A 55,559-nucleotide genomic window follows, 5' to 3' on the forward strand; every position below is an offset into this window, starting at 1 on the left:
CGGCTCCAGCCAGCAGATGTACGCCAATGCCCGCGAGCGCTGGCAGACCTCGGTCGCGGGCTTCCAGGACGCGCTGATGACCCAGGCGACCGTGATGGGCAACCTGACCGGAACGCGCGCCGAGGCCGAGACGCTGATGAGCCAGAGCCAAGGCGCGACCGGTGCGCTTCAGGCGGCGCAGGCGGGCAATCAGCTTCTCGCTCTCCAGTCGCAACAGATCGCAGACCTCACGGCCGTCGTCGCCGCCCAGGGCCGGGCAGAAGCCTTGGAGGCCGCACGCGTCGCCAGCGGCGAGGAGCAGGCCCGCGAGCAGAGGGAGCGCTTTTTGGCACCCGGCGTCGGCTATCAGCCCGGCTCCGCCCGCATGTTCCATGGTCCCTGAGAGCGTATCGTGGCGCCACATCCCTGCCGCCCCCTGGACGTGCCATGAACGGCACCGGCGTCATCGACAGCTTCCTCGACGTCTTCACCCGCTACATCGACAGCGGCTTCGGGCTGCTCGGCGGCGAGGTGGCCTTCCTTGCCGCGACGCTCATCGTCATCGACGTCACACTCGCCGCCCTGTTCTGGGCCTGGGGAGCCGACGACGACATCATCGCCCGCCTGATCAAGAAGACCCTCTTCGTGGGCGTCTTCGCCTGGATCATCGGCAACTGGAATTTTCTGGCTCAGGTCATCTTTGACAGCTTTGCCGGCCTCGGCCTGATCGCCTCTGGCTCGAGCATCACCGCCCAGCAGCTGCTCCAGCCCGGCCGCGTCGCGCAGGTCGGTCTCGATGCCGGGCGGCCGCTGCTCCAGGCGATCTCCGGATTGATGGGCTATATCTCCTTCTTCCAAAACTTCCTGCAGATCTTCGTCCTGCTCTTCGCCTGGGCGATCGTCCTGCTGTCCTTCTTCATCCTGGCGATCCAGCTCTTCGTGACGCTGATCGAGTTCAAGCTGACGACGCTGGCGGGCTTCGTGCTGGTGCCCTTCGGGCTGTTTGGCAAGACGGCCTTCCTCGCCGAACGCGTGCTCGGCAACGTCGTCTCCTCCGGCGTCAAGGTTCTGGTGCTGGCCGTGATTATCGGCATCGGCTCAACGCTCTTCACGCAGTTCACCGCGGGCTTCGGCGCCAACCAGCCGACCATCGACGAGGCGATGTCCATCGTCCTCGCCGCGCTGGCGCTGCTGGCACTCGGGATTTTTGGGCCGGGTATCGCCAATGGGCTGATCTCCGGCGGGCCGCAGCTCGGCGCTGGCGCGGCGGTCGGCACGGGCCTCGCGGCGGGGGGCGCCATGGTCGCCGGCGCGGCTGCCGTGCGCACGGGCGCGGCCGTGGTGGGTGCAGCAGGATCGGCCATCGGAGCCGGCGCGCGCGGCTCGGCCTACGCACTCGGCGCCGCGAGCACCGCCTACCGCAGCGGGGGCGCCTCGGGCGTTGCGATCGCCGCGGGCTCAGCCGCCATCAGCCCGCTGCGCAGCGTGGCGGGGAGCCTTCGCGCCAGCCACGCCGCCGGCAGCACGACTGTCTCCGACGCCGGCTCGCCGCCCGCCGACCCGCCACCATCCTCCGGTGCCCCGGCCTGGGCCCGCCGCATGCGGCGCGGCCAGGCGCTCAGCCACGGTGTCACGACCCTCGGCCACGCCATCCGCTCGGGTGACGGCGGCGGCGCCGGCACTTCCATCCGCCTCTCGGAGGATCGCTGATGTTCCGTCGCCCGTCCGTCCGCTACGGCCGCACCCCCGAGCCCGAGACGCCCTACCAGCGCGCCGCCCAGGCCTGGGATGAGCGCATCGGCTCCGCTCGCGTCCAGGCGCGCAACTGGCGCCTCATGGCGCTGGGTGAACTTGCCCTGATCGCCGGCTTGGCGGCCGCCCTGGTCTGGCAGTCCGCCCGGGGCACCATCGTGCCCTGGGTCGTGCAGGTGGACCGGCTCGGCGAGGCGCAGGCGGTCGCCCCCGCCGTCGCGAGTTTCCGGCCGACCGACCCGCAGATCGCCTGGCACCTTGCGCGCTTCATCGAACAGGTGCGCGGCATCGCCGCCGACCCGATCATCGTCCGCCAAAACTGGTTGCGCGCCTATGACTTCGCGACCGACCGCGGCGCGCTGGCGCTGAACGACTTCGCCCGCGTCAGCGACCCCTTTGGCCGTGTCGGGCGTGAGCAGGTCGCAATCGAGGTCTCCAGCGTCATCCGCGCCTCCGACGACAGCTTTCGCGTCGCCTGGATCGAACGGACCTACGAGAACGGGCAGCTCTCTCGTACCGAGCGCTGGACCGCGATCCTGACCATTGTCGTGCAGCCCGCACGCGATGCCGAGCGTCTGCGCAGGAACCCTCTCGGCATCTTCGTCCACGCCATCAACTGGTCACGGGAGCTCGGGCAATGAGGCAGGCACATATCATCCTGGCGCTGCTTCTCCTTGGCGCCTGCGCCTTCCGCCCGCCCGAGATCAGCTACGATGACGAGCCAATCCAGGCGACGCAGATACCGGAGCCGCCGCGATCGGTTGAGATCGTCGAGGTGCCAACGCCGCTACCGCTGCCAGGGCAGCTTCAGCGGCTCCCGCCCTCAAGGCGCACAGCCGAGCCGCCCGATCCCACCGTCCGAGTCAACCAGGCCAACGCCGCGGCCCGGGTACAGCCGCTCCGGGCTGGCTTTATCAACGCGGTGCAGGTCTACCCCTTCACGCCCGGCGCGCTCTACCAAGTCTACACAGCGCCCGGCCAGGTCACGGCCATCATGTTGCAGGAGGGCGAGACGCTGGTCGGCAATGGCCCCGTCGCCGCCGGCGACACGGTGCGCTGGATCATTGGCGACACCGAAAGCGGCACGGGTCCTGCGCGCCGCGTGCACATCATCGTCAAGCCAACGCGGCCCGACCTCACCACCAACCTCATCATCAATACCGACCGGCGCACCTACCTGCTGGAGCTGCGCTCCACCGAGCGCACCTTTATGGCCTCGGTCTCCTGGCAGTATCCGCAGGACGCGCTGATCGCTCTGCGCCGGCAGAATGCTGCGGCGCCCGTCGAGCAAGGACTCGATCTCTCGCGGCTGCGCTTCCGCTACGAGGTCGAGGGCGACAGCCCGGCCTGGCGGCCGCTGCGCGCCTTCGACGACGAGCGGCAGGTCTTCATCGAGTTCCCGCGCGGCATCGGCCAGGGCGAGATGCCGCCGCTCTTCGTCATCGGGCCGAAGGGCGAGGGGCAGCTGGTGAACTACCGCGTCCGGCAGAACTTCATGATCGTCGACCGGCTCTTCGCCGCGGCGGAGCTGCGCCTCGGCGACCGCCAGCAGCGCGTACGCATCGTGCGCACCGACGGCCGGGCGCGATGAGCGGGGCGGCACCGGAACGGGGCGGGAGCGAGCGCGACATCGCGGCGGCACTGCGCCTGCGCCCCGATCCGCCCAGGGTTATGCGGCTCTCCCGGCGGGTGTTGATTGGCCTTGGCGTCGCGGCCGGGCTCGGGATCGGCGGGGCGCTGATCGTGGCACTACAGAGCCGCAGCGGCGGCGAGGGCCCGCGCGAGCTCTACAGCACCGACAGGAATCCGGAGGCCGATGGCCTTGCCAACCTGCCGCGCGACTATGCGGGCATTCCGCAGCTGGGGCCGCCGCTGCCAGGCGATCTGGGCCGCCCGATCCTGCGCGCCCAGGAACGCGGTCAGCCGGTCGTGCCGCCGGCGATGCCGACAACCGCCGATCCTGCCGAGCAGCGCCGGCTACAGGAAATCGAAGCAGCGCGCACCAGCCGGCTCTTTGTGCAGGTCGAGGCGCGAGGTGCGCCGCGCGGCGCCGAGCCGGTCGGGCCGCAAGCTGTGGAACCCGGCGCATTGCCCATAGGCCAGGATGCGACCGATCGTCGCACCGCCTTCCTCGGAGGCCAGGCGGATCGGCGCACAACCTCAGCGGACCGCCTTCAGGCACCGGTTAGTCCGTTCGTCATCCAGGCCGGCAGCGTCATCCCCGCGGCGCTGCTCACCGGCCTCCGCTCCGACCTGCCCGGGCAGATCACCGCCCAGGTCACTGCAAACGTCTTCGACAGCCCAACGGGGCGGCATCTGCTCATCCCGCAGGGCGCGCGCCTGATCGGCGCCTACGACAGCCGGATCAGCTTCGGGCAGCGGCGCATCCTGCTGGCCTGGAACCGGCTGATTCTACCCAGCGGCCGCTCCATCGTGCTGGAGCGCATGCCGGGTACCGATGAGGCGGGCTATGCGGGGCTTGAGGACGGCGTCGACCACCATTGGGGACAGCTCTTTTTAGCCGCGGGCCTCGCGACACTGCTCAACCTCGGCCTGGAACTGGGCCAGGACGACGAGAGCGACATCGCCCGCGCCATCCGCGAAAGCGGCCAGGATACCGTCGGCCGCGCCGGCGAGGAGATCGTCCGCCGGCAGCTCTCGGTCCCGCCGACGCTGACCGTACGCCCGGGCTTCCCGGTCCGCGTCATCGTCCACCGCGATCTCGTGCTCGAACCGTATGGAGGCTGACCCATGCCGAAGCTAAAGCTCGGTCCGATCCTCGACGACCGTCCGGTCAAGCTCACCGTGGAGCTGCCGGCCGGACTGCATCGCGACCTGGTCGCCTACGCCGACGCGCTCTCACGCGAAACCAGCCAGCCGGTGGAGCCGACGAAGCTCGTAGCGCCGATGATGGCCAGCTTCTTGGCGAGTGACAGGGGGTTTCGCTCGGCCCGAAAGCCCGCGCCTAAGTCACGCATGCCGCAGCCTCAGACGCCGCCACGGGACCTCTGAGTGGCCCGAAGTAGCGCCAGGAACCGACGCAGGGCAGGGTTGTCTCGCTTGGGATCCCAATAGGCCGCAGCCTCCACCATCGTCGGCCCTGCCTCGTCACCGACTGGCCGGAACACGACGCCAGGATAGGATGCGCCCGAAGCGGACTCCGCGAGCACGGCAACGCCGAGCCCCGTGCCGACCAGGTTGAACATGCCCTCCCGACTGACATCGTGCGTCGCGAAGCGGGCTGGGTGCTCGTGAGGCAGCATCCTCTGGACCGTGGCGCGGGCCTCCCGTCCGGATCCACGGGATGTGGTGATGAATGTCTCGCCCGCGAGGCCCCGCCACGGGACCAGGTCCGAGGCGGAAAGGGGATGGCCCTCATTCAGGGCGACCATGCCTGTCTCCTGCCATAGTGCAAGTCGGTCCAGGCCCGTTTCGTCGTGGGGCCCGAGGAGGATCGCGACGTCTGTTCGGCCGCGGCGCAGTTCGCCAAGTAGGTGTTCGCGATCGCCCTCGACCACCGAAATTTCGACATGACGATTCCGTGCCACAAAGCGTAGGAGGGCATCGCGGAAGCGACCGCTCGAGGCCGAGAAGTAAGTGCCGATGACAAGCTGGCCGACCAGGCCAGAGCCCGCTGCTCGGGCTGCACCGGCCGCACCATCGAGCTCGGCTAGCATCCGGCGCGCGGCCTCCAAAAACCGAGCGCCCGCCGCGGTTGGCCGAAGACCTGACGTTCGCCGCTCGAACAGAGACACGCCCAGCTCATCTTCCAGAAGGGCGATCCGTCGGCTGACGACTGAAGCGGTAATGTTGGCGGCTTTAGCCGCGAGTCGAATGCTACCGTGACGCTCGACATGGATGGCGAGCTGAAGCGTCCGGAGATTGATCGATCCGTTTAGATGCCCTGGTACGGGGCCTAAACCGCGCTTTCCTTCCACCGCCACCGGCCACAATTTCGGCCGACCCCGACCCGCGCACGCCTTGGAGCGCAATCAACCTCAGCAGGACCGGCCTTGATTTAAAGGTTATCCTGCCGAACCTGCCTGAGCCTGCGATTTGGCTGCAATCACATTTCGGCGGGAAGGGCTGAGTTTGCGCGCTCGGGGGGGATCGGTAAGCCCCCCTTGCCTGACCGCGTGAGCGGTCGCCGGCTCAGAGTGTGGGCTCGAAACTGGCAGGCCAAGCCGCCGCGCATGCACCGACTAACTCAGGGCCGGTTTCAACCGCATGCTTCCGTGGTGCTTCCGTGCGCCTGCGCGACACGCTCCGGCCCGGAAGTGCTTCCACTAGCGCGTTGATTAGTGTAGATAAGTTGGCGGACCCGAAAGGATTCGAACCTTCGACCTCTGCCTTCGGAGGGCAGCGCTCTATCCAGCTGAGCTACGGGTCCACGCCGCGACTTCCATAGCCCGGTCGGGCAGGCTGGGGAAGTCCCGATCCGCGCCCGATCGGTGATGCCGGGCAGGCCCCCGCATGCCGCCCCGCCGCCCCGCCGCCAGCTAGGCGCCCAGCGCGCCGCGTGCGACACAGCCGCCATGCCCGATGCCCCCTTCGACCTGATCCTGTCGGATGTGCGCCTGGACGGGCGGCGCTGCGATCTCGGCCTGCGCGATGGCCGGCTGGCCCGCATCGCGCCGGCCGGCACGCTCACGGGCGGGCCGGTGGAGCCGGGCCGGGGCCTGCTAGCGCTGCCTGGCCTGGTCGATGGCCATATCCACCTGGACAAGACCTTCCTCGGCCTGCCCTGGCTGCCGCACCGGCCGGATGGCAGCGTCGCCGGCCGCATCGCCGCGGAAAAGACCCAGCTCGCCGCGATCGCGGAGCCGATGGCCCGCCGCGCCCGCCACCTGGTCGAGAGCATCGCCGCCCGCGGCACCACCGCCATCCGCACCCATGTCGATGTGGATGCCGGGGCGGGCCTCGCCGGCCTCAAGGCACTGCTGGCCCTGCGGGCGGAGGTCGCGCACCTGCTGTCCCTGCAGATCGTCGCCTTCCCGCAATCCGGCGTGCTGCGCCATGCGCGGGTGCTGGAGGATGCGGTGGCGGCCGGTGCCGATGTGGTCGGCGGCCTCGACCCCGCCTGCATCGATGAGGATATCGAGGCGCAGCTCGCCATCGTCTTCGGCATCGCCGAACGCCGCGGCGTGCCGATCGACATCCATCTGCACGATCCCGGCGAACTCGGCGCCTTCGAGCTGCGCCGCATTGCCGCCCGCACCCGCGCCGCCGGGCTGCAGGGCCGCGTCGCCGTCAGCCACGCCTATGCGCTGGGCCAGGTGGAGGAAGCCACGCTCGCCCGCACCGCCGCGGCGCTGGCGCTGGCCGGCGTCGCCATCATGACCAACGGCCCGGGGCCGGAGGCGATGCCGCCGGTGAAGCGGCTGGTGGCGGAGGGTGTCACGGTCTTCGTGGGCTCGGACAACATCCGCGACGCCTGGTCCCCCTATGGCAATGGCGACATGCTGGAACGCGCCCGGCTGGTCGGCTACCGCGCGGCGCTGCTGAGCGATGCGGAGCTGCGGCTCGGCCTCGATCTCGTCACCAGCGCGCCGGCGAAGGTGCTGGGCCTGCCCGATCCCACGCTGGCGGAGGGCGCGGCGGCGGACCTCGTGCTGGTGGATGCCGCGCATGTGCCGGAGGCGGTGGCGGCGGCGCCGCCGAGGGCGCTGGTGGTGAAGGCCGGGCGCATCACGGCGCGCGACGGGGTGCTGGCACGCTGAGACGCCTCCGCAACAACCCGGCCGCGGCGCTGGACCTGCGGTGGATATGGCCCGAGGATTGCTGGACCCGCGCCAGGCGACACGCTGGAGATTTCGCATGAGCCCTGCCGCCGCCGAGACGACCGATGCGCTGCCCGATGCGTTGAACCAGGCACGCCGGCTGAGCGCGGAGTTCGGGGAAACCCTGGCCAACCACGCCGCCATGGTGCTCTGGGCGCAACGCCAGCTTGGCGGGACCGAGGGCGATGCGCGGCGCTTCCTGGATGCTTATATCCGCGTCAACAACCTGGCGCCCATGCTGCCGCTGGATGCGCCGATCCTGCGCACCGATTGGACGGCACGGCTGGGCGACCGGCGGGCAGAAGCCGCCTACCGCGCCTTCTTCCGCGCCGAACTGGCCCGGCTGGGCAGCGCCGGCACGCTGCAGCGCCATTACCTGCCGCGGCTGTTGCCCGGCATTGCCGCCAGCGCGCTGCATGCGCTGATGCGCCTGGCCTATGCCCAGGATTCCGGCACCGAGGCGGAGGTGGCGGAAGCGCTGGGCTATTGGGCCGCGACCTACCTGCCCCTGGGCGAGGGGATCGGCGCCGCGCCGATCACGGACCAGCCCGCCGCGGTGCTGCTGCGCCTGGCGGAGGAACCAACCCTGCGTGCCATGGAATTCGATGACGGCCTGCTGTGGCACGCGATGCGCCGGACCGCCGCCATGCCCGCCTTCGCGCCAGTGCATGACTGGCTGGCGGTCTGCCCGGAGACGCATCGGAAAATGGCGCAGGATTCGCTGCTGATCTACGCCGCCACCGGCGAGTTCTGCGCGCTGCATGCCGTCTCCGGCACCCATTGGCTGCGGCTGATCCTGCCGGTGCTGGAACCGGCGGATCAGCACCGGGCGATCCGCTTCTTCTGGCAGGCGATCGCCGCCGCCTATCCGAAAATGCACTTTCCCCTGCCGCTCACCCCGGCGGAGGCCGAGCGCCAGCGCGCCTTGCCGGCGCCGGATTGGGCGGTGATTGCAGCCGCGGCCTGTGCCTCGGATGAGGAACATGACGTCTCCCTGGTCTATTCCGCCCGCTGCGAGGAAGCCCAGTGGGGCGACCCGCTGTACCGCGTGGTCGCCGCGCGCCGCATGGGGCTGCTGCCTGGCTGGGAAAGCTGAGCCGGCCCCGATAGATGCATGAATGGAAACGCTGGCGTCATTCTTCCCATTTGTCGCATGGGCCGGAACGGCGCATGGTCTGCTTCTGAAGCGGGCGGCGCCATGATCGTCCGGCGGGGGAAAGCGGCCCATGGCCATCGGATGCCGCCCGGCATTGGTGCTGCCTGCCCGGGACAGGATTGCAGTCGCAGGCGCAGATGCGTCCGCCACGCAGGCGCCCTTCCTGATTGACGCGCAGACCAACAACGGAGACCACACCGATGCCCGACAGCCCCGACCGCTTCCGCATCCCGTCCCTGCGCGGCCAGGTGACGCCGGAGGAATGGCAGGCCCGCGTGGATCTGGCCGCCTGCTACCGGCTGATCGACCTCTACGGCATGTCCGACATGGCGGCGAACCACATCTCGGTCCGCGTGCCGGGTGAGGACAACGCCTTCCTGATCAATGCCTATGGCATGCTGTATGAGGAGATCACCGCCTCCTCCCTGGTCAAGATCGACGTCAAGGGCAACATCCTGGCCAAGCCGGAATTCCCCGGCGAGCTGGGCTATGGCGTGAACCGCGCCGGCTTCGTCATCCACGGCGCGATCCATGAGGCGAGCCACGAGATCGCCTGCGTCATCCATACCCATACCTGGCCGGGCATGGCCGTCTCCTCCCTGGAATGCGGCCTGCTGCCGATGAACCAGACGGCGATGCGCTTCGCCCGCATCAGCTACCACGACTATGACGGCGTGGTGCTCGACATGGCGATGCAGGAACGCCTGGTGCGCGACCTGGGCGACAGCAACGCGCTGATCCTGCGCAACCATGGGCTGCTGACCGTGGGCAAGACGGTGGGCGAGGCCTTCAACGCCATGCACCGGCTGGAATTGTCCTGCCGCGCGCAGCTCGCCGCGCAGGCCACCGGCCAGAAGCTGGTGGAAGTGCCGCAGGCTGTCGTGGACGCCACCTGGAACAACTACCAGCCCGGCACGCGCCGCCCCTATGGCGTGATGGAATGGCCGGGCCTGCTGCGCAAGCTGGACCGGATGGACCCCTCCTATCGTGACTGAGGCGACCGTCCTGAAGGCCGCGCTCGGCAATTATGCAGGGACGCGGAAGCTGCTGGAGGGCGAAGTTCCCTCCGGCCTGCTGCGGCTGGATTTCGAGAAGATCGCGCCGATCAGCAAGGCCTTCGCGCCGATGGTGCGGGAGGGTCGCTTCCAGGTCAGCGAGATGGCGATCGCCACCTTCCTGATGGCGCGCGCCTACGACAAGCCGCTGGTGCTGCTGCCGGTGGTGCTGGTGGAACGCGCGCAGGAAGCGGCGATGCTCTGCCGCAGGGATGGGCCGGTCCAGGGTCCGGCGGACCTCGCCGGCGCGCGCATCGCCGTGCGCGCCTACAGCCAGACCACCGGCATGTGGCTGCGCGGCAGCCTGGCCGAGACCTATGGCGTGAAGGCAGACCAGCAGCGCTGGACCACCTTCGAGGATGCCCATGTCAGCGAATTCCGCGACCCGCCCTGGGTGACGCGTGCGCAGAAAGGCCAGGATCTGCTGGCGATGCTGCGGGGCGGAGAGGTGGAGGCGGCGATCTTCGGCAATGACATGCCGGATGCGCCGGACCTCCGCCCGGTCTTCCCGGACCCGCAGGAGGCCGGCGCCGCTTTCCGCGCCCGGCACGGCTTCCTGCCGCTAAACCATCTGGTGGTGGTGCGCGCCGACATCGCCGCGGAACGGCCCGATCTGGTTGTCGAACTGCTGCGGATGCTGCGCGAAGCCGGTGCCGCGGTCCGCAGCCGAGACGAACTGCGCCCAGCCATTGCCCTGGCGATCGACTACTGCGCCGAACAGGGGCTGTTGCCAAAACGGTTCACGCCGGAAGAAGCCTGGTCGGGTCTGCCCGACGCGGTACCCTAGGCCGCCCGGGCCGAGGCCAGCCGACCTCGGCCCGGGTGAGGCCTCAGTTCGCCTTCAGATAGGCGATCACGTCATTCAGCTGTGTCGGGTTGCGCAGGCCGGCGAAGGACATGCTGCCACGCGGGATCAGCGCCTTCGGATCGGTGAGATAGGCGCGCAGGTTTTCCTCCGTCCAGGTCTTGCCTTCGCGCCACTCCTGCATGGCGGCGGAATAGCGGAATCCCTCCACCGAACCGGCGGCACGGCCAACCACGCCGTGCAGGTTCGGACCGACGCCGTTGCGACCGCCCTCATTGATCGTGTGGCAGGCGCGGCACTGGTTGAAGACGCGCTGGCCGGCCGCGGGGTCGCCATCCTGAGCCTTCGCCGCGAAGGGCGCGAGGGCGAAGGCCGCGGCGAGGGCCGTCGCGGGGATCAGTGTCAGACGTCGCATCCGAAGCATCCTCCTTGGTCGTTTCTCGCGGCACAAACGCGCCGGCCGCGCCCGGGGTTCTTGGCGAAAAGTCGCGCCCCGGCAAGACTGCCGGCAACCCACACTGGCTGAGGTGGCGGCAGCCTCAGCCCGCGCAAGGGTTCTGCGGCATGAAACCTCGGTCACGCAAGGCTTCGCGGACGCAATGATGATGAACGATTTTTTCGCCTCCGGCCATGTCGCTGACCTGGTACTGGCGGTTCTGCTGGCGGAGGCGCTGCTGCTGTTCGCCTGGCATCGCCGCACCGGGCGCGGACTGGCGCCGCTGGCGCTGGCCGGGCTGGTGCTGCCCGGCGTCGCCTTCGCCCTGGGCCTGCGTGCGGCCCTGACCGGCGCCGGCTGGGGCTGGGTGGCCGCCGCGCTGGTGGCCGCGCTGGCCACCCATCTGCTGGACCTGGCGGTGCGGCTGCGGCGCTAGATCAGGAAAACGGCCGCGGCACCCGGAAGGGCAGCATGGCGTACATGGCGGGCGAGGCGAAACGGTCCAGCGACAGGCTCTCATGGATCGCCGTCGCCTGCTGCCCCAGCAGCCGCGTCTGGATCTCGGAACGGGAATAGAAGGGCGCATCCACCAGGGTCTGCGTCACCCGCGCGGCGCCGCCTTCCGCCCGGGTCGGCCGGGCGATGCGCCACAGCGTCTTCGGCAGGCTGACCTGCGGTGGCGGCTCGAAATCCGTCACGCTGCCATCGCGCGCCACCCGCAGCGCCAGCGACTGGTCCGTGCCGTCCCGGCGCTGCGTATTGTACAGGATGGCGGTGGCGTCGGGCATCGGCGCCCGGCACCAGTCCCAGCCGACGAAATCCTGCTCCAGCGGGGCGATGCCCCAATTCGTGTCGAAATAGGCCGGGCCGGACCAGCGCAGATCCGGGCTTTCCAGCGCCACCTCGACCGAGGACCGCGCCGCGATCGGGTGCCAATGGTGGCGACCATTAGAATCCAGCTGGAGGGTGCGGGTGGAGACCGCATCCGGCCGCAGCACCACGGTGCCGCGCAGCTTGCTCGGCAAGGGCGCCGTCACCTCCTCGATCCGCACCGTCAGGGCGTTGCCGTCCCAATGCAGGGCGCTCGGGCCGATCTGCAGGAAATCCGTGCCGCGTCGCAGGGCGGATTTGCGTCGATCGGTCATCGCCCAGCGCTTCGGCGCGCCATACAGCGCGACATGCAGGCAGCAGTGATTCTCGGGGTCCGCTGGCGCCCCGCCGCGCTTGGCCAGGCTGTACCAGGGGGAGAAGACGGTGCCGATGAAGGCGATGATGCTCAGCCCGTGCCGGCCATCCGCGCTCAGCGCATCCAGGTACCACCAGCCATAGCCGCGTGGTGGCGCGGGCCGGTCGAATTCCCAGCCAGTCTTGGTCATGTTCTCTCCCCGATGATCGCGGCCGCGGCCAATTGGCCGGAAAGCGCCGCCATGGCCAGCCCTGCGCCCGGATGGGTGGTGCCGCCGGCCAGGATCAGCCCGGGCAGCGCGGTGCGGGCTGCCGGGCGGCTGAAGATGGATTGCCAGCCATGCACCGCCTGGCCGTAGATCGCCCCGCCGCTGCCGGGCGCGTCGCGTTCATGGTCCTTCGGCGTCACCGTCAGCACCGCATCCCGCCGCAGCCGCACCCCGGCCCGGTCCATGGCCGCCAGGCTCGCGGCCTCCGCCGGGCCGGGGGGGATGTCGCGTGCATCGGCGCGCGGCGGGGCGGGCACCAGCATCATCAGTGGCTCCGTCCCCTCCGGCGCCGGGGCCGGGGCCAGGCGCCGCTGCGCCCACAGCGTCACGGTCGGCGCCTCCGGCATGCGGCCACGGGCCAGGGCTGCGTATTCGGCGGTGGGGTCGGCCGGGTGGAACACCGCCTGGCGCGGCAGGTCCAGCCCCTCCGCCCGCCCTGCCATCGCCCAGCCGAAGGCGGAGAAGGACCGTCTGGAGGCCGGCAGCGGCGGCACCGCGCGCGCCGCCGCGGCGCCGAAATGCCCGGTGGCGAGGCTGGCCGCATCCGCCGCCAGCACCACCTGCCGGGTCGCGATCCGTTCGCCCTGCACCAGCCGCAGCCCGGCAACCCGGCCGCCCTGCACCAGGATTTCCGCCACCTCCGCGCCGTGGCGGATCTCCACCCCACGCGCCTGCGCCAGACCGGCCAGCGCCTGCGCCAGCCGGTCCATCCCACCCTCGATGGCGAACAGGCCGGACATCTCGATATGCGCCACCAGCATCAGCGTGGCCGGCGCCAGCAGGGGGGAGGAGCCGACATAGGCCGCCATCCGCCCGAACACCTGGCGCAGCCGCGGGTCGCTGAAATGCTCGCCCAGCGCATCCCACAGCGTGCCGAAGGGGGAGGTGCCGCGCAGGCCGAGGCCGACCTGAGTGCCAAGCGCCAGCATCCCCGGCCGCTGCACGGTCAGGAACGGCTTTTCCAGCGCGTCCCAGCAGCGCGCGGCGCGGGCCTGGAAATCCAGGAAGCCGCGGGCCGCCGCCGCGCCGGCGAAATCGCCGACCGCCGCTGCCGCCGCCTGCCGGTCCGCCAGCAGGTCCAGGACCTGCCCATCGGGCCAGACATGCCGCCCGAGCACCGGCAGCGGCAGCAAGGCCAGATGATCCTCCAGCCGGGCGCCGGCGGTGGCGAAAAGGTGCTGGAATATCGGCAGCAGGGTCAGCACCGCGGGCCCGGCATCCACCGCGACGGCGCCGCCGGGGTGCAGGCTGCGGACCCGGCCGCCGGGTGTCGCGGCCTTCTCCAGCAGCAGCACCGGCCGGCCGGCCGCGGCCAGATGCAGCGCCGCGGCCAGCCCGCCAATGCCGGCGCCGATCACCGCCACGATGGAATGTCCCGCTTCCCGCATGGGGGGGAATAGGGCTAAGGTCCCATCGTGGTGTCAAGCACCCTGGACAATCAGGGGGAATAACGGAGCGAAGCGTCTCAATCGCGTGAAAACGTCATCATGCGTTGACGTTCCACTCGCTAAACACCACACATGCACTACCGTGGCGGCACTTCCTCCCTGGTGCCGCTTCGGGCCAGACGTTCCGAATAGACGGGGCGGCCCTGGCAGCTCATTCGGATACCTGCATGACCCGCGTTGCCGTGATCCAACCCGACATCACCCTGAGCCTCGATTGGGAAGGCGTGATTCGTGACGCCGCCCTTTCGGACGCCATTCCCGCCGAACCGGTGAAGGAATGGCTTGGCCGACCATGGATGGAGACGGTCGGGGAAATTGCCGGGCTGCAGGTTCGCCGCATGGTGGAGGATGCGCGCGCCAGCGGCGTCTCCGCCTATCTGCAGATCACCCAGCGCTTCCCCTCCGGCCTCGAACTGCCGATCGAATACACCACCGTCCGCCTCGGCGGGCAGGCCGGGCTGATCGCGGTCGGCAAGAACCTTCAGGCGGTGGCGGAGTTGCAGTCGCGCCTGGTCGCCGCCCAGCAGGCGCGCGAGCAGGATTACTGGAAGCTGCGCGAGATCGAGACCCGGTCCCGCCTGCTGTTCGATGCCTCCAGCGAGGCCGTGCTGGTCATCGCCGCCTCCACGCTTCGCATCGTCGAGGCCAATCCGGCCGCGATCCGCGAGCTTGGCATGGCGCCGGGCTGGAATTTCTCCGATGAGGTCGCCCAGCGCGACCGTGCCGCGCTGCGCGATGTGCTGATGCGCGCCCGCGAACAGGGCCGCGCGCCGGGCATCATGGTGCATCTCGGCGCCGATGGGACGCCCTGGCTGCTGCGCGCCTCCCTGATGGCGCGCACGCCGGGCCCGGTGTTCCTGATCCAGCTCAGCCCCGCCGCCCCCGTGACGCAGCCGCGTGCCACCACGCTGCGCGGCGATGCGCTGATGGAGGATATGCCGGACGGCTTCGTGGCGATCGATGCCGAGGGCGCCATCCGCCGCGCCAACCGCGCCTTCCTCGACCTGGCCCAGGCCGGGACGGAGGCCAGCATCATCGGCGAGAAGCTGGATCGCTGGCTGGCCCAGCCCGGCATGGATATCGGCGTGCTGATGGCGACCATCGCCCAGCATGGCGAGGTCCGGCTGTTCCCGACGCAGCTGACCGGCAATCTCGGCTCCGAGATCGAGGTCGAGATCTCGGGCAGCGCCGTGAACCGGGATGGCCAGCGCATGGTGGGCCTGATCATCCGCGATATCGGCCGCCGAATCCTGGCATCCGGTGAGGCGGCGGCGCTGCGTACTGCGCTCGGCATGCTGGCCAATGATGTTGGCCGCGTGCCGCTGCCCACCATGGTCCGCAACACCGCGGCGCTGGTGGAACGCGCCTGCATCGAACAGGCGCTGCGCCTGGCCAATGGCAACCGCACCGCGGCGGCGGATGCGCTCGGCCTGAGCCGGCAGAGCCTCTATGCCAAGCTCGAACGCTATGAAATCGGCGAAGACCGCGAGGCGAACGAGGATCGCGCGCGGTGACCATCGACCTGCCCGGCAGCGCCGCCGGATCGCCCGCCTTCGGCACCGCCGATCTTTCGAATTGCGAGCGGGAGCAGATTCACCTCGCCGCCTCGATCCAGCCGCATGGCGCCCTGCTGGCGCTGCGGGAGCCGGAGCTGACGGTGCTGCAGGTCAGCGCCAATGCCGCCGCCTTCCTCGGCCTGGAGGGGCCGGCGCTGGGCCGCCGGCTGGCCGATTTCGCGCCCGATATCGCGCGGGCCATCGCGCCGCTGCTGGCTGACCCGCTGGATGTGGTGCCGGCCGCGGTGCGCGTGCCCAGCGCGGCATCCGTGCCGCTGGATGTGCAGCTGCACCGCCCGATCGGCGGCGGCGTGATCCTGGAGCTGGAACGCGCGGCGCCGGAGGATGACGGCGCGAAGCGGATCGAGCCCGCGCTGCAGGCCATCCTCGGCAGCTACGCGCTGAAGCCACTGTGTGAGGAGGTGGCGCGCATCTTCCGTGGGCTGACCGGCTATGACCGCGTCATGGTCTATCGCTTCGACGATGACGGCCATGGCGAGGTATTCGCCGAGGAACATGCGGCGGGGATGGAGCCCTATCTCGGCAACCGCTACCCGGCTTCCGACATCCCGGAGATCGCGCGGCGGCTTTACATCCGCAACCGGGTGCGGGTGGTGACGGATGTGCACTATGCGCCGGTGCCGCTGGAGCCGCGGCTTTCGCCACGGACCGGCCAGGACCTGGACATGTCGCTGTGCGTGCTGCGCAGCACCTCGCCCCTGCATGTGCAGTATCTGAAGAACATGGGCGTCGGCGCCACGCTGGTCGCCTCCATCCTTGTGGGTGGGCGGCTGTGGGGGATGGTGTCCTGCCACCACCAGACACCGCGCCGCACGCCCTTCGCGCTGCGCGCCATCACCGAATTGCTGGCCGAGGCGGTGGGCACGCGCATCGCGGCGCTGGAATCCTTCGTGCAGTCGCAGGCCGAACTCGCCGTGCGCCGCCTGGAACAGCGGATGATCGAGGCGATCACCCGCGACGGGGACTGGCGCACCGCGCTGTTCGACAATGCCCAGACCCTGCTGCTGCCGCTCGGCGCCAGCGGCGCGGCGCTGCTGTTCGAGGGCCAGATGCAGACCGCCGGCGACGTGCCCGGCACCGCCGGGCTGCGCGATATCGGCACCTGGCTGGACAGCCGGCCGCGGATCTCGGCCGGGGGCGCGACCGTCATCGCAACCTCCGCCTTGGCGGCGGAGGCGCCGCATCTGGCGGGGCTAACGCGGGTCGCCAGCGGCGTGCTGGCGGCACCGATCTCCACCGCGCCCGGCGAATACCTGGTGTGGTTCCGGCCGGAACAGGTCTCCACCGTCACATGGGGCGGCGACCCGACCAAGCCGGTGCTGGTGGGCGACGACCCGCGCGACCTGTCGCCGCGCCGGTCCTTCGCCAAATGGAACCAGGTGGTGGAGGGCCGTTCGGAGGCCTGGTCGCCCAAGGACCTCGCCACCGCGCGGCTGATTGGCGACACCGTCACGGATGTGGTGCTGCAATTCCGCTCCGTCCGCATGCTGATCGCGGAGGACCAGCTGGCGCAGGTGCGCCGCCAGGTGGGGCTGTCCGCCCAGCCGGTGGTGATCTGCGACCAGGCCGGCAACATCGATCTGCGGAACGAGGCCTTCGACCGGCTGCTGCCCGGCCTGCGCGGCGCCGCGCCGCGCCGCATCGACCACCTGCTTCCCTATTTCGCCGACCCGGCCGAGGTCGGCCGCCGGCTGCGCGACGTGCTGGAGAACAAGCGGTCCTGGCGCGGCGAGGTGCGGCTGGCCGATGGCCAGGGCGCCGGGCTGGGCGGCGGCCGCCCGGTGCTGGTGCGCGCCGATCCGGTCTTCTCGGCGCCGGACCGGGTGCTCGGCTTCGTTTTCCTGTTCAACGACCTGGCGGAACGCAAGGCGGCGGATGCGGCGCGGCGGCGCTTCCAGGCCGGGATTGAGGAAGGCGCCCGTCGCCCCGGCGGGCGGCTGGACCGCCAGGCGGACCTCGCCTTCCAGGCCATCCTCGCCTCGGTGGTGGAAAACGCGCAGCTCGCGGCGCTGGAAATCGCCGATGGGGTGGATGTGGCGCGCATGCCGGATCTGCTGGAATCCGTCCGCGCCTCCGTCGCCCGCACCGCCGTGGTGCTGGAGGCGCTGATCCGGCATTCGAGCCAGCCGCCTTCCAACCAGACACCACGGGACGACTGAGCCATGCCGATGGATGCCGCACGGCTGGCGCTGCGGCAGGCCACCGGGGCGGTGCATGAACGGCTGCATGGGGTCCCGGTCTTCGCGCGCCTCGCCGCCGGGCGGATCGCGCCGGAGGAATATGTGCGGCTGCTGCGGCGCCTGCTGGGGTTTCATCTCGGCGTCGAAGCAGCCCTCGGCGCCGCGCCGTCGCTCGCGGGCTATGGCATCGAGGTCGAGGCGCGCCGCCGGTCGCCGATGCTGATGGCGGATCTGGTGGCGCTGGGTGCCGCCCCGCTGGCCCCGGTGGCCAGCCTGCCGGCGCCGGATTGCGCCGCCTGGGCCATGGGGTGCCTGTATGTGACGGAAGGCTCGACGCTCGGCGGCCAGCATCTGGCGCGCGCCCTGGATGGCGTGCTGCCGGGCGAGGCGGGGCGCAGTTTCCTGCGCGGCTACGGCGCCCGGCACGGCGCGATGTGGCGCGATTGCTGCGTCGCGATCGAGGCCTGCGGCGCCGAGGCCGGAAGGCTGGCCGCCATGATTGATGGCGCCGAGGCCACCTTCGCCCGCTTCGAGGCCTGGTTCGCCGGGCCGGAGGCGTCCTTGGGACACGCGCCCTCAATCACGGGGTGACGGATGCCGGCACCGCCTGCCGGCCATGGGCAATGCCGTCCGCGTACAAGGGGACGGGCGGGGCGCAGATCACCCATCCGCACCGGCCTGCCTTGCTTGACCCTCCCCCCCTCGCTGTCATGATGGACGCAACGAAAAACGTCCGGGGATACGTCATGATGAACCGCCGCGCCTTGCTGGCTGCCGCCGCAGCCCTGCCTGCCCTGCGCGCACTGCCGGCCCAGGCCGCCTGGCCGGACCGGCCGGTGCGCGTCATCGTACCCTTCGCCGCCGGCGGCAATGCGGACACCATTGCCCGTCTGTTGCAGCCGCGGCTGCAGGAAAAGCTCGGACAGCCGGTGGTGGTGGAGAACAGGCCGGGCGCGGGCGGCAGCGTCGGCGCGCAGGCGGTGGCCCGCGCCCAGCCGGATGGCTACACGCTGCTGATCGGATCGAACGGCCCGCTCAGCGTCAACCCGGTGGTGCAGGCACGGCTGCCCTATGACGCCGCCAAGGATTTCGCGCCGGTCGGCATGGCGATGCAGGTGCCGCATTGCCTGGTGGCGCAGCCCTCCTCCGCCTATCGCAGCGTCGCCGATGTGGTCGCGGCGTCGCGGGCGCAGCCGGATGCGCTGGGCGTCGGCACGGCCGGCGTGGCGAGCGCCACGCATCTCTCGCTGGAAGCCTTCATCGCGGCGAGCGGCGCCAAGCTGCTGCATGTGCCGTACCGGGGCGGCGGCGCGGCGGTGCCGGATTTCCTGGCCGGCAACATCCCGTTGCTGTTCACCGAATTCTCCACCGCGCTGCCGCTGCACCGTGCCGGCCAGGCGCGCATCCTCGCCGTTGCCGCCACCGCGCGGCTGTCGGCGCTGCCGGATGTGCCGACCATGTCGGAACAGGGCGTGCCGGGCTTCACCGCCGGGTCCTATGTCGGCCTGCTGGCCACCGGCGGATCACCGGCGGAGGCGATGCGGAAGCTCGGCGCCGCCATGGCCGAGATCGTGCAGGAAGCGGATTTCCAGGCGCGCATGACAGGCATGGGCGGGGAGACGGCGGCCGGCGAGCTGGCCACCCCCGCCGGCTTCGCACGCTACATCGCGGAGGATCTCGAACGCTCCCGCATCGCCGCCCAGGCCGCAGGCATTCGCGCGGAATGACGCAGTCCCTGCCGCCCGGCGCCACCGACTGCCACTGCCACATCTTCGGCCCCGCCGCGCGCTTCCCCTATGCCGAGCCGCGCTCCTACACGCCGGAGGATGAGACGCTCGAGGACTATCTGGCGCTGCTCGACCGGCTGGGCTTGGATCGCGGCGTCATCGTGCAGCCCTCCGCCTATGACCGCGACAATGCCTGCACGCTGGATGCGCTGAGGCGCGCGCCGGACCGCTTGCGCGGCGTTGCGGTGGTGGGCGCCGAGGCGACGCCCGCGACGCTGCGCGCGATGCATCGGAACGGCATCCGCGCGCTGCGCGCCAATGAATACCGCCGCGACGGCGCCGCCGCCTATCATGGCGGCGTGCGGCTGGCGGAGATCGAGCCCCTGATGCCGGTGATGGCCGAACTCGGCTGGCACCTGCAATTGTGGATCGATGCGCGGCATCTGCCCGAGCTGGAGCCACGCCTGGCGCAACTGCCCGTGCCGATCGTGATCGACCATATGGGCCGCATGCATCACAGCCATGGCGTGGCCGACCCCGGCTTCCAGGCGCTGCGGCGCGGCGTGGCGGAGGGGCGCTACCACGCCAAGGTCTCCGGCACCTACCGCCTCGGCGCGCTGGGGCCGGATTATGCAGAGGCGAAGCCGTTCCATGATGCGCTGGTCGCCGCCAATCCGGATGCGCTGGTCTGGGGCACGGATTGGCCGCATCCGCGCCCGGATGGCGGTCGCCCGGATGCGGCCAGGCTGTTGCAGGTGTTCCTGGACTGGACGCCGGATACGGCCTTGCGGCAGCGCATCCTGGTGGACACGCCGGCGCGGCTTTACGACTTCCCCGCCGCCTGATCCGGCGTGCGGCGCGCGGCTTCCCGCTTCAGCGCCGCGCACACCTCCCGCAGTGCCGCCACCAGGCTGTCCCGCCGCCGCGCCACCTCGGCCTCCGTCGTGCCGAGGCCGATAGCCAAGCGTGGATGTTCGGGCAGCGGCGGCAGCGGCATCGCCAGCACGTTCTGGCCCGGCACCACGGCGCCGCCGCTTTCCACCCAGCCCTGCACCCGCGCCTGGCGCAGGCTGTCCATCACCGCGGCGATGTCCACGCGGCGCGCGGCCTCCGGCTCCTCGGCGTTGGCACGGCGCAGGATGCGCTGGGCTTCCGCATCCGTCTTCAGCATCAGCAGCGCCTTGCCCACCGCGGCGCGGCCGATGGCGCGCGTCATGCCGGCGCGCATATGCAGCCCGGCGGCGGGGCGGCGCAGCGTGAGGATGTAGCGCACCCGGGCGCCGGCCTGCATGCCGATCAGCACCGTCACATCATGCCGGGCGCGCAGCTTCTCCATCCGCCTCAACAGGCTGCTCTCGCCGATCAGCCGGTCCTGCAACCAGCCACCGAGCAGCATCACGCGCAAAGTCGGCCGGTAGGCGCGGCTGATGCCGTCCTGCTCCAGGTAGCCGAGGCGGGCGAGGTCGGCCAGCAGGATGGAGGTGCTGGATTGCGGGTAGCCGAGGTCGCGCGCCACCTCCGCCACCGTCGCCGCGCGGTGGGTGCCGGCGAACAGCTCGAGCACCTCCAGCGTCCGTTGCGCGGATTTCACGAAGCCTTCGCGCGGCACGGCTGCCCTCCGCCAACATCACATATGCGATGCACCACGCGGCGCCGGCCGGGTCTAGACTGCGGCAAAACCGGATGGAGGAAATCGGATGCCGAAGCTGCACCGCCGTGCCCTGCTGGGCGCTACCGCTGGCCTGATGGCCGCTCCCCTGGCCGCCCCGCGCCTGGCCCACGCTGCCTGGCCGGACCGGCCGATCCGCCTGATGATTCCCTATGGCGGCGGCGGCCAGACCGATGTGGTGGCGCGCATCGTGGCGGATGCCATGTCCCGCAACCTCGGCCAGGCGATCACGCCGGACAACCGCCCGGGTGCGGCCGGCGTGGTGGCGGCGGATGCCGTGGTGCGCTCGCCCGCCGATGGCTACACGATTCTCGTCGGCACGCGGAACACCCAGGCGATCAATGAGGCGCTGCGCCCCAACCTGCCCTTCGCCCATGCGCGGGACCTGGTGACCATTGGCCTGTATGCCACCACGCCGAACATCCTGCTGATCCATTCCAGCGTGCCGGCGCAGAATCTGGCGGAGTTCATCGCCCATGCCCGCGCCAATCCAGGGCGGTTGAACTATGCCTCCTCCGGCATCGGCGCGACCACGCATCTGTCGATGGAATTGCTGAGCGAGAAGGCGGGGATCGAGCTGGTGCATGTGCCCTACCGGCAGAGCACCCAGGGCATGACGGACCTGCTCGGCGGCCGCGTGCAGGCCCGGCTGGTCGGGCTGCCGGAGGCCGAGCCGGTGCGTGGGGAAGCCGCGATCCGTGCGCTGGGCGTCACCACCCCGCGGCGGTCACCGAACTGGCCGGACGTACCAGCGATCGGCGAGGTGGTGGAGGGGTATGAGGCGGTGAACCTGTTCGGCCTGATGGCCCATTCCGCCACGCCGCCGGAAATCGTGCTGCGCCTCAACCGATCCTTGAACGAGGCCCTCGCCTCGGAGGAATTGCGCGCCGCCTTCGCCCGCGTCGGCGCCGACCCGGCCCCGGCCAATACGCCCGAACAGGCGGAGGACCGGGCCCTGGCGCAGGCCAATCTGTGGGTGCCGATGATCCGCCGCCTGAACCTCTCAGCACAATGAGTGACGCCGTCGCCGCCGCCATGCCGGAATTGCGCGGCTGGATCGGCAGGTCGCGCGTGGTGGCGGAGGAGATCACCCTGCCCGCCGTGCGCCGCATCGCCGGCATGCTGGATCTGGACCCGGACAGTTTCGGCCCGGGCAGCGCGCTGCCGCCGCATTGGTTCAGCCTGTTCTTCGCCGATGTCGCACGGCAGAGCGAAATCGGGCCGGATGGCCACCCGCGCCGCGGCGCCTTCCTGCCGCCGATCCCATTGCCCCGCCGCATGGGCGCCGGCCGCCGCACGCGCATCCATGGCGCATTGCAGGTGGGCGACGCCGCGACCAAGACCATCGAGGTGGCGGCGATCGAGCCGAAGCAGGCGCGCACCGGGCAGATCGTCGTGCTGACCATGCGGCAGACCATTGCCGCGCGGGGCGAGACGCTCGCGGTGGATGAATTCGATGCGGTGTATCGCGAGGCTGTGCCGCCCGGTGCGAAAAGCGCCAGCACGCCGCCGGTGCCGCCGCCGGAAGGCGCGGCCTGGTCGGATGCCATGCTGCTCGATCCTGTCCTGGTCTTTCAATATTCAGCCGTCACCTGGAACAGCCATCGCATTCATTACGACGCGGATTACGCCCGCGATGCGGAGGGCTATCCCGCCACCGTGCAGAATGGCGGCCTGACCATGCATCTGATCGTCGATGCCGCGTTGAAGCGCGCGCCCGGCCCGCTGCTGGGCTTCACCGCGCGGCTGCGGCGGCCGCTTTTCGTCGGGCAGACCGTGACGCTGGCCGGCGCCGCCCCACGCGACGGCAAAATGGCCGCCTGGGCCGCGGCGCCGGACGGCACGCTGGCGGCCGAGATGGAACTGGAATTCGGCGCATGAGTGGCGGCCCGCTGGAGGGCGTGCGGGTGGTGGACCTCACCTCCGTCGTGGTTGGCCCGATCTGCTCCCGCACCTTGGCGGACCAGGGGGCGGAGGTCATCAAGGTTGAGGCGCCGGGTGGCGGGGACCTGCTGCGGACCATGGCGCAGGGCAGCCGCAACCCCGGCATGTCCGGCAAGTTCATCCAGTTCAACCGCAACAAACGGTCCTTCTGCGTCGACATCAAGAACCCCGAGGGGCTGGACGCGCTGCTGGCGCTGATCCGCACGGCGGATGTCTTCGTCAGCAACATCCGCCCCAATGCGCTGGACCGTGCCGGGCTGGGGTGGGAGTCGCTGCGCGCGATCAATCCGCGCCTGGTGCATTGTTCCATCCTCGCCTTCGGCCGCGGCGGCCCGTATTTCAACCGCCCGGCCTATGACCCGATCATCCAGAGCCTGTCCGGCGTCGCCGGCACCTTCCACCGCGCCAGTGGCGAGCCGCGCTTCGTGCCGATGGTGATGACGGACCACATCACCGGGCTGATCGCCGCGCAGTGCATCGGCTTCGCGCTGTTTCGCCGCGAACGCAGCGGCGTTGGCGAGGCGATCGAGGTGCCGATGTTCGAGAACATGGCCTCCTTCGTCATGAGCGAGCATCTCGGCGCCGGCACCTTCGACCCGCCGGTGGGGCCGCTTGGCGATGGGCGGCTGCTGAGCCCGGATTATCGCCCGGTGCCGACGCAGGATGGCTTCATCACGATCGGCCCCAATACCAACGCCCAGGCCTTCGCCTTCTTCGACGCCATCGACCGGCCGGAACTGAAGACCGATCCGCGCTTCCTGAACGCCGCCGCGCGCACGGCGAATGCGGCCGAATACCTCAAGGTCCGCGCCGCGGCGATGCGGGAGAGGACCACCGCGGAATGGCTGGCGATTCTCGGTGCGGCGGATGTGCCGGCCGCCGCCTACAACAGTCTGGAGGATCTGCTGGAAGACCCGCACCTCGCCGCCACCGGCTTCTTCGCGCCGGAGGATCACCCGAGTGAAGGCCGCATCCGCCGCACCGCCACGCCGAACCGCTTCAGCGGCGGCATGCGGCAGGATGCGCTGCCGGCGCCGCGCCTCGGCGAAAGCTCCCGCGCCGTGCTGCGCGAGCTCGGCGTGGCGGAGGACGCGATCGACCGCATGATCGCCGCAGGCATCGTCACCACGCCGGAGGAACCCGCATGACCGACCATCCCGCCCGCTGGCGGTCCCTGCTGTTCGTGCCGGTGCTGGCTGAACGCTTCGTCGCGAAGGCGCATACGCGGCAGGCCGATGTCATCATCCTCGACCTGGAGGATTCCATCCTGCCGGCGCGCAAGGCGGAAGCGCGCGCGGCGCTGTCCGCCGCGGCGGCGCAGGTGGGCCAGGCGGGCGCCACCATCTGCGTCCGCATCAACCGGCCGCTGGAACTGGCGGTGCCGGACATCGAAGCCGCGATCGCCGCCGGGGCCACCGCGCTGATGCTGCCCAAGGTGATGGGGCCGGAGCATGTGCGGCTGCTGGCGGAGGTTGCCGCCACAGCCGAGGCCCGGCACGGTCGCACCGCCACGCGCTTCCTCGCCATCGTCGAGACGGCGGAGGCGTTGCCCAGCCTGCCGGAGATCGCCCGCGCCGATCCGCGCGTGGTGGCGCTCGGCGTGGGCGGGGAGGATCTGGCGACGGAGATGGAAGCAGCCCCCTCCGCCGACAGCCTGTATCTGCCCGCGATGCTGGCGCTGCTGGCGGCGCGGGCGGCGGGGATCACGCCGCTCGGCTCGCTCGGCGCCTTCGCGTCCTTCGATGATCCGGAGGGCTACCGCGCCGCGCTGCGAAGGTCCCGCGCCCTCGGCTTCGGCTGCGCCGCCTGCATCCACCCGGCGCAGGTGCCGATCATCAACGAGGTGTATGGGCCAAGTCCGGAGGCGGTGGACCGCGCGCGCCGCCTGATCGCGACCTTCGAGGATGCGGTCGCCGAGGGCCAGGGCGCGGTGGCCTTCGACGGCGCGATGATCGACCTGCCGGTGGTGGACCGCGCGCGCCGGCTGCTGGCCCGCGCGCGCTGATCAGCCGCGCGACAGCCGTCGCAGCACCGCGAAGCCCAGCAGCGTGACCAGCGCGACATGGCCGAAGGCCAAGCCCCAGGAGGACAACGCCTCTGGCCCCGACCAATCCAGCGCCACGCCGACACCGAGCGGCCCGACAAAACCGCCGGCATAGCCGCACATGCTGTGCAGCCCCATGGTGGCGCCACGCAGGCCAGGCTCCGCCGCCTGCACGGTGCCCGCCGTCAGCGCCGAGCTGTCCAGGTAGATCGCCGCGTTCCACGCCAGCACGCAGGCCACGGCAAGCGGCGCAGAGACCAGGGCAGAGAAACCGGTGAGCAGCGACAGCAGCGCCGCCGCGCCCATCGCCACTGCCACCACGCGCCCACGGCCGAAGCGCTGCGAGGTTTCGTTGCCGAGGATGGAAACGGCGATGCCCACCAGCCCCGCGATGGTGAACAGCACATTCGGCCCGGGCAGCCAGCCGGGCGCACCCTGTTGCGCGATGACCAGCGCCAGGAAGGTGACCGCCCAGGCGCGCAGCGCGGCCAGTTCCCAGGTGTGCACGGTGTAGCCCGCGATCCAAGCCATCGCCGCGCGGTTTCGCAGCACTGGCCGGAAATCCAGCAATGCGCCGGCGCGTGGAACCGGCCGCGTATCCGGCAGCACCGCCGCGCCAATGCCGAAGGCGGCGAGTGCGGCCATGCCGCCGAACAGGAAGGCCGCCTCCGGCCCCGCCAGCGCCTCCAGCGTGCCGGCGACGAGGAACGACATCGCGCCGGCAATGCCCACCCCCGCGGCGTGCCAGGTCACGGCGCGTGACTGCGCCGCGCCCTCAAGCCGGTCTGCCAGCGCCTTCAGCCCCGGCATGTAGCAGCCGGCCCAACCGATGCCGGCCAGCGCCCTCAGCGCCAAGCCGGACCAGAACCCCTCCGCCAGACAGGCAAAGCCGAGATGCGATACCGCGGTCAGCGCGGTGCCCAGAAGGTAGATGCGCCGCGCCGGCAACCTGTCCGTCAGCGCCACCAGCACCGGTACGCGGCGACATAGGCGGCAAAGAAGGCGCCGATCAGCCAGCCGGCCTCGGTGGCGGAAAGCTGCCAGCGGATCAGGTAGCCCGGCAGCAGCGCGGGCAGGGTAAAGGCGCCAATCTGCGCCAGCACCTGCGCCGCAACGATGGCCGCGACGAAGCGGGATGCCGGCATGCCGCCCCGGGGCTGGCGCTACACCACCATCGCCATCTGCTGCGGGTCGAACTCCATCCAGACCCGCTCGCCCACATCATGGATCTGCAAGGGCGGCGCGGTGGCGCGCAGCCGCAGGTCAGTGCCATCGGCGGTGACCACATAGTCCCACGTCTCGCCGAGGAAAGTGCGCTGGGACACGACACCCTCCATCACCGGCGCGCCGCCCATGGGCGGCGTGCGGTGCAGGCCGATGCTCTGCGGCCGGACCGAGACCAGGATATCGCCACCCGCCGCCGTGTCCGCCCCCGGCACCTGGCCGGCCCGCATGGCGATGCCGCCGAAGCCGATCTCGCCATTGCGAAGCTGCGCCGGCAGCAGGTTGGTGCGGCCGATGAAGCCGGCGACGAAGCGCGTACGCGGGCGGGTGTAGAGCATGTGCGGCGCATCCACCTGCTCGATCCGCCCGGCATTCATCACCGCGATGCGGTCGGATGTCGCCATCGCCTCCGACTGGTCATGCGTGACGTAGACGGTGGTGATGCGAAATTCGTCGTGCAGGCGGCGGATCTCGAAACGCATCTCCTCGCGCAGGTTGGCGTCGAGGTTGGACAGCGGTTCATCCAGCAGCAGCACCGCGGGCTTCACCACGATGGCGCGGGCCAGCGCCACGCGCTGCTGCTGGCCGCCCGAAAGCTCCGCCGGGTAGCGCGCCGCCAGATGGCCCATCTGGACCACCTCCAGAATCTCGGCCACCCGCCTGCGGGTTTCCTCGCCCGGCAGCTTCCGCAGCTTCAGGCCGAAGCCGACATTCTCCGCCACTGTCATGTTCGGCCAGATGGCGTAGCTCTGGAAGATCATGGACATGCCGCGCTTCTCGGGCGGCAGCACCGCGCCGGGGGCGGAGATCACCTGCCCATCGAGCGAGATGCTGCCGCCATTCGGATCGATGAAGCCCGCGATCATCCGCAGCGTGGTCGTCTTGCCGCAGCCGGAGGGGCCGAGCAGGGAGACGAACTCGCCTTCCTGCAAGGTCAGGTCGATGGAATCCACCACCCGCAACGCGCCGTAGGCCTTGGTCAGCCCCTGGATCTGGAGACGCGACATCCTCAGTTTCTCCGCAGCATGAAGTCACGCCCGACCAGCTTCATGCCGATCCCGACGAAGACCATCGTCACCACCAGCAGAATTCCGCCGAAGGCCGCAAGCACCTCGAAATTGCCCGCCTCGCTGAGGTCGTACAACAGCACCGACATGGTCCGCGTGCGTGGACCGACCAGGAAGATCGCCGCCGACAATTCGCGCGAGGCGACGATGAACACGATCAGCCAGCCGCCCAGCAGCGATTTCCGTACCAGCGGTGCCGTCACCATCCAGATGGCGTGCAGCCGACCGCTGCCCAGGATGCGCGCCGCCTCCTCCATCTCCGGATGCACGGCGCGTATCGCGGAGGCGGAGTTGGCGTAGGCAATGGGCAGGAAGCGCGCCGCGAAGGCCAGGATGATGATGGTCGCGGTGCCGTACAGCGCGAAGGGCGGCGAGGCATAGGCGGCGTAGAAGCCGATCGCCATGACGATGCCGGGGATGACGAAGGGCGCCATCGCCATGAAGCCCAGCGCATCCCCGAAGGGCACCAGCCTGCGGTTGACGATGTAGGCGATCAGCAGGGCCAGCACCACGGCGATGGAGGCGGCCGAGGCCGAGAACCAGATCGTGTTCCAGATCGAGGTCATCGCCATGTCGTGTTCGAAGATCAGCAGGCGGTAATTCGCCAGCGTCAGATTGTCCCACGCCAGGCCGCGCCCCCAGGCCTTGGCGAAGCTCGCCTGCAGCAGCACGAACAGCGGCGCGATCACCGCCATCAGCCCCACCGCGGCGCACCAGGCAAAGGCCGCCCAGCGCCAGGGGCCGAGCTTGATCGGCCGCCGCTCCCCGCCCTTGCCGGTCTGCGAGACATAGCCCTTGCGCGCCAGCATCAGCTTCTGCACCACGATCATGCCGGCCGTGATCAGCAGCAGCGGCATGGCATAGGCGGCCGCAACCTCCACCCGCACCGGATATTCGAAGAACTGCCAGAGCTGCGTCGTCACCACATTGATACGCGCCGGGATGCCGATGATGGCCGGCGTGCCGAACAGCGCGATGGCTTCCAGGAAGACGATGATGAAGCCGGCCATGATCGCCGGCCAGACCAGCGGAATCGAGACCTTCCGCATCGCCGTCCAGGTGCCGGCGCCGAGGATGTTGGCGGCGTCCTCCATCTCGGAGGAGACGAGATCCAGCGCTGATTTCACGAAGATGAAGACCAGCGGGAAGGAGTTCAGCGCGATCACCAGCGCCATGCCGCTGAAGGTGTAGATATTGAACAGCGGGTCCTGCAACCCGGTCACCGCGCGCCAGGCAATGTTGAGAAAGCCGCTATTCGGCCCGGCCAGCAGGATCCAGCCGATCGCGGACAGGTAGGGTGGCAGGATGAAGGCGCCCAGCACGACCGCCCAGGTCAGCCCCTTGAACGGCATGTCGGTGCGGGAGACGGCCCAGGCCATCGGCACGGCCATCACCACCGCCATGCTGGCCGAAAGCAGGCCGAGCAGCAGCGAGTTGACCAGCGCATCCACGTAACGTGGCCGACCATAGGCCGCGACGTAGTTCATCAGCGTGAATTCGCCGGTGCCGCGCGTCTCGAAGCTCACCACCAGCAGCTTGCCGAGCGGAAAGGCAACGAGGAACAGCAGGATCGCGATCAGTGCGACCCACAGCAGCATCACCGGCTCGAACCGTGCGAAGCGGCCACTGCGCCGGGCCTGAACCGGCCCGGCCTGCGCGTGCGGAAGTGCGGGAGCTTCGCTCATCGGGATGCCCGATCAAACGCCGAAAGTGTCACGCCACAGCTCCCGCACCTCGGTCATTTCGTTCTGTACCTGGCGTGGCGTCGGCGTGATGGTCTTGATTTCATCCAGCGGGCGGGAGCCCTCCGGCGGCGGCACTTCCGGCCGCAGCGATTCGGCACGGAATTCCCGCACCGCCCGCGAATAGGCCGGGCCGCAGACGAATTCCATGAAGAGCTTCGCGGCATTCGGCTTCGGTGCATTGGCGATCGCGGCGCTCGGCGCCGGCACCAGCAGGGTACCATCGGTCGGGTAGATCAGCGCCAGCGGATTGCCGCGGGAGATGCTGAACAGCGTGGAGGCCGAGGGGATGCCGACGCCGACGATACGCTCGCCGGCATTCAGCGTGGTCACCGGGTCGCCGGCCGAACGCCCGATCTGCGGCTTGTTGCGCTCGAACTCACGGAAGAAGCCCACGCCATACATGGCCTTCATCATGATGGCCCAGTTGCCGATGGCGCCGCTGAAGCCCGGATGGCCGACCGCCATCTTGTCCTTCCATTTCGGGTCGGTCAGCTCACGCCAGCTTTTCGGCGCATCCGCCTCGCTCAACTGATCGGTGCGGCGGGCGAGCATGTACAGAGCAAGGTAGGTGATCTGGAAATGCCCGTCCGGATCCGCCGCGTCGCGTGCCGCCTTCACCATGCCGGCGGCATTCTCCGGCTTGTAGGCCATCAGCCGGTTCTCACCCTTCAGGTAGGTGAAATGGCTGTAGTCGGTCGAGCTGAACACGTCGCATTGCGCGACGCGCGCACGCGCATCCTGCGACAGCCGCTGGAAGGCGACCTGCGATGTGCTGCGGACCACGCTGCAGCGCACGCCGGGGTAGCGTTCGGTGAAGGCGCGGCCGATCGCCTCCGACGGTTCGGCCTGAAGCTGGCCCGTGTACCAGGTCAGTTCCCCTTCGCGCTGCGCTGCCTCATACAGCTGGCGTTCATGCGCCGGCATATCCTGCGCCGCGGCGCGACGCGCGGGCAGGATGGCGGCGGCCGCAAGGGCTGTGGTGGTGCCGAGCAGGCCCCGCTTGGTGATACCGGTCATGTGTTCACTCCCTCGATTTCTTTTGCTGCGTCAAATGCCGAACGTGTCGCGCCAGGCTTCCCGCACTTCGGGCACGCCCTTCTCCTGTTCCTCCAGGCTCGGCGCCAGCAGGGTCACATCGGCCAGCGGCCTGCCGCCCTCGGGCGGCGGCACGTCCGCGCGCAGCGGCTCGTTGAAGGTTCTCCGCACCGTCTCGGAAAGCCCCTTGCCGGCCTGGAATTCCATGAAAAGCTTGGCCGCGTTCGGGTGCGGCGCATTGGCGATGATGGCGGAAGGCGAGATCGCCGCCAGCACGCCCTCGGTCGGGTAGATCAGGCGCAGCGGGTTGCCGCGAGAGATCGCCAGCTGCGTGGTGCCCACCGGCACGCACAGCCCGACCGAACGCTCGCCCGCATTCAGCGTGGTGACCGGGTCCTGGCTCGACCGGCCGATCTGCGGATTGTTGCGCTCCAGCCGCGTGAAGTAGTCCCAGCCATACATCTTCCGCATCTGCACGGCCCAGACGCCGATGGCGCCGCTGAAGCCGGGATGGCCGACCGCCAGCTTGTCCTTCCACTTCGGGTCCAACGCATCCTGCCAGCTTTTCGGCGCATCCGCCTCACTGACCAGACGCGTGTTGTGCGTCATCAGGAACAGGCCGAGGAAGCTGGTGTGGAAGTAGTTGTCCGGATCCGCGTTCTGAATCGCCGGCAGCAGGCCCGCGGCATTCTCCGGCCGGAACTGCATCAGCCGGCCCTCGCGCTTCAGCTGCACGAAATGGCCGGAATTGGTCGAGCTGAACACGTCGCATTGCGCGACATTGGCGCGCGCATCCTGCGACAGGCGCTGGAACGCGACCTGCGACGTGCTGCGCACCACATTGCAGCGCACGCCAGGGTAGCGTTCGTTGAAGGCGCGGCCGATCGCCTCCGAGGTTTCGGCATTGTACTGGCCGGAATACCAGGTGATCTCGCCCTCTCGACGCGCAGCCTCGTAAAGCTGGCGCTCATGCGAAGGCAGGTCCTGCGCCGCCGCGCGGAAGGCCGCACCGCCACCGAGGGCGATGCCGGTGGTGAGGGAAAGGATCTGGCGCTTGGTGAAGCCGCTCATTGTTGTTTCCTCCCGAGGGCCGGCACAGGTTTGGTGCCGGTTGTTCAAGCTCCGTTGAAGGTGGGCGGCCGTTTCGCCATGAAGGCGGCACGCCCTTCGGCGTAGTCGGCGCTGTCGAAGCAGGCACGGTACAGCGCCTCGAACCGGGATTGGTCGATCTGCGACGGTTCCCCGGCAATCTGGTCGATCCCCTCCTTCGAGGCGCGGATCGAAAGCGGCGCGTTGCGCGCGATGGTCATTGCCATCTCCCGCACCACGGTCTCAAGCTGGTCCACCGGCACCACGCGGTTCACAAGGCCAGCACGCAAGGCTTCCTGGGCATCGAGGAAGCGGCCGGTGAACATGATCTCCTTCGCCATGGCCGGCCCCACCAGCGAGACCAGCCGGCGCAGGCTGTGCCAGGCATAGGCGACGCCGAGCTTGGCGGCGGGAATGCCGAAGCGGCCATCCTCCGCGGTGATGCGGATATCGGCGACCATCGCCGTGGCGCAGCCACCGCCGATGCAGAAGCCGTTGACCATGGCGATCAGTGGCTTGCCGAGTTCCTCCAGCGCCTTGCGCGCGGCGGCGGAGACGGCGGAATATTTCGCCTCGGCCTCCGCACTGTCACGCAGCTTCTCGAACTGGCTGATATCGGCGCCGGAGGCGAAGGCCTTGCCGCCGGCGCCATGCATGACGACGACGCGCACGGCCGGGTCCTGCGCGAAGCGCTGCGCCGCCGCGGCCACCGCCTCCCACATCTCCAGCGAAATGGCGTTGCGTTTTTCCGGCTGGTTGAAGGTGAGCCAGCCAATGCCGTCCTCGATCCGCGCCAGGATCTTCGGCGTGCTGAGGTTCAGGGTCATGCCGTCCATGGGGCGCTCCTATTGCACCACGCGCGCGGCGCGCAGGCGGGCGATGGCATCGGGGGAATGGCCGAGCTCGGCGAGGACGGCATCGGTGTGCTGGCCGGCATCCGGCGTCGCATCGCGGATGTTCCACGCGACATCGGACATGTTGATCGGGTTGCGAACCAGCTTCTGGTCGCCGAGGCGCGGATGCGCCACCGGCTTGGCCATCTCCAGATGCTGCACCTGGGGATCACCGAAGGTCTGGTCGATGGTGTTGATCGGGCCGCAGGGAATGCCGGCGGGGTCGAGTATCTCGATCCAGTGCAGGCTTGGCTTGGTGCGCGTGATCTCGGCAATGGCTTCGTTGATCGCGGCGCGATCGGCGGAGCGGCCATCGCGCGTATCCCAGCCCTGCCGCGTCTTCCATTCCGGCCGTTCCAGCGCGTCGCAGAAGCGTTCCCACATGCGGGGAGAGGACGCGGCGAGCGCGATGGGGCGGTCGGCGGTGGGATAGACGCCGGTGGGGATGGAGGTGGGATGGTCGTTGCCCGCCTGGCCCGCCACCTGGTTTGCCAGCAGCCAGCGGCTGGCCTGGAAATCCAGCATGAAGACCATGGATTCCAGCAGGCTGGTATGCACCCACCGCCCGCGTCCCGTCTTGGTGCGATCGAACAGCGCCATCATGATGGCCAGCGCCAGCAGATTGCCCGCTGTGAGGTCCGCGATCGGGATGCCGACGCGCACCAGCCCCGCCCCCGGCACGCCGGTGATGGACATCAGCCCGCCCATGCCCTGCGCGATCTGATCGACGCCGGCGCGGTGCCCATACGGCCCGTCCTGCCCGAAGCCGGAGATGGAGCCATAGACGATGCGCGGATTGACCTTGCTGACGCTGGCATAATCCACGCCGAGGCGGAATTTCACCGCTGCGCGCATATTCTCCACCACCACATCGGCGGTCTTCGCCAGCTCGAAGAAAATCGCCCGGCCCTGTTCCGTCTTCAGGTCGATCTGCATGGCGCGCTTGTTGCGGTGCAGATTCTGGTAGTCGAAGCCATCCTGGTCGCCGGTGATGTCGCCGGCATCGGCGGAGGGTGGTGCGACGCGGATCACCTCCGCCCCCCAATCCGCCAGGTGGCGCACGCAGGTCGGACCCGCACGGGCCACGGTAAGGTCGATGACGCGCAGGCCCGAAAGGGGCAGGGCGGTGGTGGCGGGCGCTGCATCGCTCATGCGCGGCGCAGCCCTTCCCGATGCCTGCAGCACCGCTTGGCGGTGGTGAACATCGACGTCCTCCCGAACGCTGTTTTTCTCCGTGCAATCACCTTGTCAGGCTCGAGGGAAACTGTAAACACTTTATCCCATGGCAGATGCACCAGCGCTTCTGACGCTGCCCGCCGCGCCGGCAAAGGCCGCGCGCCATGCTGCGCTGCACAGTGATGCGACACGGGCGAGAAGGCCTGCCGGGCGCGCACGCCGGCCGCAGGCGCTGGGCATCGACGTGGCGCGGCAGATCGAGGCGCTGATCCTGGCCGGGACGTTGCGCGCTGGCGAAAGGCTGAATGAGGTGGCGCTGGCACGCAGTCTCGGCGTAAGCCGCGGCCCGGTGCGCGAAGCGGCGCGAGCGCTGGAGAAGACCGGCCTCGTCACCGTCATCATGAACCGCGGCGCTTTCGTCCGCACCTTAAGCCTCGATGAGGCAATGGAGATCTACGAGATCAACGCGGCGCTGTTCGGCCTCGCCGCCGCCCGCGCCGCCACGTTGCTGGTGCCCGCACAGGGGCTCGTGTTGCGGATGATGGTGGATGCGATGGATCGCACGATCGCCCATGGCAACCGCGACGGCTTCTTCCAGCTCAACTCCGATTTCCACGCCTTCATCCTGGCCTGCAGCCGGAACCGGGAAGCCGCCGTGCTGTACCGGCAGTTGACGCACAAGCTGATGCTGTTGCGGCGGCGTTCCTTCGAGCGGCCAGGCCATATGCAGACCGCCAATCGCGAGCATCGCGCATTGATGGAAGCGATCCTGCGGGGTGAGGCGGCACAGGCGCGCAGCCTGGCCGAGGCCCACGCCCAGCGCGGCCGCGCGCGCTTCCTGCACGCCATCGGACACGCCGCACAAGACGGCACCATTTCGGAGGAAACACCATGACCCTGCTGGAACGCATCGGCGTCGATGTCGGCCGCCGCCTGAAGCTGGAGGACGCCATCGCCTGGGCCGGCGCCAACAAGGTGCGCCATATCGACATCCAGCTCGACACCGGCGCCAACGCCGTCAACGCCTTCGATGCGGCGCGCGCCAAGGGTATCCGCGCGCTGCTGGACAAGCATGAGGTGCATCTCGGCCTGCACACGCTCTCCGCCGTCAATGTCGCGGAATACTCGCCCTTCCTGTCGGAGGCGGTGGACGCCTATATGCGCGCCTATATCGAGGCGATGCCGCTGCTCGGCGCCGGCTCCATCGTCGTGCATGCCGGCTACCACTTCACTGCGGATGTCGAGATGCGGATGCAGGCGGGGCTCGACCGCCTGAAGCGCATGGTGGAGCACGCGGAGAAGCACAAGGCGCTGCTGCTGCTGGAGAATTTGAACAAGGAGCCGGCGGATGCGGAGGTGCACTACCTGGCGCACACCATGGAGGAATGGGCCTATTACTACGACGCCATCGACAGCCCCGCCTTCGCGCTGAGCTTCACCGCCAACCACGCGCATCTGATGCCCGATGGCGTGGAGGGTTTCCTTGCGCGCATCCCGCTGCACCGGGTGGTGGAGGTGCGGCTGGCCGATTGCTGGCGCAACGGGCATGAGCAGCATCTGGTGCCCGGCCAAGGCGACTTCGATTTCGGCGACATGTTCCGACGCATCGAGGGCGCCGGCTTCAAGGGCCACTACATGAACGCCTTCGGCACGCTGGAAGATATGGAAAAGGCCCGCCACCGCCAGGTGGAAGCCGCCCGCGCGGCCGGCGTCGTCGCATGACCCGCATCCGCGCCATCACCGCCGCGGTCGAGCGCCTGGCGCCGGTCGCGGCCGCGAAGGGTTATGCCGGGCTGGACACCCCGGCCTTCGTGCGCTGCCGCGTTGAGACGGAGGATGGCCTGGTCGGCACCGGCGTCACCGGGCGTTTCCTGGCGGAGGAGGTGGTGGCGCTGCTGGCGCGGATGGAGGAGGCGCTGAAGGGCGAGGATGCGCGCCCGATCGAGGCGATCCGCGCGAAGCTGACCAGCCGCTTCAATCCGCGCAGCGCCACGGGTGTCTTCGTCTCCGCTCTGTCAGCGCTCGACATGGCGCTGTGGGACCTGCGCGCGCGGGCGTTGGGGGAACCGCTGTGGCGGCTGCTCGGCGGCGCGCGCCAGGCGGTGCCCTGCTACGCCACGGTTGGCCTGCCAGGCTATGCGGAGGCGGAACTGGCGGCGGTGTGCAAGCGCAGCATCGAGGCCGGCTTCGTCGGCGTGAAGATGCTGGTGGCCGCTGGTGGCCGCGGCGTGGCGGAGGATGCGCAGCGCGTCCGGGCGGTGCGGGACGCCATCGGGCCGCGGGCACTGCTGATGCTGGATGCGAATTGCGGCATGGATGTCGCCACCGCGCGTCGCCTCGCGCTGATGGTGGAGGAGTGTGACATCGCCTGGTTCGAGGAACCGGTGCTCGGCAACGACCTGGAGATGCTGGCCAGCCTGCGCCGCGCCATCCGCATCCCCATCGGCGCCGGGCAGATGGTGCAATCGCTGTCCTGGTTCCGGGAAGCGCTGACCCGCGGCGCGGTGGATTGGCTGCAGCCCAACGCCGCCTTCTGCGGCGGCATCAGCGCCGCCCAGCGCATCCTGGCGCTGGCCGAGGCGCATGGCACGCCGGTGGCGCATGCCGGTGGCTGGGACATTGCCAATGCGGCGCTGATGGCCGGCCACGCGCAGGGCGGGCTGCTGGAGATGCATGGTGCGCAGCTCGCCCTGCGCCAGCGCCTGTCGGAGGATCTGGTGCCGGAAGCCGGCATCATGCGTCTGCCGGACCGGCCCGGCATCGGTTTCGCCTTCCGCGAGGCTTAGCTGGCCGAAGCGCCGCCGCCGGGCTAGATTCCCCGCCAGACTGTCTCGTTCGAGGAACCTTCCCATGCCGCAGATCACGCGCCGCGCCGCGCTCGCCACCACCCTCGCCTTCGCCGCCCATACGGCGACGGCGCAGGACCGCTACCCAAGCCGCCCGGTGACGGTGACGGTCCCCTGGGCCGCCGGCGGCACCACGGACATCCTGGCGCGTGTGCTGGCGGAGCCGCTGCGGCGCGCCACGGGCCAGCCCTTTGTGGTGGAGAACCGGTCCGGCGCCTCCGGCAATATCGGCTCCAACGCCGTGGCGCGGGCGCGGCCGGATGGCTATGCGTTGCTGTTCGGGTCGATGAGCACGCATGCGATGAACGATGCGCTGTTCAGCAACATGCCGTTCCATGGCGTGAATGACTTCACGCCGGTTGCGCTGCTGGCCTTCGTGCTGAACACGATGGTCATCCACCCCTCCGTGCCCGCCAACAACGTCGCGGAGTTCATCGCCTACTGCAAGGCGAACCCGGGCAAGATCGCTTACGCCTCCGCCGGCCCCGGCTCCACGAACCATCTCTGCGCCGCGATGTTCGCGCGCATGGCGGGGATCGAGATGGTGCACGTGCCCTATCGCGGTGGCGCGCCTGCGGTGCAGGACACGGTGGGCGGCCAGACCCAGCTTCTGTTCAGCGCCGGCACGCAGACCCTGTCCCATGTGCGCGACGGCCGCCTCAAGCTGCTCGCCGTGACGGAAGGCCGCCGCTCCACTTTGCTGCCCGAGGTGCCGACGGTGGCGGAGACGGTGCCCGGCTATGAGATGGCGGTGTGGTACGGCGTGCTCGGCCCGAAGGGCATGCCGGAGGATCTGGTCACGCAGCTCAATGCCGAAATCAACAAGGCGCTGCTGCTGCCGGAGGTGAAGGACCGCATGGCGGCGATCGGCGTCGAGGTTGTGAACCAGAGCCCCGCCGAATTCGGCACCACGCTGCGCGCCGATGCGGAAAAGTGGGGCCGCGTGATCCGCGACCTGGGCATCGGCATGACGGATGCCTGAGCTGGACGCGGCCGGCCTCGCCGCCTTCACGGCGGCGGCGCGGGAGGCGCGGCCGCTGGCGCTGCTGCGGGCCGCCGATGCGGTGGGGCGGCGGGCCATGGGCCACCGCCTGTGTACCGCCATGCGCTTCGACGCGGCGGCGATGACGGTGCGCCGCCTGTACAGCTCGGACAACGCCGCCTACCCCGTGGGCGGCGCCAAGCCGAAGCGGGATACGGCGTGGGGCCGGCATGTGCTGCTGCGGCGGGAGGTCTTCGTTGGTGAGGGCGCGGAAGCCATCACCGAATATTTTGATGACCACGCGCTGATCCTCGGCCTTGGCCTGCGCAGCATCGTCAATGTGCCGGTGCTGCATGCGGGCGCCTGCCTCGGCACGGTGAATTTTCTCTGGGCGGAGGATCGCGTGGCGCCCGGATGGCGCAGCTTCGCGGAACTTCTCGGGCTGCTGGTAGCGCCCGATTGGGTCGCGGTTTAACCTGCGAGCCAATTGCAGGAGGAAGCGGGTTTCATGGGCAATCGTATCGCCATCATCGGCGCCGGCGCCGTCGGCTGCTACGCCGGCGCCTATATGGTCCAGGCCGGGGAGGATGTGACCTTCGTCGATTGGTGGCCGGAGAATGTGGAGGCGATCCGCACGGGGCTGCGCATCAGCCATCTGAAGGACGTGCCGGAATTCACCGTGCAGGGCCGCGCCCTGCACCTGACCGAATTGCAGCAGGTCTCCCGCGAAAAGCCCTTCGACATCGCCTTCATCTGCGTGAAATCCTACGACACCGCCTGGGCCACGCAGATGGTCGCGCAATACCTTTCGCCCAATGGCTACTGCGTCAGCCTGCAGAACTGCATGAATGAGGCGACGATCGCCGGCATTGTCGGCTGGGGCCGCACGCTGGGTGCGGTGGCCAGCTCCATCACGGTGGAACTCAGCGCGCCCGGCCAGGTGAAGCGCGCCTCCGGCAAGGGCGGTGCCGCGCATACCGTGTACCGGGTGGGGGAGGTGCATGGCCGCATCACCGACCGGGCGCGGGAAGTCGCGCGCCTCACCGCGCTGTCCGACAGCACGCTTGTCACGCCCAATCTGTGGGGCGAGCGCTGGACCAAGCTGGTGGCGAATGTGATGCAGAACGGCATGTCCGCCGCGACCGGCCTGATTAGCCGGGACATCCTGCTGGATGACCGCCTGCGTCACTTCACGGCACGGCTCGGCAGCGAGGCGATCCGCACCGGCCAGGCGCTGGGCTATGCGCTGGAGGAAGTGCTGCATATCGACCCCGAGATCATCGCCCGTGCCGGAGAAGGCGATGCCGCAGCCCTGGCGGATTACGACCAGCACCGGCTGGTGGAGGCCCGCAAGCCGGGCGGCGGCGCGCATCGCCCCTCCATGGGCCAGGACATGATGAAGGGCCGCCGCACGGAGATCGAGGCGATGAACGGCTATATCGTGCAGCAGGCGGAACCGCTCGGCCTCGCCACCCCGGCCAATGCGGCGCTGACGGCGCTGGTGCAGCGGGTGGAGCGCGGCGAGATCGCAGCCGACCCGCGTCACATCCAGGAATTGCGGCTGAACTGAGGCAACCCGCCCTCGCCGCGCACGTTCCCGTCATGCTGTCATCCAGATGGGGGAAGGCATGTATGTGAACGATCTCCAGCGGCGCATCGTCTCCGCCACCCGCGGCGCCGCGACGCGCGCCGCGTTGCGTGCCCTGTGGCACCGGCAGCAGCCGCAAATTCCAGGCTCCGCCGAAGAATGCCTGAAGCTGGCGCAGGAGCCGCAGCGAAGGCTGGAACCGCTACGCCGCCAGCACGGCAATCCCCGCCCCTGACCGACGGAACCTGATCTACCAGGCCACCGCGACGCCGCCGCCGCCGCGCGGGTCGGCGCCGCCGGTGGGCCTGCCATCGCGCAGCAGGATGGCGTGGGCGCGGCTCATGCCCGGGTCGTAGGATAGCGGCGAATGCCGCACCTCATGGCCCAGGTCGCGCAGCGCCTGCACCACGTCTCCCTGCACGCGGGCCTCGCAGAAGACAGGGCCACCCTCGCAATGGATGCGGGGGAAGGACACGGCCTCCACCGCGCCCATGCCGAAATCCACGGCGTTGACGATGGTGGTCAGCACGGCGGAGATGATGACGCTGCCGCCCGGCGCGCCGACGATCATCCAGGGCGCGCCATCCTTCGTCACGATGGTGGGCACCATGCCGGTGGTGCGCGCCTTGCCCGGCGCCATGCTGTTCGGGCGGCCAGGACGCATGTCGAACAGCTTCATGGCGTTGTTCCAGTTGAAGCCCAGCCCCGGCGTGACCACCCCCGCGCCGGTGCCGAGCGTATGCGTCAGCGACACGCAATTGCCGGCCGCATCCCAGGCCGAGACATGGGTGGTGCAGGAGGGTGGCGCCGCGATGCGCCCTCCCGGCAGCCAGCCGGCACGGATGCGCGCGGCCCAATCCGCGGCGCGGCGCTTCGAGATCATCTCCTCAACCGGCACATCGACGAAATCCGGGTCCGCCAGCCAGTTTTCGCGGTCCTCATGCGCCGCCGCCATGGCGCGGGCGACGAGATCGAGATGCCGCGCGCTACCCGGCTGCACACCGCCGAAATCGAACTGCTCCAGGATGTTCAGCATCTCGATCAGCACGGCGCCGGAGCCGGGCGGCGGGTTGGAAGCGATGCCGTAGCCGCGATAGCTGCCGATCACCGGCGGCACCTCCCGCACCTGGTAGTCGGCCAGATCCGCCGCGGTGACGAAGGCGCCGTTGCGGGCAAAATCCTCCGCGATGCGCGCGGCGGTCTCGCCATGGTAGAAATCCGCCGCGCCATGGCGTGCCAGGCGTTCCAGGCTGTCCGCCATCTCCGGCTGGCGCAGCGTGTCGCCCACCCTGTGCAGCGCGCCCTGGGCGTCGAGGTACAGCGCCGCGCAGCCAGGCGTGGTGGAAACGCGGCGCAGGCCACTCGGCAGGCCGGGCTGCGGGGTGCGGGCCAGGAAGTCATGGTAGAAGGGCGTCACCAGCACACCCTCTCGCGCCATGCGGATGGCGGGTGCCAGCAGCGCCGCCCAATCCTGGCTGCACAGCGTCTCATGGAACCGCGCGAGGCCGGCGACGGTGCCGGGCGTCATGATCGCCTGGTAGCCGAGTTCGGCCCGGAAATCCTCGAACAGCGCATAACCGGAAATCTCGGACCGGCCCTGGCTGTCGCCCGCCCACATCTCCGGCCGCACCTTCGCGCCCGCCCGGGCGTGGAAATCGATCATGCCGTGGCGGCCGCTGCGCGCGTCGAGGAACTGCAGCGTTCCCATGCCGCCGAGGCCGCACATGAAGGGGTCCTGCACCATCTGGCAAAAGGCGGTGGTGAGGGCCGCGTCGAAGGCATTGCCGCCGCGCCGCAGCACCTCCGCCCCCGCATCCGCCGCGCGGGGCTGCGGGCAGACCACCAGGCCCTTGATGCTGTCCATGCTGCCTTCCCTTCCTGCCAACCCAGCTTGCACCGCAACCGCGCGGCGTGACAGCCGGGCAGCCCGCGCCGGCGGGGGGTCTGCCCCTCCCTCCGCGTGGCTTCACATTTCCCGCCTGGTTGGAAATGATGCGGCGAGAAACCGGGCAGAGGCAGGATGCAACGCAGCCAGAGAATGAACCTGCTGCTGATCGCGCTCGGCGCCATGTTCCTGCAGCAGACCTTCGCGGCGCTGGGTCGCAACCTGCCTTCCATCATCGCCCCGGCCATCCTGGATGATCTGCGGCTCGATCCGGCTTGGCTCGGCGTTTATGTCGGGCTGGGGGCGCTGGCCTCGCTGGGCTTCCAGCTCGGCTGCGGCAGCTTCATCATCCGGCATGGGGCCTTGCGGGTCAGCCAGGTGGCGCTGCTGATGCTGGCCGTCGGGCTGGTGCTGGCCTGTATCGGGCCGCTCGGCTTCTTCGCCCTGTCGGCGGTGATCGGCGCGGGCGGGGCGGCGGTATCCACGCCGGCCAGCTCGCACCTGCTCGGGCGCTATTCGCCGCCGCGCTATGCGCCGCTGGTGTTTTCCATCAAGCAGACGGCGGTGCCGGCGGGGCTGCTGTTGGGCGGGCTGCTGGGGCCGCTGCTGACCGGCTGGTGGGGCTGGCGGGGCGCGATGCTGTCCTCGGCCGGGGCCTGTGTGGTGCTGGCAGTGCTGTTGCAGCCGCTGCGGGCGGAATTCGACGCGGACCGCGTGCCGGGGCGCAGCTTTCGCCTGTCGGATTTCCACACCACCCTGGCCGTGGTCATCCGCAGCCGGGATCTTTTCAACCTGTCCCTGGCCTGTTTCGTGTTCAACGGCATACAGACAGTCTTCATGGCCTATTTCGTCGTCTACCTGACGGCGCTGGGGCACCCGCTGGCCGTCGCGGGCTTCGTCTTTTCCGTCGCCACGCTGATCGCGGTGCCCGGGCGCATCCTGTGGGGCTGGATCGGCAGCGTGCTGCTGCCGCCGCGGGTGGTGATGGGGGTGCTGGCCCTCGGCATGGCGGCCAGTTCCGTGCTGGCGGGCCTGTCCGGGCCGGGCTGGCCGCTGCCCATGCTCGGCCTGGTCGGCGCGGGGCTCAGCCTCACCGCCTTGTCTTGGAACGGCGTGCTGCTGGCGGAGGCGGCGCGGCTGGCGCCAGAGGGAATGCGTGGGGCCGCGACCGGCGGCGTGCTGTCCTTCGGCCAGCTGGGGGCGCTGCTGATGCCGCTGGTCTTCGCCGCGGTGCTGTGGCTGACCGGCCGCTACGATTACGGCTTCCTGCTTTGCGCCGCGCCGGCGCTGCTGGCCGGGCTGGCGCTGCTGCGGCCGCCGCGCGCCGCCGCATAGCCGGCCAGCGCCAGCAGCAGCCCCTCCGCCGCGAAGGCCAGGGAGGCGGTGGCCGCCGCCCCCTGCAACACCAGGATCTGGTTCTGGTTCTGCAACCCGAGCACGATCGGCGTGCCGAGCGTCGCCGCCCCGGCCAGCGCACCCACCGCGGCAGTCGCCACCGCCAGCACCAGCGCCACGCGCAGCCCGCCCAGCACCAGCGGCCAGGCCAGCGGCAGCTCCACCTCCCGCAGCGCGCCCGCCGGGGTGTAGCCCAGGGCGAGCGCCGCCAGCCGCGCCTCCGGCGGCACCGCCTCCAGCGCGGCGACGGTGGCCCGCAGCACGGGCATGATGCCGTACAGCAGCAGCGCCAGGATGGTCGGCCCCCAGCCAAAGCCCATGGCCGGCACCGCCAGCGCCACCGCCACCACCGGGGGCACCGCCTGGGCGGCGGCGGCGAAGGCATCCGCCGCCGGGCGCAGCGCACGGCCCGATGGCCGCGTCACCAGCACCCCGAGCGCCAGGCCGAGCAGCGCCGCCGGCACCACCCCGGCCAGCGCCAGCCCGGCATGGCCGGCGGCCAGCCCCAGCAGGCGCCCGGGCGGAAAGCCGCCGAACCAGCCGGGCAGCAACGCCACCAGCGCCAGCACCGCGGCCAGCAGCAGCGCCATCATCGGCCGCGCGCCAGCACGGCCTCCAGCCGCAGGGACCCATCGCCCAGCGCCAGCACGCCATGGCCGGATTCCGCCATGCGGGACAGCGCATCGGCCAGTGTGGCGCCGGAGGCCAGGCGGGGCGCATCGGCGGGGGCGGGCCGGCCATCCCGCGCCACCTCCGCCGGCAGCAAGGACAGGCGGCGCAGGCCGGGCTGGCCGCCGCCGAGCAAGGTGCGGGCGAAATCCGGCGCATCCTCCGCCACCAGCGCGGCCGGCGCGCCATCCGCCACCACCGCGCCATCCCGCAGCACCACCACCTGGCTGGCGAGTTCCAGCGCCTCCTCCGGATCATGCGTCACCAGCAGGATGGTTTTGCCGGTTTCAGCATGGATGCGGCGGAGCTCGGCGCGCAGGTCGCGCCGGGTGATGGGGTCCACGGCGCCGAAGGGCTCGTCCATCAACAGGATATCCGGGTCCGCGGCCAGGGCCCGCGCCAGGCCCACGCGCTGCGCCTGGCCGCCGGACAGCGCGCCGGGCAGGCGCTGCGCCAGCGCAGGGTCGAGCTGCACCAGCTCCAGCAGCGCGGCGACGCGGGCCGCAATTCGGGAAGAATCCCAGCCCAGAAGGCGCGGCACCGTGCCGATATTGGCGGCGACGCTGCGATGCGGGAACAGGCCGGTGGATTGCATGACATAGCCGATGGACCGCCGCAGCCGTGCCGGGTCCTGGCCCGCCACATCGGCGCCGCGCACCAGCACGCGGCCGGCGCTCGGCTCCACCAGCCGGTTCACCAGTTTCATCAGCGTGGATTTGCCGGAGCCGGAGGGGCCGACCAGGGCACAGAGCACGCCCGCCGCGACCTGGAGGTTCACGCCGGACAGCGCCTCCGTCGTGCCGAAGCGGACGGAGACATTCTCGAAGCGGATCATGCGCTGCCCCCCAGCCGATGTTCCAGCAGGCGGATCAAGGCATCCGCCGCCAGCGCCAGCGCCATGATCGGCAAGGCGCCGAGCAGCATCAGGTCGGTGGCGAATTGCGCCAGCCCCTCGAAGACCAGCGCGCCGAGACCGCCCGCCCCCACCAGCCCGCCAAGCGTCACCAGCCCGATCGCCTGCACCACCGCCACGCGCAGGCCACCGGCGAAGACCGGCAGCGCCAGCGGCAGCCGCACCTCCCGCGTGATACCGCCCTCCGTCATGCCCATGGCACGCGCGGCGGCCACTGCCGCGGGGTCGGCCGCCGTCAGCCCGCCGAGCACGGAGCGCCACAGCGGCAGCGCCAGGTAGCCCGCGGTGGCGAGCACGGCGGGCGCCGGGCCGATGGCGCCGAGGCCCAGGCTGCGCAGCGCCGGCAGCAGCGCCAGCAGCCCAGCCAGCAGCGGAATCAGCGCCGCGAACAGCGCGATGGCCGGCACCACCTGCACGGCACCAAGCGCAGCGCCCACCGGCCCGGCGGCGCCCGGCCGCCGGAAGCCGGCCCAGGCCAGCGGCACCGCCAACAGCAAGGCCAGCGCCAGCGCCGCCCCGGCGAGCGCCAGATGGCGCAGCAGGGCGGCGTGCACCACCGCCTCCCGCGCCCGGTATTCCACCACCAGCGACAACGCCTCGAAGGTTCCGGCCTGCCAGAGCAGCAAAAGGGTGAGCAGGGCGAACGCGGCCAGCACGGCCCGGCCCATCCCGGGCAGGGCCGCCGCGCGCGCCACCACCAGCGCGGCGCCCGCCACCAGCCCGAGCCAGAAGCCGCCACCGAGGCCGGCGCGCGCCGCCGGGGCCAGCCCTTCCAGGGACAGGGCGGCTGCCCAGCCCGTGGCGGTCAGCAGTAGCGCCACACCGGCCAGCGCGGCCGGCGCCCCGAGCCAGGCCGGCAGGCGCTGCGGCACCGCCAGCACCACTGCCACCAGCGCAGCCGGTGCAGCCCAGCTTATCGCGGCAAATCCGCTGGCCGCGACGCCTGGCAGCAGCCGGTTCGGCGCGACGCTCAGCCAGGGCAGCAGCAGCCCGGCCAGCACTACCAGCCCCAGCAGCGCGCGGCCTACCTCACCCGCGCGCATCGGCCGCGCGTCAGCCCAGCGTGGCGAAATGCGCCCGCGCCACCGCAGCGGCCGCCTGGCCTTCCACGGCCACACGGGCGTTCAGTTGCTGAAGTGTCTCCAGCGTCAGCGATGCGAAGACCGGGGCGAGCGCGGCACGGATGCCCGGATGCGCCTCCAGCACCGCCTGGCGGACCACCGGCGCCGGCTCATAGACGATCTGCGCGCCCTTGTTGTCCTGCATCACCACCAGGCTGAGCGCGGAGATGGCGCCATCGGTGCCATAGACCATGGCGGCATTCACCCCCGAGATGCCCTGCGCCGCGGCACGCATGGTCACCGCCGTATCGCCGCCCGGCAGCACCACGATGCGGTCGCGCGGGAAGCTGAAACCATAGGTCCGCTCGAAGCTGCCGAGCGCCGCCGGGCTCTCGACGAATTCGGCGGAGGCGGCGAGGCGGAGCTTGCCGGCCTCCGCCGCGCGGCCGAAATCCTCCATGGTCGAAAGGTTCTCGGCACGCGCCACATCGCCGCGCAGGGCGATGGCCCAGGTATTGTTGGCCGGCGCGCGGGCCAGCCAGACCAGACGGTTCGCTTCCAGGTCCAGCCGCGCCACCGTCTCATGCGCCGTATCGCCGCTGCGCCAGGCCGGGGCTTCCGGCTGCTGGAAGAAGAAGGCGCCGTTGCCGGTGTATTCGGGATAGAGGTCGATCTCGCCCGCCACCAGCGCGGTGCGGACGATGCGCGTCGGGCCGAGCGACAGCCGCGCCTCCGTCGGGATGTTGGCGCGTTCCAGCGCCACCAGGATCAGGTTGCCAAGCAGCGCGCCCTCCGTGTCGATCTTGGAGGACACCACCACCGGCCGCGTGGCCTGGGCGCGCACCAGGGACGGGGCCGCAAGGGCCAACGGGAGCGCGGCGAGGAGCCGCCGCCGGATGATGCCTGCCATGATTCCAGTCCTGTCCCGTTTCGGTGCCAAGGGGGAGTTGCCAGCAGCACAGCGTGCCACGCGACAGCCGGTTCCGTCCCGCTCGGATGCAGGTGGCCGACCCGACCGAGATGGGGTCGCCCGGCCACCTGACCAGTCGAAATCAACCCAGCGCCGCATCCTCCAGCGTGATGCCCGAGAAGAAGTTCAGCGCGCCCGGCATGGCCTTGAAGCCGGTGATCTCCTTCTTCATGGCATAGCCCTGGCTGCGCCAGGCGAGGCCGACCAGCGGCACTTCCTCCAGCGCCACGCGCTGCGCCTCCAGGTAGATCTCGCGCCGCTTCGCGGTGTCGAACTCCGCCCGACCGGCCCGCATCAACTCCTCCAGCTTCGGAATGCGCAGCCCGGCGCTGCGGACGTAGGAGGGGGAGAGCGAGCCGTCGATCAGGTTGTTCAGCCCGTCCGCATCGTTGCTGTCGGTCGCCGTGCCCATCACCGCGATGTCGAACTGGCCGCGATTGCCCAGGTTCACGCGCGTCGCCCAATCCGGCAGGCGCAGCTCCGCCTGAATGCCGACGGCGGCCAGGTGCTGCTGCACCACCTCCGCCGTGTCCTTGTGCATGCCGTATTGCGCGGTGGACAGCAGGCTGGTGCTGAAACCGTTGGGCAGCCCGGCCTCCCGCAGCAGGGCCTTGGACTTGTCCGGGTCATAGGCCTGGCCCTTGGACAGCGCCTCGTCGAAGAAATCGCTGCCCGGGGCGATCGGCAGGCCCTCCAGCGGGCTGCCGCGGCCGAAGAAGGCGACCTTCACGATGTCGTCGCGCCTGATGGCGTGGGCGATGGCCCGCCTGACCCGCGCATCGCCCAGATGCGGGCGAGATGCGTTGAAATTCAGATACATGAAGGGGCCATTCGTGGCGTCCAGCCGCAGCCGTTCATCCACCTCGATCGCTGCCATCGCCTGCCAGGGCACGTATTCGATGAGGTCCACGTCGCCTGCACGAATGGCGGAGACGCGCAGATTTTCATCCGCATAGGCAATCAGCCGGATGCCGGCCAGCTTCGGCTGGCCCGGCTTGTAGTAGCGGTCGAAGGCCACGAGATCGATCGAGGTGCCACGCTCCTGTGCCCGGATGGTGAAGGGCCCGGCGCCGACCGGCAGCACGCCCGCGCCGGTTGGGCTGCGTGGGCTGACGATCATCATGTGGTAGGACGCCATCCAGTTGGGCAGGGTGGCGATGGGCGCCTTGGTGACGATGCGCACCGTCCGCGCATCCGGCGTCTCGATGCTCGCGACCTGCTGCATCTCCGCCCGGTAATGGGCGGTGGAGCGTTCGGCGGCGATCTGCTCGATGTTCCATTTCACATCGGCAGCGGTGATCTTCTCGCCATTGTGGAACAGCGCGTTGTCGCGCAGCGTGAAGCTCCAGGTGGTCGGGTTCTCGTTGCGCCAGGATTCCGCGATCTCACCGCGCAGCGCGCCATCCGGGGCGTAGGACAGCAGCCCGCGATGGATCAGCAGCTTCACCGTGGCGGCGGCGGTCCCGGTATTGGCCCAGGGCTGCAGGCTGGGCGGGAAGGAGGACAGGCCGAAGCGCAGTGTGCCGCCCTGCGCGCGGGCGGCGCCGCCCGGCAGGAAGGGCAGGGCGGCAGTGGCGGCGATCAGGCCGCGGCGGGTGATGCGCATGGTGAAGTCTCCCTTTGTTGTTGTCAGTCTGCTCCATAGATCGTCTGCGCCGCCTCGGGCGTGATGCTGCCCTCGGCCAGGTCGCGTTGCAGAGCGGCGCGGTCACGTTCCCCGGGCGGGCCATAGCCGCCGCCGCCGGGGGTGATGATCTCCACCCAGTCGCCCGCCTGCAACAGGCCATTTCCCAGCACGAAAGGCGCAATGCCCGGGCCATAGACGAAGCGGCCGCGCCCGCCCGGCTGCCCGCCCTGCAAGCCCCAGGGGGCGGAGGCGAAGCGGGACCCATCCATCCGCAGGCGGCATTCGGCTTCCGCCCGGTAGACCCGGCGCAGCCCCATGCCGCCGCGCTGCCGCCCGGCGCCGCCGGAGCCTTCCACCAGCTCGTAGCGCATCAGCGTCAGCGGGTATTCGATCTCCAGCGCCTCGACCGGCAGGTTGGAGGTATTGGTCGTGTGCACATGCACGCCATCCAGCCCGTCCTTGGTGGCGCGGGCGCCGAAGCCGCCGCCGATGGTCTCGAGATAGACCCAGGGCTCCCCCGTGATCGGCTGCCGCCCGACGAAGGAGGCGACGAAGCAGGCGCCATTATGCGCCGCCGTCACCCGCCCCGGCACCGCCTGCGCCAATGCGCCATGGATGAGGTCCACCACGCGCTGGCAGGTGGATAGCCGCGCATTCACCGCAGCCGGCAGCACGCAGTTCAGCACGCTACCCTCCCGCGCCGTGACGCGCAGCGGCCGCGCCAGCCCGGCATTGGGCAGCAGCGTCGGGTCCACCACCGTCTTCACCGCGTAGTAGACGGTGGCGAGCAGCGCGGTGAAGGTCATGTTGATGCCGGCGCGCACCTGGTCCGGCCCATCGAAATCCAGCGACATGGTGTCGCCCGCGATGGTCAGGGTCAGGGTCAGCGGCAATTCGCCGTCGATCTCCGGGCTGTCATGGACATCCGCGAAGGTCCAGGTTCCATCGGGGATGGCCGCGATGCCGGCGCGCATCTTGCGCTCGGCGTAGTCCTGCAGGGCCTCGCCCGCCGCCAGCACAGTCTCCGTGCCGTATTTCGCACAGAGCGCCTGCATGCGGGAGACGCCGAGGCGGTTGGCCGCCATCTGCGCGCGCAGGTCGGACAGACGCTCCCGCGGCACCTGGCAGTTCAGCAGGATCAGCTCCTGCACATCATTCTGCAATTCGCCGGCGCGATAGAGCCGGATCGGTGGGATGCGCAGGCCTTCCTGGAAGATATGCGCATGGCCGCGATCGGCGAAATCCGAGTGGTGCGCCAGGTTCACGGCCCAGGAGACGATGCGGCCGTCGACGAAGATCGGCTCCGCCAGCACGATATCGGGCAAATGGGTGCCGCCGCCCTCATAGGCGTCATTGCCGACAAAGACATCGCCTGGCTGCATCTTCGCCATCGGATGACGCTTGAGGATATGCGCGATGATGCCGATGAAGCTGCCGAGGTGGATCGGGATGTGTTCCGCCTGGCACAGCGTATTGCCGGCGATGTCGAACAGCGCCGTGGAACAGTCCCGCCTTTCCTTGATGTTGGTGGAGTAGGAGGCGCGGACCAGCGCTTCCCCCATCTCCTCGACGATGGAGGACAAGGCGGAGCCGATGACCTCGACCGTGATCGGGTCCGGGCGCATGTTGCTCATGCCGCCGCCTCCAGGATCAGGTTCTCGTACTCATCCACGCGGGCGTCCTGGCCCGGCAGGATGACGGTGGTGGCGTCCATCTGCTCGACGATGGCAGGGCCGGCGATGCGGTCGCCAGGTGCCAGGCGATCCCGCGCATAGACCGGCACGACGACGATGCCCTGCGCTTCCGGCAGCCAGATTTCCCGAGTCGCCTCCAGCGCCGCTTGTGGGTCGGGACCCTGCAGCGGGCGCGGCCGCAGCTCCGCCTTGCGGACCACACCGGTGGCTTCCAGCCGGAAGGTGACGAGCTGCACCGCCTCCCCTTCCGCGATGAAGCCATACATCTGGCGATGCGCCGCGGCGAAGCCCTCGGCCAGATGCGCCAGCGTGGCGGCGGTGAAGGGCCCGTCGGGCAGGGCCACCGGCAGTTCGTAGTTCTGGCCGGCATAGCGCATATCCACGCTGCGGCGGATCATGCGTTTGTCGGCGGCGATGTGTTCCTGCTCGAACCAGCGTTCCGCCGTAGCGGTCAGCGTGGCGAAGGCGGCCTCCATCGGCGCCACCGCGTCTTCGTCCAGCGCGGTCAGCCGCGTGGCGGAGAAATCCGCGCGCAGATCGGTCAGCAGCAGCCCCATGGCGCAGAGGATGCCGGGATTGCGCGGCACCAGCACGCGGCGGATATCCAGCTCCTTCGCCAGGCGCGACGCATGCAGCGGCCCAGCGCCGCCGAAGGCCATCAACGTATAGTCGCGCGGATCATGCCCGCGCTGCACGCTGATCACCCGGATCGCCTTGGCCATGTTCGCGGTGACGACGGACAAAATGCCCTGCGCCGTCTCCATCACCCCCATGCCGAGCTGCGCCGCCAGCCGTTCCACGGCCGCCAGGGACAGGTCGCGGCGGATCGGCATGCGGCCGCCCAGCAGATGCGTCGGGTGCAGCGTGCCGAGCACGACATTCGCATCCGTCACCGCCGCTTCCGGGTTGCCGCGGTCGTAGCAGACCGGCCCCGGATCGGCGCCGCAGCTGCGCGGCCCGACCTTCAGCAGCCCGCCGGAATCGACGAAGGCGATGGAACCGCCGCCGGCGCCCACCGTGTGGATATCCAGCATCGGCGCCTTGATCGGGTAGCCATGCACGATGGCCTCCCCCGTCATCCGCGCCGCCCCACCCTGCAGCAGCGCCACATCCGTGCTGGTGCCGCCCATGTCGAAGGTGATGAGGTCCGGGAAGCCGGAAAGCCGGCCGATGGCCTGGGCACCGACCACGCCGGTGGAGGGGCCGGACAGCACCATCCGCACCGGCATCTCCGCCGCCGCCTCGAAGCCTATGACGCCGCCATTGGACTGCGTCAGATGCGGTGTCGCGGTGACACCCAGCTCGGCCAGGCGTTCCGCCAGGCGCTTGATGTAGCCGCGCATCACCGGGCCGAGGTAGCTGTTCACCACGGCGGTGGACAGCCGCTCGAACTCCCGGAATTCCGGCGCGATCTCGTGGCTGGTGGTGAGGAAGATTCCCGGAATTTCTTCCGCGATGATGCGCTTCGCCGTTGCCTCATGCGCCGGATGCACGAAGCTGTAGAGGAAGCAGATGGCGATGGCCTGCACGCCGGCTGCCTTCAGCGCGCGAGCGGCGTCGCGTACCGCCTGTTCATCCAGCGCCGTCTCCACGCTGCCGTCATGGCGGATGCGTTCCGGCACCTGGAGGCGCAATTCCCGCGCCACCAGCACCGGCGGCTTGTCCACCTGTAGATCGTATAGATCCGGGCGCTTCTGGCGCCCGATCTCCAGCAGGTCGCGAAAGCCATCGGTGGTGACCAGCCCGGTGCGGACGCCGCGATGCTGGATCAGCGCGTTGGTGGCCACCGTGGTGCCATGGCCGAAATAGGCGATGTCGGCGGGCGCCTGGCCGATTTCCGCCATGCCCTCCGCCACGCCGCCGGCAATGCCGCGAGAGGGATCATCCGGGGTGGAGGACACCTTCCAGACCGCGATGCGGCCGGTGTCTTCCTCGAACAGGCAGACATCCGTGAAGGTGCCACCCGAATCCACGCCGACGCGCCAGCCCAATGTCGCGGTCCCCGTTCCAGCCTGTGCCGCAGTCTCGCGCCGAACTTCGTTCCTGTGCAATCCCGGCGCGGCTATTCCGCGAAGTGGCAGGCGGCCTGCTGCTTCGGCCAATCCGCCCGCAGCGCCGGGTCCTGCTCCGCACAGAGCGGCTGCGCCTTCGGGCAGCGCGTGCGGAAGCGGCAGCCGGAGGGCAGGTTGGTGGGGCTCGGCGGCTCACCTTCCAAGGAAAAGGTATCCGTCACGCGCGCGCCGCCGATCTTCGGAATCGCGGCCAGCAGCGATTGCGTATAGGGGTGCCGCGGCGTGGCGAAGACCTGCGCCGTCTCGCCGATTTCCACGATGCGCCCGAGATACATCACCGCCACCCGGTCGCAGATCAGCCGCACCACGGACAGGTCGTGGGAGACAAACAGGTAGGTCAGCCCGAACTGCTGCTGCAAGGACAGGAACAGCTTCAGGATCGTGGCCTGCACGGAGACATCGAGGCCCGATGTCGGCTCATCCAGGATCACGACCGATGGCTTCAGCGTGAGAATACGCGCCAGCCCGACGCGGCGCTGCTGCCCGCCACTGATCTCATGCGGATAGAGATCGAGATGCGTCTCCGGCAGCCCCACCGCCGCCAGGATCTCCCGCACCCGTGCCTCGCGCTCCGCCTCGCCGAGTTCGGTATGCACGATCAGCGGTTCGTGCAGCGAGGCACGGATGGTCCAGCGCGGGTCCAGCGAGGCGCCGGGGTCCTGGTAGCAGTATTGCAGATGCTGCCGGAATTTGCGGCTCTGATGCGGCTTGAGCGGCGCGATGTCCTGGTCCTGGAACAGGATGCGGCCCTGGGTCGCGGTGTGGATGCCCATCAGCGTCTTGCCGAGGGTAGATTTGCCGCAGCCGGATTCGCCGACGATGCCGAGGATCTCACCCGGCTGCACAGCGAAGGACACATCATCCAGCGCCCGCAGCCAGCCGACGCGGCGCTTCCACAAATTCCGCACGGGGAAGTATTTGCGGAGGTTCTCGACCTCAAGGATGGGCGCGCTCACGCCGCGAACTCCGTCAGCCGGTGGTGGCAGCGCACGCTATGGCCGGGGCCGGCCAGCTCGGCCGGCGGGCGCTGCTGGCAGATCTCGGTGGCGCGTTCGCAGCGTGGGTTGAAACGGCAGCCCGGTGGCGGGTCGATCAGGCGCGGGATTTCGCCGGGAATGCCGCGCAGCCCGGTCTCGGCGCTGGGCAGGCTGTCCAGCAGCTTGCGGGTGTAGGGGTGGCTCGGGCGGTTGAAGAATTCCGCGACCGGCGCTTCCTCCACCTCCTGCCCCGCATACATCACGGTGATCCGGTCGCAGATTTCATACGCCGCGCCGAGGTCATGCGTGGTGAACAGAACGGCGACGTTACGGTCCCGCGCCAGACCCTTCAGCAGCTTCAGGATCTGCGCCTGCACCGTCACGTCCAGCGCGGTGGTCGGTTCATCCGCGATCACCAGCTTCGGCTCCGGCAGCAGCGCCATGGCGATCATCAGCCGCTGGCGCTGGCCGCCGGAGACCTCATGCGGGTATTTGCGCAGCAGCGCCTCCGGGTTCGGCAATTGCACCAGGCGCAGCCATTCCACCACGCGGGCCAGGTCCGCCTCCCGCCGCGCGCGGGCATTGCCCCTGAAGGACGGGTCGCGCAGCAGCGGCGATTTCCAGTGCATCAGATCGGCGATCTGGGTGCCGATGGTGAAGACCGGATTGAAGGCGGTGGAGGGGTCCTGCGGAATATAGGCGATCTCCCGCCCCCGCACCTCCCGCGCCAGCGCCGCTTCCGGCACGGTCAGCAGGTCCCGCCCACCGAATAGCACCTGGCCGCCCTGGATGCGCGCCGAGTTCGGCGGCAGGATGCCGAGGATGGCGCGCGCCAGCGTCGTCTTGCCGCAACCGGATTCACCGACCAACCCGCGGATTTCGCCCGGCCGGATCGAACAGCTCACCCCATCCAGCACCTTCGCCAGCCCGGCATCGGAGGCGAAGGCGACGCGCAGGTCGCGCACCGCGATCAGGTCACTTTCCACTGGAGGCCCGCCGCAGCCGGGGGTCGAGCACGTCGCGCAGCCCATCGCCCAACAGGTTGAAGCCCATCACCACGATGAAGATCGCAAGCCCCGGAAAGGCCGCATACCACCACGCCATCGGCAGGAATTCGCGCGATTCCGCAATGGTGCGCCCCCATTCCGGCGTCGGCGGAGGTGGGCCGAGCCCGAGGAAGCCCAGCGTCGCCGCCGTCAGAATGGTGCCACCCATGCCGATGGTGGTGCGGACGATGATGGAGGAGGAGATGGAGGGCAGGATGTGCAGCACCATCACGCGCCAGGGCGAACAGCCGAGCGCAATGGCCGCCTCGACGAAGGTTTCGTTCTTGCAGGACCGCGTCTCGGCATAGACCAGCCGTGCCCAGAACGGCCAATAGGTAACCGACAGCGCCAGGATGACGTTCTCGATGGATGGCCCCAGCGTCTGCGCGATGGCAATCGCCAGCACGATCTGCGGCACGGCCAGGAACACGTCCGAGCCACGCATCAGCAGGTCGCTGCCGAGCCCTTCATAGTAGCCGGCGACCAGCCCCACCGGCACGCCGATCAGCACCGCGACAAGGATGGCGACGACCGCGATGGTGATGGTGATGCGGGCGCCATACAGCAGCCGGGAATAGATGTCGGCGCCCATGCGGTCCGTGCCCAGCCAGTTATCCGCATTGGGCGGGCTGAGGCGGATCGCCGTGTGGAATTCCGTGACGTCGCCCGGGTGGGTGGACAGCCAGGGCGCCAGGATCGCCGCGAACACCACGATCAGGATCAGCGCCAGCCCCAGCATCGAGGAGCGATCTTCCGCCAGCTTGCGAAACACCTGCCTCATCAGCGGGTCTCCCGCGGGTCAATGAGCCCCTGAAGGATATCGACCAGCAGGTTGACCACGATGAACATGGTGCCCGCGATCAGCGTGAAGCCCATCACCGCATTATAATCCGAGTTGAGGATGGAGTTCACCGCGAACATGCCCAGCCCCGGCCAGTCGAACACCGCCTCCACCACCACGGCGCCGGCCAGCAGGATGCCGAAGATCAGGCCGATCTGCGTGACCGTGCCGATCAGCGCATTGCGGAGAACATACTTCCAGACGATCTGGCTGCGCGGATAGCCCATCGCTGTTTCGTACAGCACATAGTTGCTCTCCAGCGCGTTCAGCACGCCGGCGCGGGTGAACCGCACGATGGTGGCGGCCGCCGGCAGCGCCAGGGTGGCAACCGGCAGGATCAGGTGATGGAAGGCATCCAGCAGCGTCTCCATGTCCCAGTTGATCAGGGAGTCGATGATATAGAAACCGGTGATCGGCTCCGGACCCCAGCCCTCGACACGTCCGGTCAACGGCGTGATGCCGAGCTGCATGGAGAAAAACAGCTGGAGCAGGATCGCGAACCAGAAGCTGGCAATGGCGAGACCCGCGATAGTGACGAAGCGCAGCGCATGATCGACCCAGGAATTGCGCCGCAACGCGCTGACCACGCCGAGCGGCACGCCGATCAGGGCCGCGACCACCACGGTGACCAGTGTCAGCTCCAAAGTGGCCGGAAGCCGGCTCAGCAGATCCTCCGAGACAGGACGCCCGGTATAGATGCTGCGGCCCATATCGCCGCTCAGGATGGACTGCACATAGCGCAGGAACTGGATATGCAGCGGCTGGTCCAAACCCAGCCGCGCCCGCATCTCCGCGATGGTGGCGGCGGAGGCGTTCTCCCCGGCGGCGAAGGCCGCCGGGTCGGCCGGGATGACGTGCGAAATGAAGAAGACAATCGCCAACAGGCCGAGCAGTGTCGGCACGAACCAGATCACGCGGTTGACGACCAGGACGAAAATCTTCACGGGGCCGAAACCCCGTCACGCAGTCCTTTTGTCACGCGATGCTGAGCCAGCGCATCTCCTGCCCGTCCCCGATCGGACAGAACCGCACGCCGCTGACATTCTTGCGGAAGGGTCCATACCACTTGGTGTTGTGGATGAAGATCGCCGCCGCATCCTCGGACGAAATGCGCGCCACCTGCTCATACAACGGCGCGCGCTTCGCCTGCTCCGGCGTCGCCAGCGCCTCGGCCAGCAACCGGTCCACCTCCGGGTTGGAATAGTAGGAGGCATTGCCGCCGCGATGGCGTTCTGTGGCCAGGAGCTCGCCGGCCCAGTTGTGCGGGTCCGCGTAATAGGTGGAGCGCCACAGGAACAGCAGGTCGTACATCTGCTCCGGATCGCGCATCTTGTTGGAAACCACCGGCCAGGGTTCGTTCAGCAGGCGGCTCTGGATACCGGCGCGGGTCAGGCCGTTCTGCAGCAGGGACGCGGCCTGGATCGACTGTTCGTAGCCAATCATGCCGGCCACCACGATCTCCCGCATCGGCGCCTGCACGCGGGCCAGGTACCACTTCGCCTTGTCGATGTCATAGGTGTAGCCGGCAAGGTCCTTCGGCGCACCCCACATCGGGTTCGGCACCACCCCGGTGTTGCGCACCACGGACCCGCCGAGGATGTTGTTGATCCAGCCATCATAGTCGAAGGCGTGGCACAGCGCCTTGCGGAAGTTCACATCGTTCATCGGCGCGCGCTGGTTGTGGATGCAGGCGTAGAACAGCCGGGTCGACTCCGCCTCCAGCACATTCAGGTTCGCATCGCCCTGCAGGCGGACGAT

General features: G+C 69.7%; 53 protein-coding genes, 1 tRNA gene and 1 pseudogene (1 of these 55 running past the window's edge). 28 read left to right on the forward strand and 27 right to left on the reverse strand.

What is annotated here, in order from left to right; all coding sequences use genetic code 11:
* From Q8S40_RS23225 to Q8S40_RS23250, 6 genes and pseudogenes are all read left to right on the forward strand, one after another.
* A pseudogene (locus tag Q8S40_RS23225) lies at positions 1-382 on the forward strand (P-type conjugative transfer protein TrbJ); the annotation flags it as partial.
* Positions 383-426: 44 nt separating this feature from the next.
* On the forward strand, positions 427-1,689 hold the full coding sequence (trbL, locus tag Q8S40_RS23230) for a P-type conjugative transfer protein TrbL (RefSeq protein WP_305672312.1): 1,263 nt from the start codon (positions 427-429) through the stop codon (positions 1,687-1,689).
* The gene (gene trbF / locus Q8S40_RS23235) at positions 1,689-2,372 is read left to right on the forward strand and encodes a conjugal transfer protein TrbF (protein ID WP_168049709.1); all 684 of its coding nucleotides are present in this window, start codon (positions 1,689-1,691) and stop codon (positions 2,370-2,372) included. Before trbL ends, trbF begins: the two co-directional genes overlap by 1 nt.
* Positions 2,369-3,322: a P-type conjugative transfer protein TrbG gene (gene trbG / locus Q8S40_RS23240; protein WP_168049708.1), complete on the forward strand. Its 954-nt coding sequence runs from the start codon at positions 2,369-2,371 to the stop codon at positions 3,320-3,322. The genes trbF and trbG overlap by 4 nt, the downstream gene beginning before the upstream one ends.
* Positions 3,319-4,479: a TrbI/VirB10 family protein gene (locus tag Q8S40_RS23245; RefSeq protein ID WP_168049707.1), complete on the forward strand. Its 1,161-nt coding sequence runs from the start codon at positions 3,319-3,321 to the stop codon at positions 4,477-4,479. Before trbG ends, Q8S40_RS23245 begins: the two co-directional genes overlap by 4 nt.
* Before the next feature lie 3 nt (positions 4,480-4,482).
* Positions 4,483-4,743 carry a DUF2274 domain-containing protein gene (locus Q8S40_RS23250; RefSeq protein WP_168049706.1) on the forward strand — a complete coding sequence of 87 codons (261 nt, stop codon included), beginning with the start codon at positions 4,483-4,485 and terminating at the stop codon, positions 4,741-4,743.
* On the opposite strand, the gene Q8S40_RS23255 is transcribed toward Q8S40_RS23250, so the two are convergent.
* Together Q8S40_RS23255 and Q8S40_RS23260 are read right to left on the reverse strand one after the other, a co-directional pair.
* On the reverse strand, positions 4,719-5,675 hold the full coding sequence (locus Q8S40_RS23255; RefSeq protein WP_168049705.1) for a LysR family transcriptional regulator: 957 nt from the start codon (positions 5,673-5,675) through the stop codon (positions 4,719-4,721). The two genes, Q8S40_RS23250 and Q8S40_RS23255, sit on opposite strands and share 25 nt — an antisense overlap.
* Before the next feature lie 369 nt (positions 5,676-6,044).
* Positions 6,045-6,121 (reverse strand) — tRNA-Arg (locus Q8S40_RS23260).
* Between the two features lie 145 nt (positions 6,122-6,266).
* On the opposite strand from Q8S40_RS23260, the gene Q8S40_RS23265 reads away from it, so the two are divergent.
* From Q8S40_RS23265 to Q8S40_RS23280, 4 genes are all read left to right on the forward strand, one after another.
* A complete protein-coding gene (locus tag Q8S40_RS23265) occupies positions 6,267-7,451 on the forward strand; it encodes an amidohydrolase (RefSeq protein ID WP_305672313.1) in 1,185 nt (394 codons plus the stop codon).
* 97 nt (positions 7,452-7,548) lie between these two features.
* Positions 7,549-8,607, forward strand: coding sequence for a questin oxidase family protein (locus tag Q8S40_RS23270; RefSeq protein WP_305672314.1), 1,059 nt, complete (start codon positions 7,549-7,551; stop codon positions 8,605-8,607).
* A 260-nt stretch (positions 8,608-8,867) separates the two neighbouring features.
* Positions 8,868-9,662 carry a class II aldolase/adducin family protein gene (locus Q8S40_RS23275; RefSeq protein WP_304815512.1) on the forward strand — a complete coding sequence of 265 codons (795 nt, stop codon included), beginning with the start codon at positions 8,868-8,870 and terminating at the stop codon, positions 9,660-9,662.
* Positions 9,655-10,509, forward strand: coding sequence for an ABC transporter substrate-binding protein (locus Q8S40_RS23280; RefSeq protein WP_305672315.1), 855 nt, complete (start codon positions 9,655-9,657; stop codon positions 10,507-10,509). Before Q8S40_RS23275 ends, Q8S40_RS23280 begins: the two co-directional genes overlap by 8 nt.
* Before the next feature lie 43 nt (positions 10,510-10,552).
* Here the strand turns inward: Q8S40_RS23280 and Q8S40_RS23285 are convergent, their stop codons facing one another.
* Complete coding sequence (locus Q8S40_RS23285) at positions 10,553-10,942, reverse strand: cytochrome c family protein (RefSeq protein WP_305672316.1); 390 nt, start codon at positions 10,940-10,942, stop codon at positions 10,553-10,555.
* A gap of 190 nt (positions 10,943-11,132) precedes the next feature.
* Between Q8S40_RS23285 and Q8S40_RS23290 the strand changes: the two genes are divergently transcribed.
* A complete protein-coding gene (locus Q8S40_RS23290) occupies positions 11,133-11,399 on the forward strand; it encodes a hypothetical protein (RefSeq protein ID WP_304815515.1) in 267 nt (88 codons plus the stop codon).
* A gap of 1 nt (position 11,400) precedes the next feature.
* On the opposite strand, the gene Q8S40_RS23295 is transcribed toward Q8S40_RS23290, so the two are convergent.
* Both Q8S40_RS23295 and Q8S40_RS23300 read right to left on the reverse strand, forming a co-directional pair.
* Positions 11,401-12,339 carry a carotenoid 1,2-hydratase gene (locus Q8S40_RS23295; protein WP_305672317.1) on the reverse strand — a complete coding sequence of 313 codons (939 nt, stop codon included), beginning with the start codon at positions 12,337-12,339 and terminating at the stop codon, positions 11,401-11,403.
* On the reverse strand, positions 12,336-13,805 hold the full coding sequence (locus Q8S40_RS23300) for an NAD(P)/FAD-dependent oxidoreductase (RefSeq protein WP_305672318.1): 1,470 nt from the start codon (positions 13,803-13,805) through the stop codon (positions 12,336-12,338). The genes Q8S40_RS23295 and Q8S40_RS23300 overlap by 4 nt, the downstream gene beginning before the upstream one ends.
* 227 nt (positions 13,806-14,032) lie before the next feature.
* Here Q8S40_RS23300 and ppsR point away from each other — a divergent pair, with 227 nt between their 5' ends.
* The 5 genes from ppsR to Q8S40_RS23325 all read left to right on the forward strand — a co-directional run bounded on the left by ppsR (position 14,033) and on the right by Q8S40_RS23325 (position 20,194).
* Complete coding sequence (gene ppsR, locus Q8S40_RS23305; protein WP_304815520.1) at positions 14,033-15,379, forward strand: transcriptional regulator PpsR; 1,347 nt, start codon at positions 14,033-14,035, stop codon at positions 15,377-15,379.
* The gene (locus tag Q8S40_RS23310) at positions 15,376-17,601 is read left to right on the forward strand and encodes a GAF domain-containing protein (protein ID WP_304815521.1); all 2,226 of its coding nucleotides are present in this window, start codon (positions 15,376-15,378) and stop codon (positions 17,599-17,601) included. Before ppsR ends, Q8S40_RS23310 begins: the two co-directional genes overlap by 4 nt.
* A 3-nt stretch (positions 17,602-17,604) precedes the next feature.
* Positions 17,605-18,213 carry a biliverdin-producing heme oxygenase gene (locus tag Q8S40_RS23315; RefSeq protein WP_305672319.1) on the forward strand — a complete coding sequence of 203 codons (609 nt, stop codon included), beginning with the start codon at positions 17,605-17,607 and terminating at the stop codon, positions 18,211-18,213.
* A 155-nt stretch (positions 18,214-18,368) separates the two neighbouring features.
* Positions 18,369-19,349 carry a tripartite tricarboxylate transporter substrate binding protein gene (locus Q8S40_RS23320; protein WP_305672320.1) on the forward strand — a complete coding sequence of 327 codons (981 nt, stop codon included), beginning with the start codon at positions 18,369-18,371 and terminating at the stop codon, positions 19,347-19,349.
* A complete protein-coding gene (locus Q8S40_RS23325) occupies positions 19,346-20,194 on the forward strand; it encodes an amidohydrolase (RefSeq protein WP_305672321.1) in 849 nt (282 codons plus the stop codon). The genes Q8S40_RS23320 and Q8S40_RS23325 overlap by 4 nt, the downstream gene beginning before the upstream one ends.
* Here the strand turns inward: Q8S40_RS23325 and Q8S40_RS23330 are convergent.
* The gene (locus tag Q8S40_RS23330) at positions 20,173-20,958 is read right to left on the reverse strand and encodes an IclR family transcriptional regulator (protein ID WP_305672322.1); all 786 of its coding nucleotides are present in this window, start codon (positions 20,956-20,958) and stop codon (positions 20,173-20,175) included. The two genes, Q8S40_RS23325 and Q8S40_RS23330, sit on opposite strands and share 22 nt — an antisense overlap.
* A gap of 88 nt (positions 20,959-21,046) precedes the next feature.
* On the opposite strand from Q8S40_RS23330, the gene Q8S40_RS23335 reads away from it, so the two are divergent.
* From Q8S40_RS23335 to Q8S40_RS23350, 4 genes are read left to right on the forward strand one after another with little or no spacing between them, the layout of a single operon-like run.
* Positions 21,047-22,033, forward strand: a complete 987-nt coding sequence (locus Q8S40_RS23335) for a tripartite tricarboxylate transporter substrate binding protein (protein WP_305672323.1) — start codon at positions 21,047-21,049, stop codon at positions 22,031-22,033.
* The gene (locus Q8S40_RS23340; RefSeq protein ID WP_305672324.1) at positions 22,030-22,899 is read left to right on the forward strand and encodes a hypothetical protein; all 870 of its coding nucleotides are present in this window, start codon (positions 22,030-22,032) and stop codon (positions 22,897-22,899) included. Before Q8S40_RS23335 ends, Q8S40_RS23340 begins: the two co-directional genes overlap by 4 nt.
* Entirely contained in the window at positions 22,896-24,110 is a 1,215-nt protein-coding gene (locus Q8S40_RS23345) for a CaiB/BaiF CoA-transferase family protein (protein WP_305672325.1), read from the forward strand. Before Q8S40_RS23340 ends, Q8S40_RS23345 begins: the two co-directional genes overlap by 4 nt.
* Positions 24,107-24,967 carry a CoA ester lyase gene (locus Q8S40_RS23350; RefSeq protein WP_305672326.1) on the forward strand — a complete coding sequence of 287 codons (861 nt, stop codon included), beginning with the start codon at positions 24,107-24,109 and terminating at the stop codon, positions 24,965-24,967. The genes Q8S40_RS23345 and Q8S40_RS23350 overlap by 4 nt, the downstream gene beginning before the upstream one ends.
* On the opposite strand, the gene Q8S40_RS23355 is transcribed toward Q8S40_RS23350, so the two are convergent.
* Genes Q8S40_RS23355 through Q8S40_RS23390 form a run of 8 tightly spaced genes read right to left on the reverse strand, consistent with a single transcriptional unit; the run spans position 24,968 to position 33,211 of the window.
* Positions 24,968-25,978, reverse strand: a complete 1,011-nt coding sequence (locus Q8S40_RS23355) for an MFS transporter (protein WP_305672327.1) — start codon at positions 25,976-25,978, stop codon at positions 24,968-24,970.
* Positions 25,963-26,151, reverse strand: a complete 189-nt coding sequence (locus tag Q8S40_RS23360; RefSeq protein ID WP_305672328.1) for a hypothetical protein — start codon at positions 26,149-26,151, stop codon at positions 25,963-25,965. The genes Q8S40_RS23355 and Q8S40_RS23360 overlap by 16 nt, the downstream gene beginning before the upstream one ends.
* Positions 26,152-26,169: 18 nt before the next feature.
* On the reverse strand, positions 26,170-27,237 hold the full coding sequence (locus tag Q8S40_RS23365) for an ABC transporter ATP-binding protein (protein WP_305672329.1): 1,068 nt from the start codon (positions 27,235-27,237) through the stop codon (positions 26,170-26,172).
* A gap of 2 nt (positions 27,238-27,239) precedes the next feature.
* A complete protein-coding gene (locus Q8S40_RS23370) occupies positions 27,240-28,982 on the reverse strand; it encodes an iron ABC transporter permease (protein WP_305672330.1) in 1,743 nt (580 codons plus the stop codon).
* 12 nt (positions 28,983-28,994) lie between these two features.
* Positions 28,995-30,059, reverse strand: a complete 1,065-nt coding sequence (locus Q8S40_RS23375) for an ABC transporter substrate-binding protein (RefSeq protein ID WP_304815544.1) — start codon at positions 30,057-30,059, stop codon at positions 28,995-28,997.
* A 30-nt stretch (positions 30,060-30,089) separates the two neighbouring features.
* A complete protein-coding gene (locus Q8S40_RS23380) occupies positions 30,090-31,148 on the reverse strand; it encodes an ABC transporter substrate-binding protein (protein WP_305672331.1) in 1,059 nt (352 codons plus the stop codon).
* Positions 31,149-31,192: 44 nt separating this feature from the next.
* On the reverse strand, positions 31,193-32,002 hold the full coding sequence (locus Q8S40_RS23385) for an enoyl-CoA hydratase (RefSeq protein WP_304815547.1): 810 nt from the start codon (positions 32,000-32,002) through the stop codon (positions 31,193-31,195).
* 9 nt (positions 32,003-32,011) lie between these two features.
* A complete protein-coding gene (locus Q8S40_RS23390; RefSeq protein ID WP_305672332.1) occupies positions 32,012-33,211 on the reverse strand; it encodes a CaiB/BaiF CoA-transferase family protein in 1,200 nt (399 codons plus the stop codon).
* Positions 33,212-33,341: 130 nt separating this feature from the next.
* Between Q8S40_RS23390 and Q8S40_RS23395 the strand changes: the two genes are divergently transcribed.
* The 7 genes from Q8S40_RS23395 to Q8S40_RS23425 all read left to right on the forward strand — a co-directional run bounded on the left by Q8S40_RS23395 (position 33,342) and on the right by Q8S40_RS23425 (position 38,886).
* Positions 33,342-34,130 (forward strand): GntR family transcriptional regulator, encoded by a 789-nt coding sequence (locus Q8S40_RS23395; RefSeq protein WP_305672333.1) that lies wholly within the window; start codon positions 33,342-33,344, stop codon positions 34,128-34,130.
* Positions 34,127-34,957 carry a sugar phosphate isomerase/epimerase gene (locus Q8S40_RS23400; protein ID WP_305672334.1) on the forward strand — a complete coding sequence of 277 codons (831 nt, stop codon included), beginning with the start codon at positions 34,127-34,129 and terminating at the stop codon, positions 34,955-34,957. The genes Q8S40_RS23395 and Q8S40_RS23400 overlap by 4 nt, the downstream gene beginning before the upstream one ends.
* Entirely contained in the window at positions 34,954-36,021 is a 1,068-nt protein-coding gene (locus tag Q8S40_RS23405; protein ID WP_305672335.1) for a mandelate racemase/muconate lactonizing enzyme family protein, read from the forward strand. The genes Q8S40_RS23400 and Q8S40_RS23405 overlap by 4 nt, the downstream gene beginning before the upstream one ends.
* Before the next feature lie 64 nt (positions 36,022-36,085).
* Positions 36,086-37,063, forward strand: coding sequence for a tripartite tricarboxylate transporter substrate binding protein (locus Q8S40_RS23410; protein ID WP_305672336.1), 978 nt, complete (start codon positions 36,086-36,088; stop codon positions 37,061-37,063).
* Positions 37,056-37,538 (forward strand): GAF domain-containing protein, encoded by a 483-nt coding sequence (locus Q8S40_RS23415; RefSeq protein ID WP_305672337.1) that lies wholly within the window; start codon positions 37,056-37,058, stop codon positions 37,536-37,538. The genes Q8S40_RS23410 and Q8S40_RS23415 overlap by 8 nt, the downstream gene beginning before the upstream one ends.
* 33 nt (positions 37,539-37,571) lie before the next feature.
* Entirely contained in the window at positions 37,572-38,633 is a 1,062-nt protein-coding gene (locus tag Q8S40_RS23420) for a ketopantoate reductase family protein (protein WP_305672338.1), read from the forward strand.
* A 58-nt stretch (positions 38,634-38,691) separates the two neighbouring features.
* Complete coding sequence (locus tag Q8S40_RS23425; protein WP_305672339.1) at positions 38,692-38,886, forward strand: hypothetical protein; 195 nt, start codon at positions 38,692-38,694, stop codon at positions 38,884-38,886.
* Positions 38,887-38,901: 15 nt separating this feature from the next.
* On the opposite strand, the gene ggt is transcribed toward Q8S40_RS23425, so the two are convergent.
* On the reverse strand, positions 38,902-40,515 hold the full coding sequence (gene ggt / locus Q8S40_RS23430) for a gamma-glutamyltransferase (RefSeq protein WP_305672340.1): 1,614 nt from the start codon (positions 40,513-40,515) through the stop codon (positions 38,902-38,904).
* Positions 40,516-40,689: 174 nt separating this feature from the next.
* Between ggt and Q8S40_RS23435 the strand changes: the two genes are divergently transcribed.
* Positions 40,690-41,871 carry an MFS transporter gene (locus Q8S40_RS23435; protein WP_304815559.1) on the forward strand — a complete coding sequence of 394 codons (1,182 nt, stop codon included), beginning with the start codon at positions 40,690-40,692 and terminating at the stop codon, positions 41,869-41,871.
* On the opposite strand, the gene Q8S40_RS23440 is transcribed toward Q8S40_RS23435, so the two are convergent.
* From Q8S40_RS23440 to Q8S40_RS23495, 12 genes are all read right to left on the reverse strand, one after another.
* Positions 41,793-42,524 carry an ABC transporter permease subunit gene (locus Q8S40_RS23440; protein WP_305672341.1) on the reverse strand — a complete coding sequence of 244 codons (732 nt, stop codon included), beginning with the start codon at positions 42,522-42,524 and terminating at the stop codon, positions 41,793-41,795. The genes Q8S40_RS23435 and Q8S40_RS23440 overlap by 79 nt on opposite strands.
* Complete coding sequence (locus Q8S40_RS23445; protein ID WP_305672342.1) at positions 42,521-43,435, reverse strand: ABC transporter ATP-binding protein; 915 nt, start codon at positions 43,433-43,435, stop codon at positions 42,521-42,523. Before Q8S40_RS23445 ends, Q8S40_RS23440 begins: the two co-directional genes overlap by 4 nt.
* Positions 43,432-44,556, reverse strand: coding sequence for an ABC transporter permease subunit (locus tag Q8S40_RS23450; protein WP_305672343.1), 1,125 nt, complete (start codon positions 44,554-44,556; stop codon positions 43,432-43,434). The genes Q8S40_RS23445 and Q8S40_RS23450 overlap by 4 nt, the downstream gene beginning before the upstream one ends.
* A gap of 10 nt (positions 44,557-44,566) precedes the next feature.
* Positions 44,567-45,484, reverse strand: a complete 918-nt coding sequence (locus Q8S40_RS23455) for an ABC transporter substrate-binding protein (RefSeq protein ID WP_305672344.1) — start codon at positions 45,482-45,484, stop codon at positions 44,567-44,569.
* 142 nt (positions 45,485-45,626) lie between these two features.
* Entirely contained in the window at positions 45,627-47,150 is a 1,524-nt protein-coding gene (locus Q8S40_RS23460; RefSeq protein WP_305672345.1) for an ABC transporter substrate-binding protein, read from the reverse strand.
* Positions 47,151-47,173: 23 nt separating this feature from the next.
* A complete protein-coding gene (locus Q8S40_RS23465) occupies positions 47,174-48,805 on the reverse strand; it encodes a hydantoinase B/oxoprolinase family protein (protein WP_305672346.1) in 1,632 nt (543 codons plus the stop codon).
* Positions 48,802-50,856 carry a hydantoinase/oxoprolinase family protein gene (locus tag Q8S40_RS23470; RefSeq protein WP_305672347.1) on the reverse strand — a complete coding sequence of 685 codons (2,055 nt, stop codon included), beginning with the start codon at positions 50,854-50,856 and terminating at the stop codon, positions 48,802-48,804. Before Q8S40_RS23470 ends, Q8S40_RS23465 begins: the two co-directional genes overlap by 4 nt.
* Before the next feature lie 71 nt (positions 50,857-50,927).
* Entirely contained in the window at positions 50,928-51,893 is a 966-nt protein-coding gene (locus Q8S40_RS23475; RefSeq protein WP_305672348.1) for an ABC transporter ATP-binding protein, read from the reverse strand.
* Entirely contained in the window at positions 51,890-52,900 is a 1,011-nt protein-coding gene (locus Q8S40_RS23480; protein ID WP_305672349.1) for an ABC transporter ATP-binding protein, read from the reverse strand. The genes Q8S40_RS23475 and Q8S40_RS23480 overlap by 4 nt, the downstream gene beginning before the upstream one ends.
* A complete protein-coding gene (locus Q8S40_RS23485; protein WP_304810832.1) occupies positions 52,890-53,741 on the reverse strand; it encodes an ABC transporter permease in 852 nt (283 codons plus the stop codon). Before Q8S40_RS23485 ends, Q8S40_RS23480 begins: the two co-directional genes overlap by 11 nt.
* Entirely contained in the window at positions 53,741-54,745 is a 1,005-nt protein-coding gene (locus Q8S40_RS23490) for an ABC transporter permease (protein WP_305672350.1), read from the reverse strand. Before Q8S40_RS23490 ends, Q8S40_RS23485 begins: the two co-directional genes overlap by 1 nt.
* Positions 54,746-54,776: 31 nt before the next feature.
* Positions 54,777-55,559 carry the end of an ABC transporter substrate-binding protein gene (locus Q8S40_RS23495; RefSeq protein WP_304810836.1) on the reverse strand. 792 nt of this gene lie beyond the right edge of the window, so only the last 783 of its 1,575 coding nucleotides appear in the window; its start codon lies off the right edge, out of view — the gene reads right to left on this strand; the stop codon is at positions 54,777-54,779.

This window comes from Falsiroseomonas sp. (assembly GCF_030695085.1).
Classification (GTDB): domain Bacteria; phylum Pseudomonadota; class Alphaproteobacteria; order Acetobacterales; family Acetobacteraceae; genus Falsiroseomonas.

Excerpts from the sequence above, each read along its gene's own strand:
- trbL (WP_305672312.1), top strand. The coding sequence starts at position 427 with ATGAACGGCACCGGCGTCATCGACAGCTTCCTCGACGTCTTCACCCGC.
- trbF (WP_168049709.1), top strand. The coding sequence starts at position 1,689 with ATGTTCCGTCGCCCGTCCGTCCGCTACGGCCGCACCCCCGAGCCCGAG.
- trbG (WP_168049708.1), top strand. The coding sequence starts at position 2,369 with ATGAGGCAGGCACATATCATCCTGGCGCTGCTTCTCCTTGGCGCCTGC.
- Q8S40_RS23245 (WP_168049707.1), top strand. The coding sequence starts at position 3,319 with ATGAGCGGGGCGGCACCGGAACGGGGCGGGAGCGAGCGCGACATCGCG.
- Q8S40_RS23250 (WP_168049706.1), top strand. The coding sequence starts at position 4,483 with ATGCCGAAGCTAAAGCTCGGTCCGATCCTCGACGACCGTCCGGTCAAG.
- Q8S40_RS23265 (WP_305672313.1), top strand. The coding sequence starts at position 6,267 with ATGCCCGATGCCCCCTTCGACCTGATCCTGTCGGATGTGCGCCTGGAC.
- Q8S40_RS23270 (WP_305672314.1), top strand. The coding sequence starts at position 7,549 with ATGAGCCCTGCCGCCGCCGAGACGACCGATGCGCTGCCCGATGCGTTG.
- Q8S40_RS23275 (WP_304815512.1), top strand. The coding sequence starts at position 8,868 with ATGCCCGACAGCCCCGACCGCTTCCGCATCCCGTCCCTGCGCGGCCAG.
- Q8S40_RS23285 (WP_305672316.1), bottom strand. The coding sequence starts at position 10,942 with ATGCGACGTCTGACACTGATCCCCGCGACGGCCCTCGCCGCGGCCTTC.
- Q8S40_RS23290 (WP_304815515.1), top strand. The coding sequence starts at position 11,133 with ATGAACGATTTTTTCGCCTCCGGCCATGTCGCTGACCTGGTACTGGCG.
- Q8S40_RS23295 (WP_305672317.1), bottom strand. The coding sequence starts at position 12,339 with ATGACCAAGACTGGCTGGGAATTCGACCGGCCCGCGCCACCACGCGGC.
- Q8S40_RS23300 (WP_305672318.1), bottom strand. The coding sequence starts at position 13,805 with ATGCGGGAAGCGGGACATTCCATCGTGGCGGTGATCGGCGCCGGCATT.
- ppsR (WP_304815520.1), top strand. The coding sequence starts at position 14,033 with ATGACCCGCGTTGCCGTGATCCAACCCGACATCACCCTGAGCCTCGAT.
- Q8S40_RS23315 (WP_305672319.1), top strand. The coding sequence starts at position 17,605 with ATGCCGATGGATGCCGCACGGCTGGCGCTGCGGCAGGCCACCGGGGCG.
- Q8S40_RS23320 (WP_305672320.1), top strand. The coding sequence starts at position 18,369 with ATGATGAACCGCCGCGCCTTGCTGGCTGCCGCCGCAGCCCTGCCTGCC.
- Q8S40_RS23325 (WP_305672321.1), top strand. The coding sequence starts at position 19,346 with ATGACGCAGTCCCTGCCGCCCGGCGCCACCGACTGCCACTGCCACATC.
- Q8S40_RS23335 (WP_305672323.1), top strand. The coding sequence starts at position 21,047 with ATGCCGAAGCTGCACCGCCGTGCCCTGCTGGGCGCTACCGCTGGCCTG.
- Q8S40_RS23340 (WP_305672324.1), top strand. The coding sequence starts at position 22,030 with ATGAGTGACGCCGTCGCCGCCGCCATGCCGGAATTGCGCGGCTGGATC.
- Q8S40_RS23345 (WP_305672325.1), top strand. The coding sequence starts at position 22,896 with ATGAGTGGCGGCCCGCTGGAGGGCGTGCGGGTGGTGGACCTCACCTCC.
- Q8S40_RS23350 (WP_305672326.1), top strand. The coding sequence starts at position 24,107 with ATGACCGACCATCCCGCCCGCTGGCGGTCCCTGCTGTTCGTGCCGGTG.
- Q8S40_RS23360 (WP_305672328.1), bottom strand. The coding sequence starts at position 26,151 with ATGCCGGCATCCCGCTTCGTCGCGGCCATCGTTGCGGCGCAGGTGCTG.
- Q8S40_RS23365 (WP_305672329.1), bottom strand. The coding sequence starts at position 27,237 with ATGTCGCGTCTCCAGATCCAGGGGCTGACCAAGGCCTACGGCGCGTTG.
- Q8S40_RS23370 (WP_305672330.1), bottom strand. The coding sequence starts at position 28,982 with ATGAGCGAAGCTCCCGCACTTCCGCACGCGCAGGCCGGGCCGGTTCAG.
- Q8S40_RS23375 (WP_304815544.1), bottom strand. The coding sequence starts at position 30,059 with ATGACCGGTATCACCAAGCGGGGCCTGCTCGGCACCACCACAGCCCTT.
- Q8S40_RS23380 (WP_305672331.1), bottom strand. The coding sequence starts at position 31,148 with ATGAGCGGCTTCACCAAGCGCCAGATCCTTTCCCTCACCACCGGCATC.
- Q8S40_RS23385 (WP_304815547.1), bottom strand. The coding sequence starts at position 32,002 with ATGGACGGCATGACCCTGAACCTCAGCACGCCGAAGATCCTGGCGCGG.
- Q8S40_RS23390 (WP_305672332.1), bottom strand. The coding sequence starts at position 33,211 with ATGAGCGATGCAGCGCCCGCCACCACCGCCCTGCCCCTTTCGGGCCTG.
- Q8S40_RS23395 (WP_305672333.1), top strand. The coding sequence starts at position 33,342 with ATGGCAGATGCACCAGCGCTTCTGACGCTGCCCGCCGCGCCGGCAAAG.
- Q8S40_RS23400 (WP_305672334.1), top strand. The coding sequence starts at position 34,127 with ATGACCCTGCTGGAACGCATCGGCGTCGATGTCGGCCGCCGCCTGAAG.
- Q8S40_RS23405 (WP_305672335.1), top strand. The coding sequence starts at position 34,954 with ATGACCCGCATCCGCGCCATCACCGCCGCGGTCGAGCGCCTGGCGCCG.
- Q8S40_RS23410 (WP_305672336.1), top strand. The coding sequence starts at position 36,086 with ATGCCGCAGATCACGCGCCGCGCCGCGCTCGCCACCACCCTCGCCTTC.
- Q8S40_RS23415 (WP_305672337.1), top strand. The coding sequence starts at position 37,056 with ATGCCTGAGCTGGACGCGGCCGGCCTCGCCGCCTTCACGGCGGCGGCG.
- Q8S40_RS23420 (WP_305672338.1), top strand. The coding sequence starts at position 37,572 with ATGGGCAATCGTATCGCCATCATCGGCGCCGGCGCCGTCGGCTGCTAC.
- Q8S40_RS23425 (WP_305672339.1), top strand. The coding sequence starts at position 38,692 with ATGTATGTGAACGATCTCCAGCGGCGCATCGTCTCCGCCACCCGCGGC.
- ggt (WP_305672340.1), bottom strand. The coding sequence starts at position 40,515 with ATGGACAGCATCAAGGGCCTGGTGGTCTGCCCGCAGCCCCGCGCGGCG.
- Q8S40_RS23435 (WP_304815559.1), top strand. The coding sequence starts at position 40,690 with ATGAACCTGCTGCTGATCGCGCTCGGCGCCATGTTCCTGCAGCAGACC.
- Q8S40_RS23440 (WP_305672341.1), bottom strand. The coding sequence starts at position 42,524 with ATGATGGCGCTGCTGCTGGCCGCGGTGCTGGCGCTGGTGGCGTTGCTG.
- Q8S40_RS23445 (WP_305672342.1), bottom strand. The coding sequence starts at position 43,435 with ATGATCCGCTTCGAGAATGTCTCCGTCCGCTTCGGCACGACGGAGGCG.
- Q8S40_RS23450 (WP_305672343.1), bottom strand. The coding sequence starts at position 44,556 with ATGCGCGCGGGTGAGGTAGGCCGCGCGCTGCTGGGGCTGGTAGTGCTG.
- Q8S40_RS23455 (WP_305672344.1), bottom strand. The coding sequence starts at position 45,484 with ATGGCAGGCATCATCCGGCGGCGGCTCCTCGCCGCGCTCCCGTTGGCC.
- Q8S40_RS23460 (WP_305672345.1), bottom strand. The coding sequence starts at position 47,150 with ATGCGCATCACCCGCCGCGGCCTGATCGCCGCCACTGCCGCCCTGCCC.
- Q8S40_RS23465 (WP_305672346.1), bottom strand. The coding sequence starts at position 48,805 with ATGAGCAACATGCGCCCGGACCCGATCACGGTCGAGGTCATCGGCTCC.
- Q8S40_RS23485 (WP_304810832.1), bottom strand. The coding sequence starts at position 53,741 with ATGAGGCAGGTGTTTCGCAAGCTGGCGGAAGATCGCTCCTCGATGCTG.